The sequence below is a fragment of the Williamsia sp. z34 genome (genome assembly GCF_059553395.1).
Genome location: NZ_JCANWW010000012.1, coordinates 1 through 57341 on the forward strand (window position 1 = coordinate 1; position 57341 = coordinate 57341).

General features: G+C 64.2%; 56 protein-coding genes (1 of these 56 running past the window's edge). 28 read left to right on the forward strand and 28 right to left on the reverse strand.

What is annotated here, in order from left to right:
- Window positions 1–264 precede the first annotated feature (264 nt).
- On the forward strand, window positions 265–1320 hold the full coding sequence (locus AC51GT_RS22920; RefSeq protein WP_496323328.1) for an IS110 family RNA-guided transposase: 1056 nt from the start codon (window positions 265–267) through the stop codon (window positions 1318–1320).
- An 82-nt stretch (window positions 1321–1402) separates the two neighbouring features.
- Here AC51GT_RS22920 and AC51GT_RS22925 read toward each other — a convergent pair whose 3' ends face one another.
- The 7 genes from AC51GT_RS22925 to AC51GT_RS22955 all read right to left on the reverse strand — a co-directional run bounded on the left by AC51GT_RS22925 (window position 1403) and on the right by AC51GT_RS22955 (window position 10309).
- Window positions 1403–1882 carry a hypothetical protein gene (locus AC51GT_RS22925; protein ID WP_496326520.1) on the reverse strand — a complete coding sequence of 160 codons (480 nt, stop codon included), beginning with the start codon at window positions 1880–1882 and terminating at the stop codon, window positions 1403–1405.
- 512 nt (window positions 1883–2394) lie between these two features.
- On the reverse strand, window positions 2395–3084 hold the full coding sequence (locus AC51GT_RS22930) for a response regulator (RefSeq protein ID WP_496326519.1): 690 nt from the start codon (window positions 3082–3084) through the stop codon (window positions 2395–2397).
- Window positions 3077–5611 carry a DUF4118 domain-containing protein gene (locus tag AC51GT_RS22935; RefSeq protein WP_496326518.1) on the reverse strand — a complete coding sequence of 845 codons (2535 nt, stop codon included), beginning with the start codon at window positions 5609–5611 and terminating at the stop codon, window positions 3077–3079. Before AC51GT_RS22935 ends, AC51GT_RS22930 begins: the two co-directional genes overlap by 8 nt.
- A 10-nt stretch (window positions 5612–5621) precedes the next feature.
- On the reverse strand, window positions 5622–6248 hold the full coding sequence (locus AC51GT_RS22940) for a potassium-transporting ATPase subunit C (RefSeq protein ID WP_496330279.1): 627 nt from the start codon (window positions 6246–6248) through the stop codon (window positions 5622–5624).
- A 6-nt stretch (window positions 6249–6254) separates the two neighbouring features.
- Complete coding sequence (gene kdpB / locus AC51GT_RS22945) at window positions 6255–8360, reverse strand: potassium-transporting ATPase subunit KdpB (RefSeq protein WP_496330280.1); 2106 nt, start codon at window positions 8358–8360, stop codon at window positions 6255–6257.
- Entirely contained in the window at window positions 8357–10042 is a 1686-nt protein-coding gene (gene kdpA, locus AC51GT_RS22950) for a potassium-transporting ATPase subunit KdpA (RefSeq protein WP_496330281.1), read from the reverse strand. Before kdpA ends, kdpB begins: the two co-directional genes overlap by 4 nt.
- Before the next feature lie 3 nt (window positions 10043–10045).
- Entirely contained in the window at window positions 10046–10309 is a 264-nt protein-coding gene (locus AC51GT_RS22955) for a potassium-transporting ATPase subunit F (protein WP_496330282.1), read from the reverse strand.
- A 182-nt stretch (window positions 10310–10491) separates the two neighbouring features.
- Between AC51GT_RS22955 and AC51GT_RS22960 the strand changes: the two genes are divergently transcribed.
- Window positions 10492–10749 carry a hypothetical protein gene (locus AC51GT_RS22960; protein WP_496326513.1) on the forward strand — a complete coding sequence of 86 codons (258 nt, stop codon included), beginning with the start codon at window positions 10492–10494 and terminating at the stop codon, window positions 10747–10749.
- A 12-nt stretch (window positions 10750–10761) separates the two neighbouring features.
- On the opposite strand, the gene AC51GT_RS22965 is transcribed toward AC51GT_RS22960, so the two are convergent.
- Together AC51GT_RS22965 and AC51GT_RS22970 are read right to left on the reverse strand one after the other, a co-directional pair.
- Window positions 10762–11382 carry a TetR/AcrR family transcriptional regulator gene (locus AC51GT_RS22965; RefSeq protein ID WP_496326512.1) on the reverse strand — a complete coding sequence of 207 codons (621 nt, stop codon included), beginning with the start codon at window positions 11380–11382 and terminating at the stop codon, window positions 10762–10764.
- Between the two features lie 164 nt (window positions 11383–11546).
- Window positions 11547–12263, reverse strand: a complete 717-nt coding sequence (locus AC51GT_RS22970; protein WP_496330283.1) for an enoyl-CoA hydratase/isomerase family protein — start codon at window positions 12261–12263, stop codon at window positions 11547–11549.
- Window positions 12264–12415: 152 nt separating this feature from the next.
- Here AC51GT_RS22970 and AC51GT_RS22975 point away from each other — a divergent pair, with 152 nt between their 5' ends.
- The 6 genes from AC51GT_RS22975 (at window position 12416) to AC51GT_RS23000 (ending at window position 19199) form a co-directional block, all read left to right on the forward strand.
- Window positions 12416–13951 (forward strand): AMP-binding protein, encoded by a 1536-nt coding sequence (locus AC51GT_RS22975; protein WP_496330284.1) that lies wholly within the window; start codon window positions 12416–12418, stop codon window positions 13949–13951.
- Window positions 13952–13989: 38 nt separating this feature from the next.
- Window positions 13990–15168 (forward strand): amidohydrolase family protein, encoded by a 1179-nt coding sequence (locus tag AC51GT_RS22980; RefSeq protein WP_496326509.1) that lies wholly within the window; start codon window positions 13990–13992, stop codon window positions 15166–15168.
- Complete coding sequence (locus AC51GT_RS22985; protein WP_496330285.1) at window positions 15165–16595, forward strand: FadD3 family acyl-CoA ligase; 1431 nt, start codon at window positions 15165–15167, stop codon at window positions 16593–16595. Before AC51GT_RS22980 ends, AC51GT_RS22985 begins: the two co-directional genes overlap by 4 nt.
- 53 nt (window positions 16596–16648) lie before the next feature.
- Complete coding sequence (locus AC51GT_RS22990) at window positions 16649–17086, forward strand: SRPBCC family protein (RefSeq protein ID WP_496330286.1); 438 nt, start codon at window positions 16649–16651, stop codon at window positions 17084–17086.
- A gap of 362 nt (window positions 17087–17448) precedes the next feature.
- Window positions 17449–17814 (forward strand): hypothetical protein, encoded by a 366-nt coding sequence (locus tag AC51GT_RS22995; RefSeq protein WP_496330287.1) that lies wholly within the window; start codon window positions 17449–17451, stop codon window positions 17812–17814.
- Window positions 17815–17918: 104 nt separating this feature from the next.
- Window positions 17919–19199: an HNH endonuclease signature motif containing protein gene (locus tag AC51GT_RS23000; protein ID WP_496330288.1), complete on the forward strand. Its 1281-nt coding sequence runs from the start codon at window positions 17919–17921 to the stop codon at window positions 19197–19199.
- A gap of 91 nt (window positions 19200–19290) precedes the next feature.
- On the opposite strand, the gene AC51GT_RS23005 is transcribed toward AC51GT_RS23000, so the two are convergent.
- The 4 genes from AC51GT_RS23005 to AC51GT_RS23020 are packed head-to-tail and all read right to left on the reverse strand — an operon-like array spanning window position 19291 to window position 24364.
- Complete coding sequence (locus AC51GT_RS23005) at window positions 19291–20457, reverse strand: thiolase C-terminal domain-containing protein (protein ID WP_496330289.1); 1167 nt, start codon at window positions 20455–20457, stop codon at window positions 19291–19293.
- A complete protein-coding gene (locus AC51GT_RS23010; protein ID WP_496326504.1) occupies window positions 20454–21641 on the reverse strand; it encodes a Zn-ribbon domain-containing OB-fold protein in 1188 nt (395 codons plus the stop codon). Before AC51GT_RS23010 ends, AC51GT_RS23005 begins: the two co-directional genes overlap by 4 nt.
- Window positions 21642–21659: 18 nt before the next feature.
- Window positions 21660–22865 (reverse strand): CaiB/BaiF CoA transferase family protein, encoded by a 1206-nt coding sequence (locus tag AC51GT_RS23015; RefSeq protein WP_496330290.1) that lies wholly within the window; start codon window positions 22863–22865, stop codon window positions 21660–21662.
- Window positions 22862–24364: an aldehyde dehydrogenase family protein gene (locus AC51GT_RS23020; protein WP_496330291.1), complete on the reverse strand. Its 1503-nt coding sequence runs from the start codon at window positions 24362–24364 to the stop codon at window positions 22862–22864. Before AC51GT_RS23020 ends, AC51GT_RS23015 begins: the two co-directional genes overlap by 4 nt.
- Window positions 24365–24583: 219 nt before the next feature.
- On the opposite strand from AC51GT_RS23020, the gene AC51GT_RS23025 reads away from it, so the two are divergent.
- The 12 genes from AC51GT_RS23025 to AC51GT_RS23080 all read left to right on the forward strand — a co-directional run bounded on the left by AC51GT_RS23025 (window position 24584) and on the right by AC51GT_RS23080 (window position 36415).
- Window positions 24584–25390: a TauD/TfdA dioxygenase family protein gene (locus AC51GT_RS23025; RefSeq protein ID WP_496330292.1), complete on the forward strand. Its 807-nt coding sequence runs from the start codon at window positions 24584–24586 to the stop codon at window positions 25388–25390.
- Entirely contained in the window at window positions 25381–26091 is a 711-nt protein-coding gene (locus tag AC51GT_RS23030) for an SDR family NAD(P)-dependent oxidoreductase (RefSeq protein ID WP_496326500.1), read from the forward strand. The genes AC51GT_RS23025 and AC51GT_RS23030 overlap by 10 nt, the downstream gene beginning before the upstream one ends.
- Before the next feature lie 74 nt (window positions 26092–26165).
- The gene (locus AC51GT_RS23035) at window positions 26166–27026 is read left to right on the forward strand and encodes a mycofactocin-coupled SDR family oxidoreductase (RefSeq protein ID WP_496326499.1); all 861 of its coding nucleotides are present in this window, start codon (window positions 26166–26168) and stop codon (window positions 27024–27026) included.
- Window positions 27027–27078: 52 nt separating this feature from the next.
- A complete protein-coding gene (locus AC51GT_RS23040) occupies window positions 27079–27273 on the forward strand; it encodes a ferredoxin (RefSeq protein WP_496326498.1) in 195 nt (64 codons plus the stop codon).
- A 50-nt stretch (window positions 27274–27323) separates the two neighbouring features.
- Window positions 27324–28688: a cytochrome P450 gene (locus AC51GT_RS23045; RefSeq protein ID WP_496326497.1), complete on the forward strand. Its 1365-nt coding sequence runs from the start codon at window positions 27324–27326 to the stop codon at window positions 28686–28688.
- A gap of 110 nt (window positions 28689–28798) precedes the next feature.
- Window positions 28799–30466: a thiolase C-terminal domain-containing protein gene (locus AC51GT_RS23050; RefSeq protein ID WP_496330293.1), complete on the forward strand. Its 1668-nt coding sequence runs from the start codon at window positions 28799–28801 to the stop codon at window positions 30464–30466.
- Window positions 30463–31374 carry an alpha/beta hydrolase gene (locus AC51GT_RS23055; protein ID WP_496330294.1) on the forward strand — a complete coding sequence of 304 codons (912 nt, stop codon included), beginning with the start codon at window positions 30463–30465 and terminating at the stop codon, window positions 31372–31374. Before AC51GT_RS23050 ends, AC51GT_RS23055 begins: the two co-directional genes overlap by 4 nt.
- Window positions 31375–31399: 25 nt before the next feature.
- Complete coding sequence (locus AC51GT_RS23060) at window positions 31400–32227, forward strand: NAD(P)-dependent oxidoreductase (RefSeq protein WP_496326494.1); 828 nt, start codon at window positions 31400–31402, stop codon at window positions 32225–32227.
- Window positions 32227–33033, forward strand: a complete 807-nt coding sequence (locus AC51GT_RS23065) for an NAD(P)-dependent oxidoreductase (protein WP_496330295.1) — start codon at window positions 32227–32229, stop codon at window positions 33031–33033. Before AC51GT_RS23060 ends, AC51GT_RS23065 begins: the two co-directional genes overlap by 1 nt.
- 31 nt (window positions 33034–33064) lie before the next feature.
- Window positions 33065–34606, forward strand: coding sequence for an acyl-CoA synthetase (locus tag AC51GT_RS23070; RefSeq protein WP_496330364.1), 1542 nt, complete (start codon window positions 33065–33067; stop codon window positions 34604–34606).
- 43 nt (window positions 34607–34649) lie between these two features.
- The gene (locus AC51GT_RS23075; protein WP_496330296.1) at window positions 34650–35555 is read left to right on the forward strand and encodes an LLM class F420-dependent oxidoreductase; all 906 of its coding nucleotides are present in this window, start codon (window positions 34650–34652) and stop codon (window positions 35553–35555) included.
- Window positions 35552–36415 (forward strand): SDR family NAD(P)-dependent oxidoreductase, encoded by an 864-nt coding sequence (locus AC51GT_RS23080; protein ID WP_496330297.1) that lies wholly within the window; start codon window positions 35552–35554, stop codon window positions 36413–36415. Before AC51GT_RS23075 ends, AC51GT_RS23080 begins: the two co-directional genes overlap by 4 nt.
- 70 nt (window positions 36416–36485) lie before the next feature.
- Here the strand turns inward: AC51GT_RS23080 and AC51GT_RS23085 are convergent, their stop codons facing one another.
- Together AC51GT_RS23085 and AC51GT_RS23090 are read right to left on the reverse strand one after the other, a co-directional pair.
- Window positions 36486–37859, reverse strand: a complete 1374-nt coding sequence (locus AC51GT_RS23085; RefSeq protein WP_496330298.1) for an ABC transporter substrate-binding protein — start codon at window positions 37857–37859, stop codon at window positions 36486–36488.
- 175 nt (window positions 37860–38034) lie between these two features.
- Entirely contained in the window at window positions 38035–38808 is a 774-nt protein-coding gene (locus AC51GT_RS23090) for an SDR family NAD(P)-dependent oxidoreductase (RefSeq protein ID WP_496326491.1), read from the reverse strand.
- Window positions 38809–38877: 69 nt separating this feature from the next.
- On the opposite strand from AC51GT_RS23090, the gene AC51GT_RS23095 reads away from it, so the two are divergent.
- Window positions 38878–39639 carry an SDR family NAD(P)-dependent oxidoreductase gene (locus tag AC51GT_RS23095; protein WP_496326490.1) on the forward strand — a complete coding sequence of 254 codons (762 nt, stop codon included), beginning with the start codon at window positions 38878–38880 and terminating at the stop codon, window positions 39637–39639.
- Between the two features lie 173 nt (window positions 39640–39812).
- Here the strand turns inward: AC51GT_RS23095 and AC51GT_RS23100 are convergent, their stop codons facing one another.
- The 3 genes from AC51GT_RS23100 to AC51GT_RS23110 all read right to left on the reverse strand — a co-directional run bounded on the left by AC51GT_RS23100 (window position 39813) and on the right by AC51GT_RS23110 (window position 44213).
- Window positions 39813–41231 (reverse strand): aldehyde dehydrogenase family protein, encoded by a 1419-nt coding sequence (locus AC51GT_RS23100; protein WP_496330299.1) that lies wholly within the window; start codon window positions 41229–41231, stop codon window positions 39813–39815.
- A gap of 268 nt (window positions 41232–41499) precedes the next feature.
- The gene (locus AC51GT_RS23105) at window positions 41500–42906 is read right to left on the reverse strand and encodes an acyl-CoA reductase (RefSeq protein WP_496330300.1); all 1407 of its coding nucleotides are present in this window, start codon (window positions 42904–42906) and stop codon (window positions 41500–41502) included.
- Window positions 42907–42917: 11 nt separating this feature from the next.
- Window positions 42918–44213, reverse strand: coding sequence for a tellurite resistance TerB family protein (locus AC51GT_RS23110; RefSeq protein WP_496330301.1), 1296 nt, complete (start codon window positions 44211–44213; stop codon window positions 42918–42920).
- A 118-nt stretch (window positions 44214–44331) separates the two neighbouring features.
- Between AC51GT_RS23110 and AC51GT_RS23115 the strand changes: the two genes are divergently transcribed.
- A complete protein-coding gene (locus AC51GT_RS23115; protein ID WP_496330302.1) occupies window positions 44332–45003 on the forward strand; it encodes a TetR/AcrR family transcriptional regulator in 672 nt (223 codons plus the stop codon).
- Here AC51GT_RS23115 and AC51GT_RS23120 read toward each other — a convergent pair.
- Genes AC51GT_RS23120 through AC51GT_RS23135 form a run of 4 tightly spaced genes read right to left on the reverse strand, consistent with a single transcriptional unit; the run spans window position 44987 to window position 47287 of the window.
- On the reverse strand, window positions 44987–45619 hold the full coding sequence (locus AC51GT_RS23120; protein WP_496330303.1) for a TetR/AcrR family transcriptional regulator: 633 nt from the start codon (window positions 45617–45619) through the stop codon (window positions 44987–44989). The two genes, AC51GT_RS23115 and AC51GT_RS23120, sit on opposite strands and share 17 nt — an antisense overlap.
- Window positions 45620–45641: 22 nt before the next feature.
- Window positions 45642–45974: a hypothetical protein gene (locus AC51GT_RS23125; RefSeq protein ID WP_496330304.1), complete on the reverse strand. Its 333-nt coding sequence runs from the start codon at window positions 45972–45974 to the stop codon at window positions 45642–45644.
- Window positions 45975–46010: 36 nt separating this feature from the next.
- A complete protein-coding gene (locus AC51GT_RS23130) occupies window positions 46011–46841 on the reverse strand; it encodes an SDR family oxidoreductase (protein WP_496330305.1) in 831 nt (276 codons plus the stop codon).
- A complete protein-coding gene (locus AC51GT_RS23135) occupies window positions 46841–47287 on the reverse strand; it encodes a VOC family protein (RefSeq protein ID WP_496330306.1) in 447 nt (148 codons plus the stop codon). Before AC51GT_RS23135 ends, AC51GT_RS23130 begins: the two co-directional genes overlap by 1 nt.
- Window positions 47288–47400: 113 nt before the next feature.
- Between AC51GT_RS23135 and AC51GT_RS23140 the strand changes: the two genes are divergently transcribed.
- The 6 genes from AC51GT_RS23140 (at window position 47401) to AC51GT_RS23165 (ending at window position 52720) form a co-directional block, all read left to right on the forward strand.
- On the forward strand, window positions 47401–48702 hold the full coding sequence (locus AC51GT_RS23140) for an acyl-CoA dehydrogenase family protein (RefSeq protein ID WP_496330307.1): 1302 nt from the start codon (window positions 47401–47403) through the stop codon (window positions 48700–48702).
- On the forward strand, window positions 48702–49718 hold the full coding sequence (locus AC51GT_RS23145; RefSeq protein ID WP_496330308.1) for a phosphotransferase family protein: 1017 nt from the start codon (window positions 48702–48704) through the stop codon (window positions 49716–49718). Before AC51GT_RS23140 ends, AC51GT_RS23145 begins: the two co-directional genes overlap by 1 nt.
- Window positions 49715–50479: an enoyl-CoA hydratase-related protein gene (locus tag AC51GT_RS23150; RefSeq protein WP_496326479.1), complete on the forward strand. Its 765-nt coding sequence runs from the start codon at window positions 49715–49717 to the stop codon at window positions 50477–50479. Before AC51GT_RS23145 ends, AC51GT_RS23150 begins: the two co-directional genes overlap by 4 nt.
- Window positions 50480–50484: 5 nt before the next feature.
- Entirely contained in the window at window positions 50485–51456 is a 972-nt protein-coding gene (locus AC51GT_RS23155) for an NADPH:quinone oxidoreductase family protein (protein ID WP_496330309.1), read from the forward strand.
- Window positions 51457–51494: 38 nt separating this feature from the next.
- On the forward strand, window positions 51495–51965 hold the full coding sequence (locus tag AC51GT_RS23160) for a pyridoxamine 5'-phosphate oxidase family protein (protein WP_496330310.1): 471 nt from the start codon (window positions 51495–51497) through the stop codon (window positions 51963–51965).
- A gap of 83 nt (window positions 51966–52048) precedes the next feature.
- Window positions 52049–52720: a hypothetical protein gene (locus tag AC51GT_RS23165; protein WP_496326476.1), complete on the forward strand. Its 672-nt coding sequence runs from the start codon at window positions 52049–52051 to the stop codon at window positions 52718–52720.
- A 77-nt stretch (window positions 52721–52797) separates the two neighbouring features.
- On the opposite strand, the gene AC51GT_RS23170 is transcribed toward AC51GT_RS23165, so the two are convergent.
- The 6 genes from AC51GT_RS23170 to AC51GT_RS23195 all read right to left on the reverse strand — a co-directional run.
- Window positions 52798–53301, reverse strand: a complete 504-nt coding sequence (locus tag AC51GT_RS23170) for a hypothetical protein (protein ID WP_496326475.1) — start codon at window positions 53299–53301, stop codon at window positions 52798–52800.
- Window positions 53298–53903 carry a TetR/AcrR family transcriptional regulator gene (locus tag AC51GT_RS23175; protein WP_496326474.1) on the reverse strand — a complete coding sequence of 202 codons (606 nt, stop codon included), beginning with the start codon at window positions 53901–53903 and terminating at the stop codon, window positions 53298–53300. The genes AC51GT_RS23170 and AC51GT_RS23175 overlap by 4 nt, the downstream gene beginning before the upstream one ends.
- 94 nt (window positions 53904–53997) lie before the next feature.
- On the reverse strand, window positions 53998–55146 hold the full coding sequence (locus AC51GT_RS23180) for an acyl-CoA dehydrogenase family protein (RefSeq protein ID WP_496330311.1): 1149 nt from the start codon (window positions 55144–55146) through the stop codon (window positions 53998–54000).
- 13 nt (window positions 55147–55159) lie between these two features.
- Complete coding sequence (locus AC51GT_RS23185) at window positions 55160–56305, reverse strand: thiolase family protein (protein ID WP_496330312.1); 1146 nt, start codon at window positions 56303–56305, stop codon at window positions 55160–55162.
- Window positions 56306–57124, reverse strand: a complete 819-nt coding sequence (locus AC51GT_RS23190) for an enoyl-CoA hydratase/isomerase family protein (protein WP_496330313.1) — start codon at window positions 57122–57124, stop codon at window positions 56306–56308.
- Window positions 57114–57341: the 3' portion of a CaiB/BaiF CoA transferase family protein gene (locus AC51GT_RS23195; RefSeq protein WP_496326470.1), read on the reverse strand. Its footprint extends 1035 nt past the window's final position; the window shows 228 of its 1263 coding nt (coding positions 1036–1263); its start codon lies beyond the right edge, outside the window; it ends in the stop codon at window positions 57114–57116. The genes AC51GT_RS23190 and AC51GT_RS23195 overlap by 11 nt, the downstream gene beginning before the upstream one ends.

A 57341-nucleotide genomic window follows, 5' to 3' on the forward strand; every position in this document is an offset into this window, starting at 1 on the left:
CCCGATGATGTGCCCTCAGTGTGACTCTTGTGTTGCCGCCTGAGCGGTGGTTGGGTCCTGGTCACCTGGTGTTTGGCTCTTGATGTGCCTGCCGGCATCGCATTGATGCGCATGTCTGGTCTTGCAAAAGTTATGCCAACACCAGGTGGGAAGGACCGGCCGATGTGGCTTGATAGGAGCGTGGCAACGCCCCCAACTGAGGATTGCCCACCGACCGGCCCAACCGTCCCTGGTCCCTGTTTCTGAAATCAGGAGGCAACCACCATGGTTGTAGTTGGAGTCGATGTACACAAGAGCTCACACACATTTGTTGCCGTCGATCCCGTCGGCAAAAAGCTAGGCCAACTCACCGCCCCGGCCACCACCGCCGGCCATCATGCCGCGATGCGATGGGCCCACACCCAGTTCGGTACCGACCTGCTCTGGGGCATCGAAGACTGCCGACAGATGTCGACCCGCCTCGAACGCGACCTACTCACCGCCGGCCAGACCGCCGTGCGGGTACCCACCAAAATGATGGCCCACACCCGTGCCTCGGCACGTACCCGCGGCAAATCAGATCCCATCGACGCTCTGGCCGTCGCGCGGGCAGTGCTGCGCGAACCGAACCTGCCCGCCGCCGGCGCCGACCCCCGATCCCGCGAGATACGTCTACTAGTCGATCGACGCGAAGTGTTTGTCGCACAACGCACCTCAACAATCAACCGACTGCTGTGGCGAGTCCATGAAATCAACCCCGCCTACGCCCCCAAACCACGCTCGCTGAGCATGCACAAACACCAACAGATCCTCGCCGCACAGCTGGCCACCGAGACCGGACTGCTGGCCGACATCGCCCGCGAAGAACTCGACGAGATCATCTCCCTGACCACCCGGATCAACACCACGGCCACCGAGATCGGCAAACGAGTCCGCGAACTGGTTCCCTCGCTACTACAGCTACCCGGCTGCGGGGAACTCACCGCAGCCAAAATCGTCGGCGAAACCGCCGGCATCGCCCGCTTCCACTCGGCCGACGCCTACGCCAACTACGCCGGCACCGCCCCCATCCCGGTCTGGTCCGGCAACACCGCCGGCCGCGTCCGGCTACCGCGCTGCGGCAACCGACAACTCACCACCGCCCTGCACCGCATCGCCCTGACCCAAACCCGACTCGAAGACAGCGACGGCTACACCTACTACCGCAAACGCCGCGCCGCCGGCGACTCCACCACCGCAGCCCTCCGAGCACTCCGACGCCGCCTGGTCCGCACCGTCTATCAACGCCTGATCACCGACACTGCGCCCCAACCACGAGCCATTCAGACCGCCGCCGCTTGACATAGGAGCAACTTTTGGCGAACAAAAGCCCAGGTGAGCACCGCCAAAACCGCACATCATCGGGGTGCGGCGGGCGGGAGTGTCAGTTGCGCTGCGCTGCCGTGGCCAGGATTGCCTGGCGCTTGGCCTGGTACGCCCGGATCGCCGGCGCATTCTGGATGAGGGTGGTGTCGGAGCAGGTCATCAGCCACATGTCGGCCAGCACCAGCCGGTGCAGCGCCACACTCAGCGACAGAACGCCATCGTCAAGGCTGCGGACCAATTCGGGCAGCCAACGGCCGGGGTCAGTGGTCAAAGACCCGTCGAGGCGGGTGGCCGTCTGCAGACACCACTCGACGAGGTCCTGGAACCGGGAACGCGCGAGCAGGCGAAGAGCCTCGTCGATATAGGCGTCTTCCAGGCCGTCATCGCGCGCGAGGTCTTCGAGGAGGTCGTTGGCGAGGGCATCTCCACACGAATACAGCCACGCCGCACACCAGTAGACGCCTTCGGCGCATTCGGCGTCCTGCCACCGGCGCAGAGTGGCGATCAGTGTTGTCGTCTCAGGTCCTGATTGCTGCACAGTCCTCGCCCGCTCTCCGTAACAAATCGCCCCCGCGTCCGATAAACAGTTCAGCATCATCAAGCAGACAGACCATCGCCATTGTCAACCTTTCCACTTGAGTACTTCGATCCTAAACACATAATGACGGGGTTCGCCCGGCAACATCTGAAATCCGGCACAGAACTTCAAATCGAATTGCGAAATCGGGCGTGCCGAGTAAAACTCCCAGGGGGAAAATAACCTGACCAATCCGACCGACATGAACCTTCGTTTAGTATTGTCACACCATCACTGACCTGCACTGTAGTACAAACGCGCGAACTTTCGGGCAATACCTACTTCGTCGGGTTTGTTTTCAAACGTCACAAACAACCGACGCGCCACATATCGAAAGCGGGCACTCGCATAGTTTGTGATCCATCGGTCCCCGAAAAACGATCGAGAATTAGGCAGAAGTCCACCTGCCCATTCGGACAGGTGGACGAATTGAATCATTCATTGCAGCCAACAAATCTTTGGCGGTGAATGTGCTAGCGCACGAAGCGATATCCCATGCCCGCTTCTGTCAGAAGATGCCGTGGCCGGGTGGGGTCGGGTTCGAGCTTACGCCGCAGACTGGCCAGGTAGACCCGCAGATAGTTCGTCTGGGTGCCGTACGACGGGCCCCAGACGTGATTGAGGATGTCGCGCTGGCTCACCAGTTTTCCCTCATGTCGCACGAGCATCTCGAGCACACCCCACTCCGTGGGCGTCAGGTGTACCGGCTCACCGGCACGGATGACCTGCTTGGCCCGCAGGTCGACGATGAACGACTCGGTCTCGACGACCGGAACACCGTCGTCGGTACTCGCACTCCCGCGACGCACCGCTGCTCGTAGCCTGGCCAGGAACTCTTCCATCCCGAATGGCTTGGTCACGTAGTCGTCGGCGCCGGCGTCGAGGGCCTGCACCTTGTCGGCCGAATCCACCCGCGCAGACAGCACGATCACCGGCACGTTGGTCCAGCCACGCAGGCCGGCCAGCACCGTGAAACCGTCGATGTCGGGCAACCCCAGGTCGAGGACGATGACCTGGGGATTGGTCTGCCCGGCAGCCGTCAGAGCCCCGGCGCCGCTCGATGCCGTGGTCACGTCGAATCCCCTTGCGTTCAGGTTGATTCGTAGCGCCCGAAGAATCTGAGGTTCGTCATCGACGACCAGGACGCGAACCCGCTCACTCATCGTCACGCTCCGACGGCGGGCCGACCGGGAGCTGGAACGACATCGTCAATCCCCCGCCGGCGGTGACGCCGGGGATGATCTTGCTGTCCATGGCCTGGACGAATCCCTGCGCCACCGACAGCCCGAGCCCGACGCCCACACCGTTGTCGTGATCACCGAGTCGCTGAAAGGCCGTGAATATCTTGTCCCGGTCATCAGCGGCAACACCCGGTCCGTGGTCGCATACCGAAATGGTGCACCGGGGCGGATCGTCGGCGGTGAGCCGGGCCCGGACCAGCACCGGACTCGACTGGCCACTGTGCCGCAGGGCATTGTCGATGAGGTTGGCGAGAACTCGTTCCAGAAGCCCGGGATCCGCATAGACGAGGATGTGTTCGACATCGAGTTCGATCCGATTGGCGCCGGCAGGATCGAGTCGAGAAATCCCGACGGTTGCGCCACTGACCACCTCGGTCAGATAGACCATCTGCAGATCGGGCCGGACGACACCGGCCGCCAACCGCGACGAGTCGAGCAGGTTGCCCACCAGCGCGGTCAGATGGTCCGTCGACTCCTCGATCGTCGCGAGCAGCTCTGCGGTGTCCTGTGGGGAGAATGTGACGTCGGTACCGCGCAGGCTCGACGCCGCCGCCTTGACCGCGGCCAGCGGGGTCCGCAGATCGTGACTCACCGCCGACAGCAGCGCTCGGCGCAATTGGTCGGTTTCCGCGAGTGCACGCGCTTCGGACGCCTCGGCGGCCAGTTCGCGGCGCTCCACGATGCCCGCCGCCTGCGTGGCGACCGCCGACAGCACCTTGCGCTCTCGCCCACCGAGCTTCGGCCCCTTCAGCAGCATCTCGAACTCTCCGCCGGGAACCGAACACACGGTGTCGGCCTCGGACGACTCCGCCGGCGGGTGTGCACCGACCGAACCCTCGACTGTGTTCGGGTCGCGCCCACCCCGGCGCACCACCGACACCGCCTCCTGGTCGTATGTCTCCCGGACGCGTTGCAGGAGCCCCTCGAGGCCCTCGCCACTGAGAACGGCTCCGGCGAAGGTCGCGAGGAGTTCGGCGTCCCGACTGGCGCGTTGCGCCTGAGTTCGCCGCACCGTCGCCGAATCGACGAGGGCCGCAACAGCAATGGCGATCATCAACATCACGATGATGGTGATGAGATTCTCTGGCTCGTTGATGGTGAACGTGTGCCGGGGGGTGGTGAAGAAATAGTTGAGCAGCAATCCGGACAGGATCGCCGACAGTGCCGCCGGCCCGATGCCACCGAGCATCGAGACCGCCAATATCACCACGAAGAACAACGCCGATTCGCCGGCGATCCCCAACCATCTGTCCAGTAGTCCAAGGAAAGCCGCGGCCACACAGGGAACCACAACCGCGGCAAGCCAACTCAGGGGGCGATGAAATCTGGTCTGCCTGATGTCCAGCGGATTTCGCGCCTTGGCCTCTTCATGGGTGACCATGTGCACGTCGATCTTCCCGGAATTCCGGACGACCGTGGCACCGACACCCTCATCGAAGATCCGCTTCCACCTCGGGCGCCGGGACGTCCCCAGCACCAGCTGTGTGGCGTTGATACCGCGGGCGAATTCCAGCAACGCCACGGGGACGTCGTCCCCGACGATCGTGTGAATCTGCGCACCAAACCCTTTGGCGATCTCGGTCAGTTTGATGATGTCGATCGCTGCCGGATCGGCCAGTCCATCGGATCGCACGATGTGCACCACAACCAGTTCAGCGCTGGATCTCGACGCGATCCGGCTCGCCCGCCGCAGCAAGGTCGCCGACTCGGGCCCGCCGGTCAGCGCCACCACCACCCGCTCACGGGCCTCCCAGGTGGCGGTGATGTCGTGCGCGGCACGATATGCCGCCAGGTTGTCGTCGACCTGATCGGCCAGCCACAGCAACGCCAGCTCACGTAGCGCGGTGAGGTTGCCCTGCCGAAAATAGTTGGCCAGTGCGCCGCCCACGCGGTCGCCGGGATATACCTTGCCCGCCGACAACCGTTGTCGCAGCGCCTGCGGGGCGATGTCGACCAGCTCGATCTCATCGGCCTTGCGCACGACATCATCGGGAACCGTCTCGCGCTGCACGATGCCCGTGATCTCTTGGACCACGTCGTTGAGACTCTCCAGATGCTGGATGTTGATCGTGGAGAGCACATCGATCCCGGCGTCGCGAAGCTCGTCGATATCATTCCACCGCTTGGCATTCCGCGACCCGGGGACGTTGGTATGTGCGAACTCGTCGACCAGCGCCACCTGCGGGCGACGAGCCAGCACGGCTTCGAGGTCCATTTCTTCCAGGACAGTGCCGCGATACTCGATCTTCTGACGGGGGATGATCTCCAGACCGTCGGTCATGGCCGCGGTGACCGAGCGCCCATGCGACTCGACCACCGCGACCACCACGTCAACGCCTTCACCGACCAGTGCGTGGGCCTGCGCCAACATCTCGTAGGTCTTGCCCACACCAGGTGCACATCCGAGGAAAACCTCTAGTCGTCCCCTGGTTTCTCTACCGTCGGTCACCGCAGCGATCTTAGTCGCAGGCCGGAGCGGTCAGCCCCAGGTCGATGTTGACACCCAGGACGTTGACGGTCGGCTCGCCGAGGAATCCCAGCTGCCGCCCGTTCGTGTTCTCGGCGACCACCCGCTCGACCTCGTCGACCGATTTTCCGTTCTCCCGTGCCACCCGCGGTACCTGGAGTTGTGCGTAGGCCTCACTGATGTGCGGATCCAGACTCGATCCCGATCCGGTGACGGCGTCGACCGGCACCTGCGCGGGTGTGACGTTCTCCCGGGCGGCGATGATCTGCCTGCGCTCGTCGATCCATCCCGCGAGCTTGGCGCTGTTCGGTCCCTGGTTACTGGCCGCCGAGGCGGCCGGGTCGCCGGGTGCCATCGGGTCGTCGGCAGATCCCAGCACGCGAGCGTGCAAGAACTTGTCGGGTTGTCCCTCCTCGACCTGCGGGTCGATTCCGATCAGACTCGATCCGACGACACAACCGTTGCCGTCCCGGACCTTGGAACCTTCCGCCGAACTCGATGCCACCCTCGAAATACCCCAAACCACTGCAGGATAGGCGACACCGAGGATCACCGTCATCGCCGCGAGGACCGCGACGGCAACCACACACTGCCGTATCCATGTCGACACAGAATTCATGTTGAACTACCCCATTCCCGGGAGAAAACGAACCACCAGGTCGATCAGCCAGATCCCGATGAACGGTGTGACCACACCACCAAGTCCGTAGATCAGAAGGTTGCGGCCCAACAGCTTTGATGCCGAACTGGGCCGATAACGAACGCCGCGCAACGACAAGGGGATCAAGGCCACGATGATCAGCGCATTGAAGATCACCGCGGAGGTGATGGCCGACTGCGCCGAATGCAGACCCATGATGTTGAGCTTGTCGAGCTGCGGATAGATGCCGGTGAACAGCGCGGGCAGGATCGCGAAGTACTTCGCCAGATCGTTCGCGAGCGAGAACGTGGTCAGTGCCCCGCGGGTGATCAGCAGCTGCTTGCCGATGGCCACCACATCGATCAACTTGGTCGGATCCGAATCGAGATCAACCATGTTGCCGGCCTCTTTGGCCGCCGACGTACCGGTGTTCATCGCCAGGCCGACATCGGCCTGTGCCAGGGCGGGGGCGTCGTTGGTGCCGTCACCGGTCATCGCGACCAATCGGCCACCGGCCTGTTCCTTGCGGATCAACGCCAGCTTGTCCTCGGGTGTCGCCTCGGCCACGAAGTCGTCGACGCCGGCCTCGGCCGCGATGGCCTTGGCGGTGAGCGGGTTGTCACCCGTGACCATCACGGTCCGGATGCCCATGGCGCGCAGCTGCGCGAACCGCTGTGCCATACCGGGTTTCACAACGTCGGACAACGCGATGACACCCAGGACACGCGCCTTTGCATCCCCGACCCGAACACCCACGACCAACGGGGTTCCACCCTCACCCGAAATGCGGTCGACTTCATCGGAGACCTCGATCGGCGGAGCACCACCGTTGTCGGTCACCCAACGGAGTACCGAATCCGTTGCACCCTTGCGGATTTGACGAACACCCTTGGCTGTTCGCAGATCCATACCGCTCATCCGGGTCTCCGCGGTGAAGGCGATGACCTCTCGAGAGCCCCGGCTTTCGATGTCGATCGATGCCGGATCGAGGCCGAACTCGTCGCGACAGAGTTCGACGACGCTCCGCCCTTCTGGCGTGTCATCGGAGAGACTCGATTGGCATGCTGCCAAGGAGAGTTCCTTCATGGACACCCCCGGTGCGGCGACCAGGGAGGTGGCCCGGCGGTTACCAAAGGTGATCGTTCCGGTCTTGTCCATCAGCAACGTGTCGATGTCGCCTGCGGCTTCCACCGCGCGGCCCGACATCGCCAGCACATTGCGTTGCACCAACCGGTCCATACCGGCGATACCGATCGACGAGAGCAGAGCCCCGATGGTTGTCGGGATGAGGCAGATCAACAACGCGATGAGCTTGACCGCGTCCGGGGTCTGGCCCGCGTATTCCTGCATCGGACCGACTGCCACCACGGCCAGCAGGAAGATGATGGTCAAGCTGGACAACAAGATGTCGAGCGCGATCTCGTTGGGCGTCTTCTTGCGCGACGCGCCTTCGACGAGCGCGATCATCCGGTCCACAAATGACTCGCCAGGCGAGGTGCTGATCTTGACGATGATCTTGTCCGACAACACAACCGTGCCGCCGGTCACCGCACACCGATCGCCGCCCGATTCCCGGATGACCGGGGCCGATTCTCCGGTGATGGCCGACTCGTCAACTGTGGCAATACCTTCGACCACGTCGCCGTCACCTGCGATCACCTCGCCTGCCTCGACCACGATCCGATCGCCGATGACCAGGGCGCTACCGGAGATCTCGGTGACGCTGCCGTCAGCGTCGAGCCTGCGGGCCATCGTGTCCTGCTTGACCTTGCGCAAACTCGCCGCCTGCGCCCGGCCACGACCTTCGGCAACCGCCTCGGCCAGGTTGGCGAACAGGACCGTGAACCAGAGCCAGAACACCACCGCAAAGGAGAACCAGGACGGCTGCCACACCGTGAGAACGGTGGTGACGATCGCGCCGATGTAGACCACGAACATCACCGGATTGCGGGCCTGATCGCGGGGATTGAGTTTGCGGAGTGCCTGCGGCACCGACGTGATCAGCTGCCGCGCATCAAATGCTCCGCTGCCGGCCAGGTCGTCCTCTGCGATGTCGACGGGTGCGGTACGTTCCGCCACCGATGTGGTCATGACAATGCCTCTGCTATTGGTCCCAGCGCCATGGCGGGGAAGAAGGTGAGCCCGGCGACAAGGAGTACGGTGCCGGTGACCAGGCCGCCGTACAGGAGGCCATGTGTGGGAAGTGTTGCGGTACTGGCAGCTCGGGGTTTTTGCGATGCCAACAGGCCGGCGAGCGCAAGCACGAAGATGATCGGCAGGAATCGGCCGAGCAGCATCGCGAAGCCCAGAGATGTCTGGAACCAGTCGCTGGTCACGGTGAGGCCACCGAATGCGCTGCCGTTGTTGTTGGCAGCAGAAGCGTAGGCATACAGCACTTCGGAGAAACCATGGATCGACTCGTTTGACCCCGGGTCACCGCTGTTGCCCTGAAATCCGGTGGTCGACGACAGGACGACCGAGATCGCGGTTCCGATCAGCACCAGCGCAGGCATCACCAGGATCGACAGTGCCGCCATGGTGATCTCGTGCTGACCGATCTTCTTGCCGAGGAAATGCGGGGACCGGCCGACCAACAGGCCACCCACGAACACCGCAATGATCGCGAGTACCAGCATTCCGTACAGTCCGGTACCGACGCCGCCGGGCGCGACCTCACCGAGGAGCATGTTCCAGATCACCGCGCCACCACCGGCGGCCGAGTAGGAATCATGCGCGGAGTTCACCGCACCGGTGGAGGTTCCGGTTGTCGAGACCGCGAACAACGCCGACGCGGGGATGCCGAAACGCTGTTCCTTGCCCTCCATCATGGCGCCGGCCGCTTGCGCCGCAATACCGTTGGTACGCGATTCGAAGGCCCACACGACCGCGAGCATGCCGCTCCAGATCACGGCCATCACACCGAGGATCGTCAAACCCTGGCGGCGGTCACCGACGAGGGTGCCGTAGGTACGCGTCAGGCAGACCGGGATGATCAGGATTGCCAGAATTTCGACGATATTGCTCAGCGGTGTCGGGTTCGAGAACGGGTGAGCGGAGTTGGCCGACAGCGTGCCGCCTCCGTTGGTACCGAGTTCCTTGATCGCTTCCTGCGACGCGAACGGACCGACCACACTCGAGCCACTTGTTCCGTCGAGACCGATGAAGTCGAAGCCACTCCTGAACGACTGGATGGCGCCCTGGGTCAGAAGAATTGCCGCGACGATGATGCTCAGCGGCAGCAGGATTCGGAGCGCGGCCCGGGTCATGTCGACCCAGAAGTTGCCGAGCTCGCCGTCACCCTTTTTCGCGACGATGCCGCGGATGAGGGCAACGGCAACGGCCAGACCCACTGCTGCGGACAGGAAGTTCTGCACTGCCAGGCCGATCATCTGGGTCAGGTTGCTCATCACCACCTCGGGTGAGAAGGACTGCCAGTTGGTGTTCGCGACAAACGAGATCGCGGTGTTGAACGCCATGGCCGGCGATACGGAATCGCGGCCGTCGCTCCAGGGCAGGACACCTTGCAGTCGCTGCAGCAGGTAGAGGAAGACGATGCCGACGAACGAGAACGCGATCAACGCGGTGGCGTAGCCGGTCCACGTCTGGGAGCGCTTGGGGTCGATCCTGGCGATTTTGTAGATGAATCGTTCGGGCGCCCAATCGCGCGCACCGGAGAAGACCCGGGCCATGTAGTCACCGAGGGGCACATATGCCGCCGCGAGTACGACCACCACCACCCCGAGCTGGAGCGCGGCAGCCAATGAGGAGTTCACGCCTTAGAACCTTTCGGGGAATATGAGGGCGGCTATGAGGTACAGCCCGACGATCACAGCGAGGATCAGCAACACGACATTGGTTGCTCCGTCGGCGGTCACCGGCGTGTTCTCGCAGCGACGGCACGCAGGACCAGCGCGCATATGAGGAATCCCCCGCCGATTGCCAGCAGGAAAAAGAGATCTGACACGACCACTCCTGGAAAGATGCCGGGCTACTCCATCGAGCCCGGCGTGTGTCCTGAGCATGCGCGCCGAAAGGGACATCGAGCCCGTCGTTGACGACCTTCATACGCCCGGGTTCACCTTCTTTACGCGATCTTTGCGCGTGGCGATCGGGCGCTTCGAGGCCTCGAATACCGGTGCAATATTCAGATATCGCAATACCGGATCAGTCGTTCGGCAACTCCGATGTACCCAGAGCGGGAATCTACTGATCTAATGTATGCATGCGGAATAGACAATCGACTGCTGCTGATAAGGATGCTCCCAAAGTATCCGAGGCACTCAGCGTTGGAGCGCAGGTCAACGTCACCACAGACGACAACACTCGCGAGGGCACCATCGTCGAGGACTTCGGTGTACTCCCCGAGGCCACGGTCGATCTCGGTGACGGGCTCAAGGTCAGCCCGAAGCGCTTTGCGGTGCTCCTGAATGACGGAAGTCTGGTCTTCGTCGACGACGACAGCCTCAAGGCACTCGCATAAAACGCAGCGCCGTCAGCGACGGCGCTGCAGGATCTCCCGCAGCTCGGGACTCGGTTCACCCTCAAGCTGACGGAGATAGTTCTCGACGACCTCGATCATCTCGGCGTGCCCTTCGCGGACGCCGAGAGTGTCTTCCATGACCACCACGCGCGAGATGCTGGTCATCAACACGATGGCCGCCACTGCCGGCATCTGGTCGAGATCGACCCCATACCTGCGCAGGACTTCTTCGATACCGGCACTGGCCTCGCTGCGGAATTGTTCTGAGATCCGCACGATCTCTGCCCGCAGTTCTTTGCGATGGTTCGACAACGCGATGAACTCCATCGTGAACGTCGCACCGGCCGGGTCAGTGCTGAAAGTCCACAGCGCCCACAACGGTTGCTCGGATTTGAGCGCGAGCGCCTGCACCTCGAGGCCCTGTTCGGCCCGACGTCGGAACAGCTCCAGGAACAGTTCGTCCATGGTGCGGAAGTAATAGTGCACCAGCTGAGGTTTGAGGCCCGCTTCGTCGGCCACCCGCCGGGAGCTCACCGCGGCGTAGCCGTTCTCCAACATCAGACGCTCGGCGGCAGCGAGCAGCACCGCACGATTCTTCGCGTCCGGGGCGCCCAGTCTGCGGGGCGATGCCATCGGGTTCGACCTCCGCATCATTGACAGCAGCCGATTTGGCTCACGACATGTTAGCGCGCCGTTGTCCACAATATCGACGGATGCTGTGCAAATGCCTAGCACCGCTGCGACAGAAGCACGAAATGGCCGCCCGGTGAACCGGACGGCCACTTCGAATCAGTGTGTCAGCGCTTGCGGTTCATCACCCGATCGGCGGCTTCCCAGTGCTCGTCGGCCACCCACAGGCGCGCGAATGCCGCGACCGCCTCGTCCGGGGTGGCACCGCCGATGACGCGCTTGATGTCACCGGACGAATTGTTGGCCAACGACCTGGCCACAGACTTCCAACCCTCGTCGAACGACGCCCTGGGCAGCACGCGATCGACGAGACCGATCCGCTCGGCCTCCGCGGCGCCGAGGAGTGCGCCGCCCCCGGCGAGCAGCAGGGCCCGGCTCTTGCCGACCAATTGCGCGAGTCGCTCGGCGCCGCCCCAGGCCGGCATGATCGCCAGCGTCACCTGATTGAAGCCGATCCTGATGTCGTCGGCGGCGATCCGGATGTCGGCCGCGACGGCCACCTCGGCTCCGCCACCGAGCGCATGCCCGTTGAGCGCCGCGACAACCGGCGCCGGGAACGCAGCGATCTGATCGCAGATCCCACGCATCCGCCGGGCCATCGCCTCGGCCTCTTCGATGGTCCGCAGGGCACTGAGTTGCTTCAGATCTCCGCCGGAGACGAACGCTTTGTCGCCACCACCCTTGATGACCAGGGCCTGAGCACCCTTCGCCTCATCGAGCGCCGTCTCGAGCTGATCCATGGTTTCCGGCGCGATCGCGTTCCGGGCCTGCGGACGGTCGATGGTGATGACCGCCAGGCCTTCGTTGAGTTCAAGTTCAACCATGGGAGATTCTCCATCAATGAGATTGGCATTCTTCTTCTGTGAGAATATCATCACCATCGTCGGCCTCTGATCTCCTCACCCGGCCGACGCCCGCCCCCGGCCGTCATTTCCGGGCCCGGTTCTCGGACCAGAGCTGCATTGGAGTGCTCGACATGCGAATCATCCCCGCCGACCTGGTGGCCCGATACGAGCAGCAGGGCTGGTGGACCGACGAGACGATCGGCGAACTGCTCGCAGCCGGACTCGCGGCCGCACCCGATGTCGAGTTCCGGATCCATTCGACGACCCGGCCGTGGACCGGAACCTTCGCCGATGTCGAACTGGTGGCCCGGCGACTTGCCGCCGGCCTACGGGACCGCGGCGTGGGCCCCGGCGACATCGTCGCATTCCAACTCCCCAACTGGATGGAGGCCGCGGCAACCTTCTGGGCTTCGTCGTTCCTCGGTGCCACGGTGGTTCCGATTGTCCACTTCTATGGGCGCAAAGAGGTCCGATACATCCTCGGCGCGATCAAACCGAAGGTGTTCATCGCCGCCGAGAAGTTCGGCCGCCTCGAGTACGACCCGGCCCTTAGTGCCGACGTCCCGATCGTCGGGGTGGTGGGCCGCGACTTCGACGACCTGCTGGCCGACGAACCGATATCGGGGATCATCGAGACAGATGCGGCCCTACCTGCACTGATCGCGTTCACCTCGGGAACCACCAGCTCGCCCAAGGGTGTGATCCACAGTCATCGCACCCTCGGTTTCGAGACCCGGCAACTCGGCGCGTGGTATCCGCCCGATCGCGGGAGCCAGCTCACCGCTGCGCCGGTCGGGCACTTCATCGGGATGGTCAACGCCTTCCTCATCCCGGTCCTCGACGGCAGTCCCATCAACCTCACCGACGTATGGGATCCGGCCCAGTCCATGCATCTGATGAAGACGGAGGGCCTGACCGTCGGCGGCGGCGCCACCTACTTCGTGACGAGCCTGATCGACCACCCCGACTTCACCGACGAGTACCTGCCCTTCATGAAGTACGCCGGATTGGGCGGATCGTCGGTGCCGGCGGCGGTCACCACGCGACTCGAGGACCTCGGCATCACGGTGTTCCGCTCATATGGGAGCACCGAGCACCCCTCGATCGTCGGTTCCATGTACAACGCACCCATCGACAAGCGTCTGTTCACCGACGGAAATGTCTTGCCGGGCGTGGAGATTCGGCTCGGTGACGACGGCGAGATCTTCAGTCGCGGACCCGATCTCTGCATCGGGTACACCGATCCGGAGCTGACCGCCCGCAGCTTCGACGACGAGGGTTGGTACCGCACAGGCGATGTCGGCGTGCTAGACAGGGATGGGTACCTCACGATCACTGATCGCAAGGCGGACTTCATCATTCGGGGCGGCGAGAACATCAGCGCACTGGAGGTCGAAGAGGTGCTGATGGGCATGGCCGCAGTTGCCGAAGCGGTGGTCGTCGCCGCCCCCGATGCCCGCCTGGGGGAGCACGCCGCTGGGGTCCTTCGACTCAAATCCGGCCATTCCATGCCCACGATGGCCGAAGTCCGAGCACACTGCGATCAGGTCGGCCTGGCCAAGCAGAAGTGGCCCGAAGAACTCCATCAGGCGGCCGAGTTTCCGCGCACTGCAAGCGGAAAAGTTCAGAAGTTTCAAGTGCGCAAGGATATTGCTACATCCACATAAAGAGAATATGATTCTCACAAGAGGAAATGGAGGATCTCATGCCCGAAGCATTGCCGTATCCGTTGTTCGACGCGGACAACCACCTGTACGAGACCCAGGAGGCGCTGACCAAGTTCCTTCCGGAGAAGTACAAGAATGCGATCCAATACGTCCAGGTCAACGGCCGGACCAAGATCGCCATCCGTGGCCAGATCAGCGAATACATCCCCAACCCGACGTTCGACGTCGTCGCACGCCCGGGTGCGATGGAGGATTACTTCAAGAACGGTAATCCCAAGGGTCTGAGCAAGCGCGAGATCTTCGGCAAGCCGATCAAGTCGCCTGCCGCATTCCGTGAGCCCGCTGCGCGTCTCAAGCTCATGGATGAGCTGCAGATCGACCGCACGCTGATGTTCCCAACGCTCGCCAGCCTCATCGAGGAGCGCATGCGTGACAACCCGGAACTGATCCACGCGGTGGTCCACTCGCTCAATCAGTGGTTGTACGAGACCTGGGGCTTCAATTACGAGGATCGCATCTTCACCGTCCCGGTGATCAGCTTGCCGATCGTCGAAGAGGCCATCAAAGAGCTCGAGTGGTGTGTCGAGCGCGGCGCCAAGGCCATCCTGGTCCGGCCCGCCCCGGTGCCCGGCTACAAGGGCCCTCGCTCGTTCGCCCTTCCGGAGTTCGACCCCTTCTGGAAGCGTGTTGTCGAGCTCGACGTGCTGGTCACCCAGCACTCGTCGGACAGCGGCTACGCGCGCTACAACCAGGACTGGGACGGCACCGGCGACGAGATGCTCCCCTTCGTCACCAACGCGTTCCGCATGGTCAGCGAATGGCGTCCGATCCAGGACACCGTTGCCTCGTGGGTCTGCCACGGCGCGCTGTTCCGTTTCCCGGAACTTCGTATCGCCGTCATCGAAAACGGTGCCAGCTGGTTGCCGCACGTGCTGCAGACACTGGGCGACGTCTACAAGAAGGCTCCTGAGGGCTTCGGCATGCAGGATCCGGTGGCTGCGATCAAGAAGAGCATCCACGTCAGCCCCTTCTGGGAAGAAGACTTCAGCAAGCTCACCGCCTTGATCGGCGCCGAGCGCGTGCTGTTCGGGTCGGACTACCCGCATCCCGAGGGCCTGGCCGAGCCGACCTCCTACATCAGCCACATCCAGCACCTGCCTCTCGAGGATCAGAAGCTGGTCATGGGCGGAAACATGGCGAGGTTGCTCAAGGTATGACCTGGGAGACCATCCCGCAGATGGTCCTCTCCGTCGGCGATCGCTTCGGTGACAACGAAGCGATCGTCGACGGACCGCTCCGGCTGACTTTCCGTCAACTCACCCAACGGGTTCGGAAGGCAGCCGGAGCTTTTGCATCAGCGGGCATCGACAAAGGCGACCGGGTCGCCATCTGGGCACCCAACTCGGCGGAGTGGGTCATCGCGGTCTTCGGTCTGCTGACGGCCGGCGGCGTGCTGGTCCCGGTCAACACCCGTTACAAGGCCGATGAGGCGCACGACATCGTCCGGCGCAGCGGTGCCAAGCTCCTGCTGGTCCAGCAGGGTTTTCTCGGAGTGCAGTACGGCGGACCCGAAGGCGTGCCGGTCATCGACCTGAAGTCCGACTTCCTCGACGGCAGTGAGCCTTTCGAGCTGCAGGTGAGCGGCGACGACATCGCCGACATCATGTACACCTCGGGTACCACCGGGCGGCCCAAGGGCGTCATGATGAATCACCGGCAGACGCTGCGGCTGTTCTCCGAGTGGTGCGAGCTCGCCGATCTGCGCGAAGGCGACCGCTATCTCATCGTCAACCCCTTCTTCCACATGTTCGGCTACAAGGCCGGCGTGATCGCGTCGATGATCCGGGGCGCCACCATCTTTCCCGTACCTGTACTCGACGTCGAGCAGGTACTCGATCTGGTCGAGCGCGAGAAGATCACGATGCTCCCCGGTCCCCCGACCCTGTACCAGTCGCTACTCGCGGCCAACGACGGAAGCCGTGATCTGTCCTCGCTTCGCGCCGCGGTCACCGGGTCGGCAGACATCCCCGTCGAACTGATCCGCCGGATCAAGAATGACCTCCCCTTCGAGACCATCATGACCGGTTACGGGCTGAGCGAGGGCGGCACGGCCACCGCATCCCGGGCCGGCGACACCTTCGAACAGATCGCCACCACCGTCGGAACACCCTGTAACGGAATCGAATTGCGCATCGCCGACGACAGCGAGGTCCTGATCCGCGGGTACAACGTCATGCAGGGTTACCTCGACGATCCGGAGGCAACCGCCGAGGCCATCGACTCCGACGGATGGCTGCACACCGGAGATCTCGGAAGCCTCGACGAGGGCGGCCGACTGCGCATCATCGGCCGTAAGAAGGACATGTTCATCGTCGGCGGCTTCAACGCCTACCCTGCCGAGATCGAGGGCTTCCTGCTCGAACATCCCGCAGTGGCACAGGTCGCTGTCATCGGCGTCCCCGACGAGCGGCTCGGTGAGGTCTGCAAGGCATTCGTCGTGGCGGAGAAACCCGTATCCGAGGCAGACCTGATCACCTGGAGCCGAGGACGCATGGCCGGCTTCAAAGTCCCCCGGTCGATCGAGTTCCTGACCGAGCTACCGACCAACGCAACCGGCAAAGTGGTGAAGGATCTGTTGCGATGAGTTCGCCGGCCGCTACTGTGGCCTGAACAAACCCCCGTCACGAGGACCACCCGATGGACACGGACCTGCCCTTGATCGACGAACACCGGTTGCACGTCGGCGCGCCCGTCCAGACCACCTGGGAAGTCCTGACCACCTGGATCGCCCGCACCCAACTCGGTACCAACACCCGATTCGCACATCTGGTGGGCACCGATCCGCGCCGCGTTTCGGGCACGATCCCCGACGTGGGCGCCACTATCCCCGGATTCGCGGTCACCGAATCCGTACCCGGCGAACACATCACGCTGGCCGGACGCCACCGTTTCTCCCGCTACCTGTTGGTCTTCACGGTGAGCGACGACGCCGGGGGCTCAGTGGTCAGCGCCCGATCTCATGCAACGTTTCCAGGAGTGCTCGGCTGGGGTTATCGACGGTTCGTCATCAGCTCCGGAGCACACGGACTGATCGTCAAACGCATGCTCGCCCAGATCCGCAGCGCGGCCGAATAACTCCCCCGCCCCTCCGCCGAGCGTGCCGATCCGACCGTTGACCGTGCCGAAGTTGCTCACAGACCCCGCTCGATGAACGCGGCAAGCCTCGCGATCTGTTGCTCGTTTCGCTTGTAGTGCGGGGGTCGGAGCCCGGGGTGTGATCGGCGGAAACCTGATCGACCACCTCGCAGCACCGGCACATGGGACATCATCGGACTTCTCGGCGAGGCGGCACTCTACGCAACCATCTCGAAGAAGTTGGGTGTCCCGCTGAGCTTCCCCGGGAAAACCCTGACAGCTCCAACGAAGCATTCAACATCAACAACGGCGATCTCTCTCGCCGGCAAGAGATGTGGCCAAATATTGCCACGTTCTTCGACATGGACGTCGCGCCCCCACTCCCGATGCCGATGGCTGTTGCAATGGCGGACAAGGAGCCGGCATGGGACGAGATCGTCCGCGAATACGACCTTGCCCCAACCCCGTACTCCGAGGTCTCATCGTGGGATTTCGGCGACTTCGTATTCGGTTGGGGCTACGCCTTTTTCGCCGATGGCTCAAAAGCACGACGGTTCGAATTCCAGCGCTACGCCGACACCGAAGCAATGTTCCTCGAGATATTCATCCGAACCCGCCAGATAATCCCGCGACCGCCTCGGTACACCTACGGGGTCCACAGCGACACCGAGAACGCCACCAGAGCGCCGTCGACCAGGGAAACCACCCTTGTCAGACCCCTCCGATAGGCTGGTCGACCAACTCAATTAGCCTGACGAAATAGACTGCCGCACACTCGAATTGATTTATTCGAAAGCTTGTGCGAATAGAGTTTGGGGCGTATTGTTGAGCCATGGACTTCGGGGGAATGTTCGCCAGATTGTCAGATCTGGCAGGGGATGCAGCTCTGGTCGCCGGGGATGATGCGCAGGTTTCATCACACACGGTGGCGGTTATACGACTCAATCACGTTGTGGAACAGATACTTTTCCGGCTGGTCGGCGAAGTCGACAAGCGTGGGTTGGCACAGAAGAAAGGTGCGGGGTCCACAGCCAAGCTGTTACGGGACGCCGGTATGGCGCCGACAGTGGCGCACCGGTACGTGCGAGTAGGCAGGGCACTCGGTGACATTCCGTCGGTATCAGCCTACGGCGTGGACGGGAGCCTGTCGGGCGAGCATATGGACTCGATAGTCAAGGGCCTCAATCATATTGAGCGGCGCAATCCGGACCTGGCCGGCGAGGACCGCGCTGACTGCGTACGTGGATTGCTGACCGAAGCGTTGATGGGGACGCCGGCCGCGGTATCGGTGCGGGCACGGCATATGGCGTTGGTGTTATCGCCGCCCGACAAAGAAATCCCCGACGCGGAGAACCATGACCTGAACGAGTTGTCATTCGGGACCGGCGATGACGGCCGCACCCACGGCACATTGGATCTGGACAACCTGCTCGGCGAGAAGCTGGCGGTGGCACTCGATCCAATGTGCAGGCCGGTACCTGAACCCGACGGCTCGCCGGATCCGCGCAGCACGGGCCAGATCCGGGCTGATGCGCTGGAACGATTGCTGGATTCGTATTTTGATCAGGAAGACCGACCTACCCGGGGCGGGTCGAAACCACATGTGACGGTGACCGTCTCACCCGAACATCTACAACAGCTGCAGCTGCGCGGCATCCCGGGTGCCACACCGCCGGCCATGGCGCCGAAGTTCGAATGGACCGGACCTGCATCAGCACCGACCGCCCAGATGGTGGCGTGCGATTCGGTGATCACAAGAATCCTGCTCGACAACAACTCGGTGCCACTCGATGTCGGCCGCGACCAACGCACCGTCACTCCCGCGATCCGCAAAGCGTTGATCGCCCGCGATCAAGGTTGTGCGTTCCCGGGCTGCGGCTGCGCCGCGTTGTACACCGACGCCCATCACATCGACTTCTGGCGCAACGGCGGCACCACCAGCCTGAGCAACATGGTCTTGCTGTGCCGGCGACACCACCGCTACATCCACCATCAGGGCTGGACGGTGTTCATTGGCCACGACGGGCATCCCTGGTTCCTCGCGCCCGGCAGCACCACAGAACTACGGTCTCATGCCCGCCGCACCCTGACCTCTGAGCTCACCGCCGCATAGACAACCAAGCTCTTACACCGAGAACCGAAGCAGTGCAGATAGGTCTGCACTGCAAGCTCTTTGACAACTTCACAGCGTGGTGGCTCGAAACCTAGCGGGACGAGTCCGGTCCCTCGAGGATCGTCACGGCGGCAACGGCGGTGGGTCCACCGAGGTTGTGTGCCAGACCGATCTTGGCACCATCCACCTGATTGATGGCGTTGCCGCGCAGCTGGTCGAACAACTCGACACACTGCGCGACACCGGTGGCGCCCGGCGGATGTCCCTTCGATTTCAGGCCTCCGCTGGGATTCACCGGCATCGAACCGCCGACGGAGGTGTCGCCGGCCTCGAGCAGTTTGTAACCCTCGAACCGGTCGGCGAACCCCAGATCCTCGTAGCTCATGATCTCGACGCCGGTGAAGAAGTCGTGCAGCTCGGCGACATCGATGTCGGCCGGGGTCATCCCGGCCATCGAGAAGGCCTGCTTGGCGGCACGGACCGTGGCCGGGAAGGTGGTCATGTCCGTCTTGTGCTGGTGCATGACCGAATCCAGGCCGAGACCGACACCCCGAACCCACACGGGCCGGTCGGTGTAGCGGTCGACAACGTCTTCGGAGACCAGGATCAGGGCGGCCGCACCGTCACTCTGGGGTGCACAGTCATAGAGCCCGAACGGTGTCACCACCGTGGGTGCCTCGAGCGCCTGTTCCATGGTGATCTCGAACCGCAAGCGCGCCTTGGGATTGTTGACACCCTGGCGGTGGTTCTTCACCGCGACCATCGCCATGTGTTCGCGGGTCGCCGGCGACTCGTAGAGGTAGCGGCTCACGTGCAGCGCGAATCCGGCCGGGGCGACCAGGCCCAACGGGTAGTCCCAAGCCATATCCCGCGACGTCGCCTCCCACTCCCAGAGCATGTCCTTGGAGGCCGTCTCCCGGAGCTTGTCGGCACCCATGACGAGGGCGACTTCGAACGCACCGGAGGCGATGCCGTACAACGCATTACGAACCGCGTCGTTGCCGGTGGCGCAGGAGTTCTCGATGCGCGTGACCGGGATGTCGGGCAGGCCGAGGGAATCGGCGAGGATGCCGGACGGGAAGCCGTCCGTGGTACCCATCGCGCCGAACCACGCGGCTTGCAGGTCATTCTTGTTGATGCCCTTGTCGACACTGGCCGCCGCCTCGGCGTAGGCCATCGGCAGCAGGTCTTTGATTCCGTGAGCGAAGTGTTCGGCGAACGGGGTCATACCCGCGCCGACAACTGCAACCTTCCTCATACCGCTGCTCCTTCCGCAACAGGTTCTGGCTCGAATGCGTAGCCGTAGTCGGGAACTCCCGACCGCATGGCCACCCGGCGCAGCGCCAACCGCCCTCGGTCACCGATATCCACCGAACCGGGGTCGGCTCCGGTCACCTTCACCAGCACCCGCACATTCACATCTTCGAGTTCGACGATCACCAGCGAATACGGGGTCTTCAGACCCGGGACCGGTACATGGACCGTCACACCGGTGTAGACGGTCCCGGTCCGCGGCAGCGGTACGTGTTCGTATTCGGTCTGCAGGGCGGAATCGTCGGACACCTGGTAGCGCGGCGGGAAGTCGAGGTGGTCGGAACCGGTGTGTCTTCCTGCCTCCCAACGCACTTTCGCCTCGAACGCCCGCTCGTAAGCCGCCAACGAGATGGGGATCTCGTTGCCGGGGATATAGGTTGTCTCGATCTTGGGCCGGGCAGTGGGTTCACGGCGGTGCAGTGCCACCGAGCCGGCGGCAACCGTGATCCCGGACAGGCTCGCCTGTTCCACAGCGGCGAGCGGGCCGGTCGTCTCCGACTCGGCCATGGCCGCCAGTGCGAACAGACCTGAACTGGCACCCACCGTCGGCAGATGTGCAGCGAACCCGGGACTCAGTTCGGCTGCGTGCTTGTGGTCGACGCCCGCAACCGCTGTCGGATGATCCAGCCATGCCGCGGCCAGCGAAGCCACCAGACCGCGGTCGTGCAGCAGGCGTGGGTCGCCGTAGTCGTGCACCACACCGGTGGCATTGCGCGTGCGGACCGGGAGGCTGCGCGCCACCCGGGCCGACGTGCGTACGTGCAGACCGCAATCCGACGTCAGAGCGGCAGCCGCTCCGGCCGGATCGAGGTCCACCCCGATGACCAGCGTCCGCTGGCGCGCCGAACTCAACGCATCAAGCGTTGCCGGCGCGCCACCGAGACGCTCGGTCACCTCTAGCTCGGGGTCGAGATCAAGTCCGGCGAGAAGCACTGCAGCATTACTACTTTCGAGCAAAGGGAGGTCGCGGGTGACAAGAACAACCGAGTCGACCGCACCCCCTTTGGACAGCGCTGCCCGACCCGCCTCCACCGCCATCGTGATGGCATCCTCATCGTCACCGGCGATGCGATGTTCCGAGGTACCCCACGGCGGCAGGTACGTTCCGATAGAGGCGATGTAAGGCATGTTGATCTCCCGATTTACCTAGGTGACCGCGCCGGCGGTCTTCAGTTCGATGATGCGATCCCAGTCGAGCCCGATTTCCTGGAGGATCTCATCGGTATGGGCGGCGAACTCCGGAGCCGCAGCGGTTTCCGTTGCGGCGACATCGAATTGGACCGGTGTCGAGACCAACTCGATCTCACCCGCCTGGACGAAGTAGTCGTTGGCCCGCGCCTGCGCGTCCGAGGTCACCTGGTACGAATCCTGCACGGGCGCCCACGGACCGGCGAGCGTCCCGAAGCGCTCGGTCCACTCTTCGAGCGTGCGGCCCTTGATCGCCTCACGCAGGATCGCCACCGCGGCCTCGGTGTTGTCCGAGATGTCCTTGCCCGTGGCGAATCTCGGATCGTCGATGAGGTCGGTGCGGTCGATGTGCCGGCAGACATCCGCCCAGAACTTCGACGGTTGCATCATGATGAACGAGATGTACCGGCCATCGGCCGTCTCGTACACACCGGTCAGCGGATTCACCGGGGATCCGTGAACGCCGGGTACCGGCGCCACCATCGGCTCTTTCAGATGAGCCGACAATGCAACTCCGTGTCCCATCGCCCACAGGCCACTGCCCAAGAGCGAGACATCCACCACCGACGGCTCACCGGTCCGCTCGCGTTTGAGCAACGCCGCAGTGACGCCGCCCGCGAGGTTGGTCCCGGAGATGGTGTCCCCGTATGCCGGTCCCGGAGGCGCGATCATGCCCTCGGTTCCGGGCGGGGTGATGGTTGCGGCCGTGCCTGCACGGCACCAGAACGCGGTCATGTCGTAACCGCCGCGGTCCGATTCCTGCCCGCGCGGCCCCAACGCACTGCCACGGGCGTAGATGATCTTCGGGTTGATCGCCCGGATGTCGTCGACGTCGATCCCGAACTTGGCGCGGTGATCGGGCAGGAAACTGGTCAGGAAGACATCCGCCTTCTTGACCAATTCGGTCAGGACTTCCTTGCCCTCGGGCTTGGACATGTCCAGGCCCAGGCTCCGCTTGCCCCGGTTGGCGTGTTCGACGTTCGGGTTGGGGTCGCCAACCACGATCATCGTGCCGGTCTGTCGCAGACCGCGCTGCGGATCTCCGGTCACCGCGTGTTCGATCTTGATGACCTCGGCGCCCCAGTCCGAGAGAACCGCACCGGCGGACGGCACGAACCCGTACATCGCGACCTCGAGGACGCGAATGCCCTCTAGTGGCTTCATGCAGTCACCACCGGAGCCGCAAACGCCTTGGTCTCGAGGAACTCTTCGAGTCCGGCTGTACCCATCTCACGGCCGAGGCCCGACTGCTTGTACCCGCCGAAGGGCACGTCGGCGCTGAAGTAGTTGCCGCCGTTGACGCTGAACGTACCGGTGCGGATCCGGCGACCGATCGCGATGGCCCGGTCCTCATCGGCGCTCAGGACGCCGCCCGAGAGACCGAACTGCGAATCGTTGGCGATCCTCACGGCGTGGTCGTCATCGTCGAACGGAATGACGGCGAGCACGGGGCCGAAGACCTCATCCTGCGCGATCTCGCTGGACGGGTCGACGTTTGCCAGCAAGGTGGGCTTGTAGAAGTAGCCCGGGCTCACGGACTCGCCACCGAAGGCCAGTGTCGCGCCGGCTTCGACGGCCCGCTTCACCATGCCGTCGACCTTGTCGCGCTGACGTTCGCTGATCAACGGACCCATGTAGATCTTCGGGTTGGTCGGGTCGCCGTAAGAGACGTGACCCATCATCGCGGCAACCGCTGCGACGATCTCGTCCTGCTTGTGACGCGGCACCAACAGGCGGGTGGTCAGCGCACAGCCCTGACCGGCATGCGAACAGATGCTGAACGCCGCGAACTGGGCAGCGGTCTGCAGGTCGGCATCCTCGAGAACGATCAGGGCCGACTTGCCGCCGAGTTCCAGGAAAACCTTCTTGAGGGTGTCGCCGGCCGCGGACATGATCTGGCGGCCGACCGGGGTGGAGCCGGTGAACGAGACGACGTCGACGTCGGGGTGCGTGGTCATCGTCTGACCGACAGCGATCTCGGTGGACGAGAGCACGTTGACGACACCGGCCGGGATGTCGGTGTGGTTGGCGATCACTTCGCCGAGCGCCAAGGTGAGCAGTGGGGTGTCGGGTGCGCCCTTGAGGATCACGGTGCAGCCGGCGGCCAGCGACGGAGCGAGCTTCGCCAGCGCGAGCTGCGTCGGGTAGTTGTAGGCGGCAATGGCCGAGACCACACCGGCCGCTTCCTTTTCGACCCAACGGCGATGACGTTTGCCATTGATCTCGGTCTCGCCGAGGTCTTCGGTCAGCGGGTAGTTGCGGAGCAGGTCGGCGTAGTACTTGACGATGCCGATCGGCACGTCGAGCTGGTTGCCGTGGGTGAGGATCCGGGTGGCGCCGACCTCGGCCATCGTGATCTCGCGAAGATCTTCGGCGTTGTCGAGCAGCGCCTGGTGCAGCTGATCGAGGCACTTGATGCGCAGCGCGGTGTTGGTGGACCAATCCGTGTGGTCGAATGCCTGGCGCGCGGCGGCAATGGCCGCATTCGCCTCGTCGACACCGGCGTCCGGGGCGTAGCCGTACACCTCTTCGGTGGCCGGGTTCAGCGATGGGAACTCCTTGTCCATCGCCACCAACTCCCCGCCGATGAGTAGACGTTTGCGGACTCCTCCGGCTTTCACGCCGACTCCTCCATCGGTCGCGACTGCTTCCTGGGCTGGCATTGCGCCTCCTCAAAATCTGTGAAAACTTCATTCTCAAATATGACCAACGCCACATTCGTCTTAAACGGACTGTAGCAACATTTCCTGCCAACGCCTACCCCGAGGGGGCGTCGTCCGGGGACGGGCAAACGGACAATAGCCGCAGCCCAAACGCACCAAACTCTTGCCGACTGCTACGTTTTGAGAGTATCGTTCTCACAAATAGAAAGGGAGATTCTTGTGATTGAGACAACAGCCCTCGGCCCCGCCCTCGGCGTTCAGGTCCACGGCGTAGAAGACCTGAATGACCCCGTGGTGACCGCCCAGTGCCTCGAGGCACTCAAGTGGCGAGGTGTCCTCCTCATCCGCGGATTGGACCTGAGCGACGAGGACCAGGTCACGTTCAGCCGCAAGCTCGGACCGGTCCAGGCCCCGGCAGGCAAAGAGGTCTTTGTCGTCTCCCTCAACCCCGAGAAGTCCCGCTCGGCCGAGTACCTCAAGGGCACTCTCTTCTGGCACATCGACGACACCTGCAACGACATCCCCTCCAAGGCCACGATGCTCACCTGCAAGCATGTGGCGATGGTTGGCGGCGGCACCGCCTTCTCCAACACGTACGCCGCCTACGACGCCCTGCCGGAAGCAGAGAAGAAGCGCCTTGAAGGTCTGCGCGTGCACCACAGTTTCGAGGCGGCACAGCGCCTGGTCGACCCCGATCCGACCCCCGAGGTGCTCGCCGGCTGGCGCACTCAGAAGACACACGACACGTCGCTGGTCTGGGATCGCAAGGACGGCCGCAAGTCGCTGGTCATCGGTGCGACCGCCGAGTACATCCTCGGAATGGACCCGGCCGAGAGCCGAGAGCTGCTCGATGAGCTGTTGACCTGGACCACACAAGACCGCTTCAGCTACAGCCACGAGTGGCAGGTCGGTGACGTCGTCATCTGGGACAACACCGGAATGCTGCACCGTGCACTGCCTTACGACCCCAGCTCCGAACGCGAGATGCACCGGACCACGATGGGCGGGAACGAGCCATGGGCGTGAAAACAGCAGTGGTCACCGGCGGTAGCTCCGGGATCGGCCACGCCGTGGTCGAACGCCTGGTCGCCGACGGTTACAACGTCGCCTCCTTCGATCGGACACCGAGCGAAGAAAAGAACACGTACACCGTCGACATCACCAGCCGTGAGCAGATCGACGCCGCGCTCGCGGAGGTGCGCGACACCTTCGGCCCGGTCACCGTCCTGGTCAACGCGGCCGGCATCGACAGCTTCGGCCGCTTCGTCGATCTCGACTTCGACGAGTGGAAGCGCATCCTCGACGTCAACCTCAACGGCACCTACCACTGCATCCAGGCCGCACTGCCGGACATGCTGAAGGCCAAGTGGGGCCGGATCGTCAACATCTCGTCCTCCAGCGCACATTCGGGCCAGCCGTACATGGCCGCCTACGTCTCGGCCAAGTCCGCGGTCAACGGGCTCACCAAGTCCCTGGCGCTCGAGCTCGGTCAGGTCGGCATCACCGTGAACGCGGTACCACCGGGCTTCGTCGACACCCCGCTGCTGCGCAGCGCCGAGGGTCAGAAGCGTCTCGGCGGCACCGTCGACGAACACATCCTGCGGACTCCGGTACGCCGGGTCGGGCGGCCCGAGGACATCGCCGCCGCCTGCGCATTCCTGATCTCCGAGGACGCCAGCTACATCACCGGTCAGATCTTGGGCGTGAACGGCGGACGCAACACATAAGTAGTGAGCACCGGCGCCACCCGCCGTTGTCGATGGATCCCCCAGCAGCAGAAGAAAATCGAAAGGCAGTCACCATGGGTCGTGTAGAGGGCAAAGTCGCGTTCATCACCGGAGCAGCACGAGGACAGGGCCGCAGCCACGCGGTCCGCCTCGCCGAAGAAGGCGCCGACATCATCGCCGTCGACATCTGCACCGACTTCGAGACCATCGGGTACCCGATGGCAACGCCCGAAGATCTCGCAGAAACAGCCAGACTGGTCGAGAAGCACGACCGTCGTATCGTCACCGTGCAGGCCGATGTGCGCGACGCGGCCCAGATGAAGGCAGCTGTCGACCAGGGTGTCGCCGAACTCGGCCGCCTCGACATCGTTGTCGCACAGGCCGGTATCGCCGGGATGAAGGGCGAGCCCCGGTGGCAGTCGTTCACCGACGTCATCAACACCAACCTCGTCGGCACCATCAATGCGGTGACCGCTGCCCTGCCCCACCTCAAAGAGGGCGCCTCGATCATCGCCACCGGATCCACCGCGGCGCTGATGGACACCAGCAAGGTCGATCAGCCCGGCAAGGATCCCGGTGGCGTCGCCTACGTCTACTCCAAGCGCGCGCTGACCGAGTTCATCCACAACCTCGCGCTGCACATCGCCCCGGAAGGCATCCGCGCCAACGTGGTTCATCCGACGAACTGCAATACGGACATGCTCCAGAGCGAACCGATGTACCGTTCATTCCGTCCGGACCTCGAGAACCCCAAGCGCGAGGACGCAGAGCCGGCGTTCGGCGTGCAGCAGGCCATGAAGATCCCGTTCGTCGAACCACTCGACATCAGCAACATGGTCCTGTTCCTCGCTTCAGATGAATCTCGCTATGTCACCGGCACCCAGCAGCGCGTCGATGGCGGCGGTTACCTGAAGTGGTACGGCGTTCACTTCTGATCCGAAAACCCCAACCCCAGCCCGCAATACAACAACTCTCGAGGAGACACACGTGAAGGTGCAGGTCGATTCAGACAAGTGCCAGGGACACACGCTTTGCGCGATGATCGCTCCCGAGTCGTTCGAATTGGACGACATCGACGGACACGCGTCGGCGATCACCGAGGATGTACCGGCGGAGCACGAAAAGAGTGTCCGCGAGGCATTCGCATCGTGCCCGGAACGAGCAATCACCATCACCGAGTAGTACCCCCTTCCCTGGTATTCGACTGCCCCGCACCTGAAAGGACGACGCCCATGACCGTTGAGGACGTCACCCAAGACGCTCGAAAAACACCCCGTTTCCAGTTCGAGAGACACGCGCCCCACTACCGGGACGAGTTCGAAACCGTGACCCAGAAAATGCAGTCGGAGTGTCCGATCGCATGGAGTGACACCTACGGCGGCCACTGGGTTGCCGCGGGCAACAAAGAGGTCTTCGAACTCGCTCGCTGCCCGGTGGTGTCCACCGACCACGATGTCAGCGGCACCGGCTCCGGTTACAAGGGCATCTCGATTCCGACCGCGGAACGTGCCAGCGGTATTCGCGGCGGCATCCTGGAGATGGACGACCCCGATCACAAGAACTACCGCGCCATCCTGAACCCGTACCTGTCGCCGGCTGCGGTGAAGGCCTGGGTTCCGTTCATCGACGACGTCGTCCAGGCGTGCCTCGACGAGAAGATCGAGTCGGGACGGATCGACTTCGTCGACGAGCTCGCGAACATCGTTCCGGCCGTCCTGACGTTGGGCATGATGGGCATCCCGCTGGAGAAGTGGACGCTCTACAACGAGCCGGTGCACGCCGCGGTCTACACCCCGCCGGACTCCCCGGACATCGCGCGGGTCAACGAGATGCACCGGACCATGGGCATCGATCTGTTCACCAATCTCGCCGAGATCAAGGCGAATCCACGTCCCGGACTGATCAACGCCCTGGTCGAGGCACGCATCGACGGCGAACCGCTGCCGGACATGGAGATCTTCGGCAACCTCGGCCTGCTCATCGGTGGTGGCTTCGACACCACCACGGCGCTGACCGCCCATGCACTCGAATGGCTCTCGGAGAATCCCGAAGCACGTAAGACGCTGAGCGACAACCGGGATGAGCTGCTCGACTCCGCCACCGAGGAGTTCCTGCGCTACTACACCCCGGCCCCCGGTGACGGACGTACCGTCGCCGCGGACATCGAGATCGAGGGCAAGGAGTTCAAGGAGGGCGACCGGTTGTGGCTCTCCTGGGCGATGGCCAACCGCGATCCCGAGGTGTTCGACGACCCCAACGAGGTCATCCTCGACCGTGGTGCCAACCGGCACTACAGCTTCGGACTCGGTCTGCATCGCTGCGCCGGTTCCAACGTCGCGCGGACCGTCTTCAAGCGGATGCTCCTCGCCGTTCTCGACCGGATGCCGGACTACAAGTGCGATCCGGAGGCGACCGTGCACTACGACACCATCGGTGTCATCCAGGGCATGCGTCATCTGCCTGCCGATTTCACCCCGGGTGAGCGGGTCGGCGACGGTTTCGACGCCACCCTCGTCAGGTTGCAGAAGCTGATCGACGACACCCGTCTGGCAGAGCCTGCGGTCATCGCGAAAGCGCGCGCCCAATCAGCCGGATAGTCGGCTCAGCACCAACGATCTGACAGCGCAGAACACGAAGAACGCGGACCGGGGCCGCCACGCTGATACAGGCGTGGCGGCCACTGTCGTAGTTCCAACAAGGAGGCACAGTGGCCGAAACGACAGGACGTCCCCTGCCGTCACTCACCAGCGAGAACGAGTTCTTCTGGACGTCGGGTTCCGACGGCACATTACGTATTCAGGAATGCCAGAGCTGCTCGTCGCTGATCCATCCGCCGCAGCCGGTCTGCCGGTATTGCCGCGGCCGTGAGCTCGCGCCCCGGGCCGTGTCGGGTCACGCCACCCTCATCGGGTTCACCATCAACGAGCGGTTCCCGCTCCCCGGTATGCCGACCCCGTTTGTGATCGCCCAGGTGGCGCTCGAAGAGGATTCCCGTATCCGGCTGACCACCAACACCGTTGAGTGTGACCCTGCCGAACTCGTACTCGGTATGCGAATGGAGGTCGTCTTCGAGAACCGCGAAGACGTCTGGTACCCGTTGTTCCGGCCCGCCGCCGAACAGGCCTCGCAGCCGGCCGCGGCGCCCCACGACGAGATCGAACCGCAAGACTTCCACAAGCATGTCCGGCCGATGGCCACCACCGAGAAGTTCGAGGACAAGGTCGCCTTCACCGGTGTCGGGATGTCCGAGATCGGCCGGCGCCTGATGGTGTCACCGCTGGACCTGACCATCACCGCCTGCGAACGTGCCGTCGCCGACGCCGGTCTGACGATGGCCGACATCGACGGCATCGCCAGCTATCCGGGCTCCGGTGACGTCGGTGGATTCGGCGAAGGCGGCGGCGTGCTGTCGGTCGAGGCCGCCCTCGGTATCCACCCGACCTGGTACAACGGCGGCATCGAAACCTTCGGTCCCGGCGGGTCGGTCATCGCCGCGATGATGGCCGTTGCCAGCGGACTCGCCACCCACGTGCTGTGCTACCGAACCCTGTGGGAATCCACCTACGGCGAATTGATGAAGCAGGGCAAGCTGTCTCGCTCCGGCGGCGGACGCGCCAAGGGTTACATCATGCCGTTCGGCGCCATGTCGGCCTCGCACACGCTCGCGATGAACGCCCAGCGCCACATGCACCGGTACGGCACCACCCGCGAGACACTCGGGTGGATCGCGTTGAACCAGCGAAAGAACGCCGCGCTCAACCCCACCGCCATCTACCGCGATCCGATGACCATGGACGACTATCTGTCGGCCCGCACCATCACCACACCGTTCGGTCTCTACGACTGCGACGTGCCCTGCGACGCGTCGATCGCCGTCATCGTCTCGGCCAAAGACGCTGCGGCCGACCTGGCCAAACCGCCGGTGTACGTCGAGGCGGTGGGCACCCAGATCCTCGAACGGATCGAATGGGACCAGAGCACGTTGACCCATGAACCCCAGGTCCTGGGGCCGTCGGCGCACATGTGGTCGCGAACCTCGCTGCGGCCCAGCGACATCGACACCGCTCAGTTGTACGACGGTTTCAGCTTCAACTGCCTGTCCTGGCTGGAGGCGCTGGGCTTCTGCGGGATCGGCGAGGCCAAAGACTTCCTCGACGGCGGCAAGAACATCGCCATCGGCGGCGAAGTCGCCGTCAACACCCACGGCGGTCAGCTCTCACACGGACGGACGCACGGCATGGGCCTGATCGCCGAGGCGATCACCCAGCTCCGCGGCGAAGGTGGGGCCCGCCAGGTGCCCGGAGCCAAAACCGCGATCGCCAGTAGTGGCGGCCTGACACCCGGTGGCGTGATGCTCTTGAGGTCGGCCCAGTGACCGCGGCGGAGACGACAACCACCGCGGCCGGCGACGTGCCGGTCGCGCAGGTTGTCGATGTCGACGGGATCCCATCATCGGGTCTGCTTCTCGCCGTCCCCGAACCACGGGGCATCATCGTCGCGCTGCACGGTGGCGCCTCCAAGGCGGCCTACTACGATTGCCCGGGCTTTCCGCGACATTCCCTCCTTCGGACCGGAGCCGCGAACGGCTATACCGTTCTGGCACTGGATCGTCCGGGATATGAGGCCTCCTACGAACTCGGCGGCCGGTTCACAACCGCGGAGCAGCGTGTCGACTGGGCCTACGCGGCAGTGGAGGCGCACCTCGGTGACCGCGCACGCGGAGCCGGCACCTTCATCCTGGCCCATTCGGTGGGGTCCGAACTCGGTGTCCGCATGGCTGCCGCCAACCCGCGAGGGGACCTCCTGGGTCTGGAGATCTCTGGGACCGGCCTGGAGCACCAGGCACAGGCCGCCAGGGTTCTGGTGCCCCGGCACGCCGGTGGCAAGAAGCCCGACGGCGCCGGAGTGCGCGAACTGCTCTGGAACCCCGCGCGCCTCTACCCGGCCGAATTATCCGGCGGTGGGGCGATTTCCGCGCCCGGACCCAAATACGAGTATGAAGTGGTCCGGGATTGGCCGACGATCACGTTCCCCGACAAGGCAGCACAGGTCCAGGTCCCGGTGCACTTCACCTCCGGCGAGTTCGAGAACGTGTGGCGTCAGGACCCCGATGCGTTGCACGACATCGGCGCGTTGTTCAGCAACTCACCCCGGGTCGTGGTGGAACAGCAGTTCGACGGCGGTCACAACCTGAGTCTGGGATACACCGCCAGGGCCTATCACCTGAACATCTTGTCGTTTGTCGAAGAGTGCATCAACGACGCGAAACGTCCCGGGCACTAGTGCCTTTCGATCAGAAGGAGTATTGATGCGAGTCGGATTCATCGGTCTCGGCAGCCAAGGCGGCCCGATGGCCCGCCGGATCGTGGAGGCCGGTTACGAGACGACACTGTGGGCGCGGCGACCGGAGTCGCTCGAGCCGTACGGTGACACCGCGGCGAAGACCGCGGGTACCCCCGCCGAATTGGGCGCCGCCAGCGATCTGGCCTGCGTTTGCGTTGTCGCCGACGCCGACGTCCGTGAGGTCGTCGACGGGCCGCAGGGCATCCTGCGTGGGATGAGCGCAGGCGGCGTCATCGCAGTGCACTCGACGGTGCACCCGGACACCTGCCGCGAACTGGCGGACAAGGCTGCACAGCAAGGTATCTCGTTCGTCGACGCACCGGTCAGCGGTGGTGGCATGGGCGCCGCCGCCGGCACGCTCCTGGTGATGGTCGGCGGTGACGACGAGGTCGTCGCCCGCGTCCGGCCGGTCTTCGAGACCTACGCCGATCCGGTGGTCCACCTCGGCGGCATCGGCGCCGGCGAGGTCACCAAGCTTCTCAATAATCTGCTGTTCAGCGCCAACCTCTCCACCGCGTCGAGCACCCTGGCCCTCGGGGAAGCACTCGGCGTCGACCCCACCCGGCTCGCCGAGGTCCTCGCGCGTGGGTCGTCGAACAGCTTCGCGTTGGCCCGGATCACCGACACCGCGGGTTCACTGGACCGGATCGCCATGCATGCCGGAGAACTGCTCCGCAAGGACGTCACGCTCGTCGCCGACATCGCCGATGCCGCAGGCGCCACCGTGGGTTCCGTCCTGACCGCGGCCGACGCCACGCTGGCCCAGATGAACCACCCACGACAGGAGTCATGATGCGTATCGGATTTGTCGGCACCGGCCGGATGGGTCTGCCCATGGTCCGCCGCCTCGTCGGCGGCGAACACCAGGTGCGCGCGCTGGTCCGCAATGATCAGGCACGTGATGACGTCACCGAAGCGGGTGCCGAGGCAGTCTCCGACATCAGCGAAGTCGGCTTCGACGCCGAGATCGTCATCGTCTGCGTCTTCACCGACGACCAGGTGCGTGAGATCTGCCTCCAGGGTCCGCTGATCGCCGCGATGCCACCAGGCTCGGTGCTGGTTCTGCACACCACTGGCAGCCCGGTCACTGCAGAGCTGATCACGGAGCGCGCCAAACCCTTTGGCGTGCATGTCGTCGACGCCCCGGTCAGCGGCGGTCCACACAACATCGCGGCCGGTGGCCTCACGGTCTACCTCGGTGGCGACTCCGAGGCCATCGACCGCATCCGTCCGGCCTTGCAGACCTATGCCGAACCGGCATTGCATGTCGGGGTCATCGGCAACGGCCAACGGGTCAAGCTGGTCAACAACGCATTGTTCGCGGCGCAGATCGGATTGCTTCGTGAAGGAGTTCGCCTCGCAGCCGAACTCGGCATCGACGAATCCACCCTGCTCAGTTCGCTCCCCCACGGCAGCTCCAGCAGCCGTGCGCTGGACGGGGTGTCGTCCCGCGGATCGGTTTCCGCGTTCAGTGAAGCGGTGGGTGCCTTCGTCAGCAAAGACGTCAGCGTTGTCCGCGCCGTCGCCCTCGAACTCGGTGGACAACTCGGACTGATCGACGAAGTGATCGGCGACCAATTCGGAGCCGTCAAACCCTGATCTGACCGAGTAAGGACTGTTTCGTATGCAGATGACGCCAAGCCATCACGCCGAACTGACACCGGATGCGCCGGCCATCGTGATGGGCCGAAGCGGCGAGGTTGTCACGTACGCCCAGCTCGAAGACCGGTCGATCCGATTCGCCCGGGCCCTGCGCGAACGGGGCCTGCAGCCGGGTGATCACATCGCGATCCTGATGGAGAACACTCGCTCGTTCCTCGAGATCGCCTGGGCGGCACAGCGTTCTGGCCTCTACTACACCGCCGTCAATCGACATCTGCGTACCGACGAGGTGCAGTACGTCCTCGACGACAGCGGCGCGCAGGCACTGATCGCCAGTGAGTCCGTCGCCGATGTCGTCGTCGATCTCGACCTGTCCCGGCTACGCGCGAAGATCAGCGGCGCCGGGCGGATCGACGGCTTCGAGTCATACGAGGACGTCCTGGCCGCCACCTCCGGGGCGCCCCTCGACAACGAGCTCGAGGGCCGGGAGATGCTGTACTCCTCGGGCACCACCGGTCGTCCCAAAGGGGTTCGGAAACCAGTGGACGGCAAAGCATTCGGTGACCCATCGTCGGCCCCGGTGCTCATCGCCAAGGGTGTGGTCGATCGCAGTTCCGGCGACAACGTCGTGTACCTGTCCCCCGCGCCGCTCTATCATGCCTCGCCCCTGGTCTTTTCGATGTCATGGCATCGTGGCGGAGCAACCGTGGTGGTGATGGAGAGCTTCGATCCACGACGATGCCTGGAACTGATCGAGCGCTACCGCGTCACCGACGCGCAATTCGTACCCACCATGTTCGTCCGGATGCTCCGGCTCCCCGATGCAGAACGGGAGCGGTATGACGTGTCGAGCCTGCGCGGCGTGATGCATTCGGCCGCACCATGTCCGGTCGCGGTGAAACGACAGATGCTCGACTGGTGGGGGCCGATCATCAATGAGTACTACTCGGGTACCGAAGATATCGGGGCCACCGCCATCACGGCCGCCGAGTGGCTTGCGCATCCGGGTTCGGTGGGTCGGCCGATGCAGCCCTGCCACATCCTCGACGCGCACGGCAACGAACTGCCTGCCGGTGAGGCCGGCGATGTGTACTTCGAAGGCGGGCGCCCGTTCGAGTACCACAACGACCCGGAGAAGACCGCGTCCGCGGTGGACGCCCACGGCTGGCGAACCATCGGCGACATGGGATATCTCGACGAGGACGGATACCTGTACCTCACCGACCGCAAGGCCCACATGATCATTTCCGGTGGAGTGAACATCTATCCGCAGGAAACCGAGAACATCCTGGCATCGCATCCGGCGATCGCCGATGTCGCCGTCATCGGGGTTCCCGACGACGAGATGGGCGAATCCGTCAAGGCTGTCGTGCAACTGGTCGACCCCGAGACCGGCGATGATGAGCTCGGGAGCGAGCTGATCGCCTATTGCGCACGAGAGCTCGCCACTTACAAGTGCCCTCGCAGTGTCGAGTTCGTCGACGAACTGCCCCGAGATCCGAACGGAAAGTTGTACAAACGCCGGCTCCGCGAACGCTACTGGGACGGGCACGACAGCCTGATCCTCTGACCATGACGAAGTCAGTCCACAACACGAGTTCATGAGGTGACCGATGCGCTACATCTTCCACTATCCAGAACCCAGCGGCCCCGATGCCGATCTCTTTGCGGCCGGACCGATGACCGATGTCGCGGTCGCGGTGGAAAAGGCCGGGTTCGATGGATTCTCGGTGAGCGAACATCCGATCCCCGGAGCCAAGTGGCTGGCCACCGGTGGACACCAGACGGTCGACCCCTTTGTGGCGTTGAGTTTTGTCGCCGCTGCGACCAGCCGGATCAAGGTCCTGACCTACCTGGCGGTCGCGCCCTACCGGAATCCACTGTTGCTGGCCAAGTCTGCGTCGACACTGGACACGCTGTCCGGTGGACGACTGATCCTGGGCCTGGGCACCGGGTACCAGAAGAGCGAGTTCTTCGCACTCGGCGTCGACATCGACGAACGCAACGAGTTGTTCGACGAGGCCCTGGACGTGCTCCCCCTGCACTGGAGCGGCGAGGCATTCAGCTATCAGGGCAAACACTTCAACGCGCGGGATGTGCGGTCGCTGCCGCGACCGGTCTCCGACCCGATCCCGATCTGGGTCGGCGGCAACTCCAAGCTCAGCCGCCGCCGGGTCGCCGAACGGGCACAGGGCTGGATGCCGATGTCCGGTGGAGCACAGCTCAGTGCCACCGCCCGCACTCCGGCACTGGGATCGAGTTCGGAACTGGGCGAGAAGATCTCGGAGATGCGAGACGCCGCCGCGGCCGCCGGGCGCACCGAGCCGATCGACGTCCTCTACTCCTACCAGGCCGATGGACTGACCACACCCGCCGCGGACGCCGACCGTCACCGCGAGAATTTTGCCGAACTCGAGAAGGCCGGTGTCACCTGGATCGTGGTCTCGCATTCCCCGTCCCGTTCCTTCGGCGAGACCACCGAGTTCCTCGACGCATTCGGATCGACCCACCTGTCATGACCTGGTTCGAAGAACGTGCCCGACTCGACGGCACTGTGGCCGTGATCACCGGCGGCGCAGGAGGTCTCGGCGAAAGCATCGCGGCCGACCTCGTCGCCAACGGTGTACGCATCGCCGTGATCGACATCGATCCGACGGCCGTCGAGGCCATGCGCGAGAACCTCGCCGACGGTGGCTTCGAGGCAATCGTGCATCACGGCGATGCTCGCGATCCGGAGACGCTGGCGGCTTTGTTCACAGCTGTGGATGAACGCTGGGGACAACTGGACACGCTCGTGAACATCGTCGGCGGGACCTTCCGAACGCCCTTCACCGAAAGCAAACCGAAGGGCTGGGACGCGCTCTTGCGCACCAACCTTCATCATGTGTTCCACGCCTGCTCGTTGGCGATCCCACGGATGCAGGCCGGTGGTCGCGGCGGCAGCATCATCAACATCAGCACCATCGAGGCGCATCGCGCGGCACCGGGATTCGCGGTGTACTCGGCGGCGAAGGCCGCGGTGGAGCAGTTCGCCCGCACACTGTCGGTGGAGGTTGCCCCGGATCGGATCCGGGTCAACAACATCGCCCCCGACTTTGTGCCGACACCCAGCCTGGACAAACTCGGCGGTGGCGGGACTCCTGCCATGGCCACCCCGGTCGGCGCCCGGATCGCCATCCCGATGGGCCGGGTCGGCCACGTCACGGATGTCTCGAACTGCGTGGTCTTCCTCGCCTCCGGACTGTCGGAGTACATCACCGGGACAACGCTGCACCCCGATGGCGGCACGCTCGCGTCGTCGGGATGGTTCAACTGGCCCGACCACGGCTGGGCCAACTATGCACCGGCTTCGGTCATGGACCGGCCGGACTCGGACTGATCAAACTCAGACTGAGCGAACTCGGACCGATCACCGTGTGATCAGTCCGAGTTCGCCCAGCTCGAATCGATTACTTGATATCCGCCATGGACTTTCCGACGTCGGCCAGCGTCATCGGCGTGCCGTAGTCGGTCGTGTACTTGTAGGGCGGGATGTCGCAGCGGTAGAGACCGTTGTCGGGCTTGAAGTCGGCGGGCTCCCAGCCGTCCGGTGTCGCCACCTCCACGTTGAAGCACGGTGACGACGGAGCCGGTTGCTCCAGATTCTGCGGTGCGGTCAATCCGCCTCCGGTCCAGGCTGTTTCGGCCTTCGCCGCGTTGTAGACGCAGGTACGGGTCAGATCATCGCCACAGCTGGCCGCGGACTTCGCGAAGAGCAACCATGCGGACATCGCACGAATACCCGGCAGTGTGATCTGGGCATCCGGCGCGTACTTCTCGTACAACGCCTTGAGCTGGGTGACTGCCGGCTCGTCGCTGTTCAGTGGTGCCACACCTCCCATGTCGAGGATGTTGTTCTGGAAGTCGAGCGAATCCGATGCCAGTTCGAGGAACTGCTGGTTGTAGGCATTGTTGTTCGTATCGATCCAGTCGAGCTTGTAGTCCAGCGAGGTCAGGACACTCTCCAGCTTGGCGAGCTGCTTGAAATCGCCATAGAACTGCAGGCCTTTGACGCCTTTGCTCTTGATCGACTGTGCGTACGGTGTCCAGTCCGAGACACCCATCGCCGGGTACAGGTCGTTGTAGACGTAGGTGCCACCTGCGGCTTCGGTGGATTCGACCGCTTGAGCGCCAATGTCTTTCGTCAACGGCGAGTCACCGTTGATGATTCCGATGAGGTTTGCCGAACCCGGGTACGCGTCCTTGATGAGCCAGGTCCGGAGCTGGAAGTAGGGGTCGTAGCCGACGGTCTGGCTCGGTGAGGCGCTGACCTGCAGGTCAGACCCTGTCACGGCCGGCTGCACGGTCTGGCCGGGGAAGCTCGGGAGCCCGCAGGTCAGCCGCTCCTTGACGCCGAGTCCGTCGAGGGCGCTGCCGCCACCGACGAGCGCGAAATCCTCGCGGCAGGCGGTGATCATCTGCTGGCGGGTTTCCATCAGCTTGGAATCACGCGTGTTGGCCACGAGCGTGCGGCCGTTGATGCCGCCGAGTTCGTTGCACCACGACGTGAAGACCTTTGCCGCGTCGACGAACTCGGGGTTCTTGGTGAAGCCCACGTCGGAGAACACACCGACCTTGATCTCGCTGTCGGTGACACCCTGCGCGGGCGACCCGGTGGCCGAGCCCTCCTGGCAGACGTCGGTGAGGGATCCGAAGTCACTCGACACCGTCTCCGCCGACGCGGTTCCACCTCCACCTCCACCTTCGTCGCCATCTCCGCCACTGCGGTCGCTGCTACACCCGGCAACAACAAGCAGTGCGGCAGCCGACAAGGCTACGAGCATGCGATGCGGTTTCAACTGTTCCTCCTCGATCGTGACTCCCCGGTAGCGCGGAGCCTATCCCCGACCGGTGCCGTGGCGGAGCAGTTTGGAACTTTATCCTTATAAGGTTAACCAGGAATGCTGAACAGCCTCGTTGACCTGCGACTTTGATGGACGTCCAGCGAGCACGTAAAGGTCAGAACAACCCGCCATCAACCCGGATCAACGACCCCGTGGTGAAACTCGAGGCTGCGCTGGCCAAGTAGAGCGCCGTGGTCACGATCTCCGACGTCTCACCCGGGCGCCCCGCTGCGCTGCGCAAGCCGGTACGCGCGTCGTCGCCCCAGCCTTTCGAGATATCCGTCAGGAACGGCCCGGCCGAGATCGTGTTGACCCGGACGTTGGGTCCGTATTCACGACCGAAAACGCCTGCGAGGGTGTTCAGTGCAGCCTTGGCCCCGGCATAGGGTCCGAACTTGGGTGCCGGGAAGATGGCGCCCGAGGACGAGATGTTGATGATCGAGCCACCGTCGCCGTCGGCCATCCGACGGCCGACGAGCGAGCCGAGCCGGAACGGTCCCTTGAAGTTCACCGCGACAACCTTGTCGAAGAGCTCCTCGCTCGTCTCCTCCGACGACGGCGCCACCGGCGACAAGCCGGCGTTGTTGACCAAGATGTCGACCTTGCCGAAGTGGGCGTAGGCCGTGTCCACAAGTGCGTCAACGTCTTCCCACTTGCCCACGTGAGCACTCACCGGCAACGCCTTCCGGCCGAGCGCCTCCACTTCGCGAGCCGTCTCCTCACATGAGGGAAGTTTGCGACTGGCGATGACGACGTCGGCGCCCGCCCTGGCAAAGGCCAGCACCATTTCGTGGCCGAGACCGCGACTTCCACCTGTCACGAGGGCTACTTTGCCCTTCAATGAGAACAATTCAGAGAGATCGGCCGCGGGTTCCGGGGTTGCATTCATGCCACGAGAATAGCATTCTGATTACTTAGATCGTGATTCTCATGCGCATGTTCACAAGGGAGCCAGTTGATGCAGGGACTGCAGGACAAAGTTGTCGTGGTAGCCGGGGCCGCCACCGGACTCGGGGCCGACTCTGCACAGCGGTTGGCCCGCGAAGGCGCGAAAGTAGTTGTCGGTGACCTCAACCCAGCAGGTGCCGAGAAGACCGCCGCCGCGATCAACGAGGCAGGCGGCCAGGCCGTTGCCTCGCAGTTCGACATCGCCGACGACGATTCGGTCAAGGACCTCATCGCCTTTGCGGTCGCCACCTTCGGCGGACTCGACGCCGTCCACGTCAACGCCGGCGACATGGCCGCGGTCTCCAAGGACACCAACGTCGTCGACATCGACCTCGAGATCTGGGACCGCACCATCGCAGTCAACCTCCGCGGGCACATGCTGGTCAGCCGGCACAGCATCCCCGAACTCCTCAAACGCGGCGGTGGATCGCTCGTCTACACGTCATCGGTAGCATCGTTCGCCGGTCAACCCCAGCGTCCCGCCTACGCCGCGACCAAGGCCGGCATCAATGCCATCGCCCGCCATGTCGCCGCCGGATGGGGCAAGGACGGGATCCGGGCCAACGCCCTCACCCCGGGCCTGATCCTGACCGATGAGATCAAGCAGGGCGCCGATCCGAAGATGTTGCAGGGCATGCTCAAAGGCGCTCGCAGCCCCCGACTCGGAGAAGCCCGTGACGTCTCCAGCATGGTCGCCTACCTGATGTCCGACGAGGGTTCCTGGATCAACGGCCAGGTCGTCAACATCGACGGCGGCACCTACTTCCGCTGACTGACCCGCTCCACCCTCCGTCGACCGTGCCTTAATCGCCGCCGAGCGTGCCCTAGTTACCGCCGAGCGTGCCAAAGATGCTCACGCCAAGCGCTTTTCGGCACGGTCAATGGCGACTTTGGCACGCTCGACGGTGGTATCGGCACGCTCGGCGGAGGGGCGGGCGGGGTGGGTCAGAGTTTGATGGTGACGCACTTGACCTGACTGTAGTGATGCAGCGCCTCGACACCCTTCTCGCGACCGTAACCGCTGTTCTTCCAACCGCCGAAAGGTGTTTGGACGGACGCCGTTGACCAGGTGTTGACGAAGACCTGGCCGACCCGCAGGCGGTCGCTGACCGTCAATGCCCGGGAGACGTCTTTGGTCCAGACCCCGGCGACCAGTCCGTAATCGGAATCGTTGGCCATCGCAACGGCTTCGGCGTCGTCATCGAACGGGATCACCACGACGACGGGGCCGAAGATCTCTTCACGGGCGATCCGTGCGGAGTTGTCCACGCCGGTGTAGATCGTCGGGTCGATGTAGAACCCGCCGGTCTCGTCGGCGACCGTCGACACCGTGCCACCGGTGGCCGCATGCGCCCCATCGGATTCGGCGACCTTGAAGTATTCCTGCACCCGCGAGAACTGGTCCCGCGTGATCAGCGGACCGATGTCGTGGCCCACACGTACGTTCGCGGCGCGGTCGACCAACCTCCGGACCACCTCGTCATGGACCGAGCGATGGACCAGCAGTCGGGTGCCGGCAGAACAGACCTGTCCCGCGTTGGCCGTGAACGCCTGCAGTGAACCGGCCACGGCCGCATCGAGATCGGCGTCGGCGAAGATGATGTTCGCCGACTTCCCGCCCAATTCGAGGGTGAGCGGAATGATCCGTTCAGCCGCGATCCTGCCGATCGCCCGTCCGGTGGGAACAGACCCGGTGAAGGCGACTTTCGCCACCGACGGATGCTCCACCAGTGCGGCGCCGGCATCCCGTCCGTCGCCGAGGACCACATTGAAAACGCCCGGCGCAAAACCGACCTCGGACGCCAGCTGCGCCAACCGCACAGTGGTCGACGATGTGTACTCGGAAGGCTTGACCACCACCGTGTTCCCGGCCGCCAATGCGGGCGCGCACGCCCTGGCCGCCTGGTTGATCGGCACGTTCCACGGGGTGATCACACCGACGACACCGAACGGTTCACGCCGGGTGTAGACATGTTGATCCGGCGCCACATCCAGGGTCTCCCCGACCGGCATCCCGATCAGTCCACCGTAGAAGTCGAAGTAGGTGGCCGAGCCCTCGATCTCTCCCAGGGCGACGGCTTCGGGCTTGCCGGTCTCACTGACCTCCAACTGCGCGAGTTCCGTTGCGTTCTCGCGCATCGCACGTGCGAGGTCGGAGAACAACCGGGCGCGCGCCAGTCCCGGCACCTGACGCCAGGCCTGCGCAGCCGAGTCGGCCGCGGTGACCGCAAGGGAGATGTCCACACCGTTCCCGGCGGCGATCCGGCGAACCTCTGTGCCGCTCGCCGGATCTGTGACACCAAGGTATTCGCCGGCCGACGGCGCCACCGGGGCGCCACCGATCCAGTGGTCGAGTTTTTGCACGTCTGTCAGGTCCTTTTAACTGGTCGGGGGAAAATCGCAGGCCGCTTGTGGAGAAAATCATGCGGATATCCGAGCCGCACCCGGTTTGCCGTCTCCAGCCGATCGAGGTGCGTCTGTTCCAACCGTACCGCCAGGGCGCCCAGATCATCTCCCACATCAGATCGATGTGGTCGCGAATGTCATTGCACCGAGGCAGAGTTCACCGACCCGAATCCCTGACCTTCCGAGGACCCGCACCGGCATCGCCGTACCGAATCCCTCGATCGCACTACGCGTCATCGTCGACCACCCAGTTCACGAATCGATGCAGCGGATACATGCCGTCATGAGGTCCACCCATGCTGCCCTTCATGGCACTTCCGAGTTTCACCAGACGTTGCACGCCCGCGGTGGCCAGATCATCACGGACCTCGGCTTTTCGATGCGTCGGGTACACCCCGACGGTCTGCGTGGCGACGGTGGCCAACGCCGCCGCGTCCCGCATGGTGTCGACCGGGATGACGTTCACGGTCTTGTTGGTGGGATGGAAGTCGACCATCTCCGGCGACCGGACAACCAGTCCGCGCCCGTCGAACGCACCCCAGACCCGGTATTCGGGTTCGAGGAAGCGCATCCCCTCGACTGCCTCGCGGATGTCGGAAGCCGGTTTCGGCCCGACTGCCGACGCGAAATCCCGGTCCACACCGAGACGTTCGTGGAGCAGTTCGCAGAAGCGGTCCACCTGCTCGACATCCCCTTCGACGCAGATGTGCCGGGCCGCGAGACAGGCATCCTGGTTGAAGATCGTGACGTCCTTGGCGGCCAGCTCCGCGACCTCGAGCAGGCCCTCCTCGGACTCGAAGGCCTCGCGGCCGATGACCGACATCGATACCTTGGGATCGAAGGAGATGAGCCCGAAACCGGGGCCCACATATTTCGCCGCGTTCTCGATCGCGGCCCCGCCACCCCAGGCGACCAGTTTGTCGAAGTACTGCGACCGGTAGAGAATGCTCTCGACCTTCTCGTCTCCGCCCCTCCAGTACACCGCCGACATCGATTGGAGCACTGGATGATCGGGCGCGATGTCGGCCATGGTCCGCAGTACCGCGACGGTGGTGAACGGATCGGCAGACGGCATCTTGAACACGTTGACGGCCTTGGTCAGGGCGGCGTCGGCGATCGACGTCATGGCCGCACTCGGCGAGTTGCCCGCCAGCATGTGGACCAGCCGGGGCGGGAAAGCCCTGATGCGGCTGACACTTCCGTTCGGATCGATGTTCTCCACCCAGCCGTCGAGCACATCGAGGCTTCCGAAGGTCTTCTTCAGCCGGTATTCCATCGCCTCCCTGGTGAGGAACTGTCCCGGCCGAGCGAAGGTGTTCTCGATGATGCGTCGCGGAAGGGCGCTGACCTGCAGCGTCATCTCCAGCGATTCCTGCAGGTATTCGTTCTTCTCCAGCGACAGGTGCGACGCCGTCTCGACCAGGAAGTCGATGATCTCCGACACCGGCATGTCGAAGGCCGGTCCCTGCTGCGTGCGCGGCACGAACAGGTCGTTGAACTCGATTTTCGGGGTCACAAACGGGACGCCGAAATCCCTTGAGAGATACTCGTTGTCCTCACCCCAGATCAGCTTGCCCCGAACGAAATGCGGTACCCGGATCTTGGATTTGGTCGGGCTCGATGTGGCAGTCATGTGATGGGTCCTCAGTCCTCGATGAATCCACGCACGTAGGCATCCATGGTGCCGGCGCAGGTGATCTTGTCGTCGTCCTTGAGATCGGAGTAGCGGGCGATCTCATCGAGGACGCTGGTGCCGGCTCGACCACAGGGGCATCCGTCGAGTTCGGCGATGATCTTGTCCCCGGAAATCGTTCCGCCCCAGCGTCCGTCGACGGTGGTGTCGAAGAAGGCCGCCCGGCCCTCGACCTGTCCGTCGGAGACCGGCGCCATCGACTCGCCGTTCTTGTCGAGCACGAAGAGGATCACCTCGGCCGGGACGTGGTACCGCCCGGACAGACATTTCGGCAGGCGCAGGTTGAGCTCCTGCATCGAGTAGTAGTGCAGGAAACGGGCAGGGTCGATGCTGAGCAGGCGGTAGATCTGCTCCTGGTAGTCCTCGGGCAGGGACATGCCTTTGAGGCCGCCACCGGTCGTCAGCGCGTTCTGGCCGGTGATGTCGCCGTCTTTGGCACCGATCTCCTTCAGGATCTCGGTCAGCCGGAACAGATTCGGGAACTGCGAGCTGAAGAAGAAGCGTTCGGAACGCCGGGCGAGGATCTGCTCGGCGAGGTAGTGCAATCGATCCTCGTTCTCCTGTTGACGCTGCGCTGCTCTCGCCTCGAATGCGGCGATCTCATCCGGTGCGGCAGTGCCGTCGGCCATGGCCCGGCGCATCGCCTGCAGCAGCGCCATGTATTTGTGGTGTCCGGCCGGGGCGGTGCTCGGTGGCATCGCGATACCGTCCGGCCTGCCGTACGTCTCGGCCAGCATGTCTTTCAACGCAACGTGCGCGGTGAGGCTGGTCTCCGGACCCACCGGGATGAAGTTCCAGATCTGTTGCGGCCGAACACCGAGGTCGGTCAGACAGTCGAACATGTTGGTCGAGTTCGTGTCGAGGTCGGTCCGGGTCTTGTTGAGGAAGGAACCCTTTCCGCTGGTCCCACTGGAACTCGACACCATGTGTCCCGCGGCTTCGAGGCGGCCGATCCAGCCATCGACGTCTTCGACCCCGTCGACGTCGACATCGGCCACCCGGTGGGTCGACAGCGAGTCGAGCCAGCGATTCATCTGGGACCACTTACCTTTGGCGATAAGCGATTCCGGGTAGCTCTTGTACGTCGTGTGCGGGAACAGCAGCGGGATGAGGTCTTCACGGGCCCGGATCTGCGTGATGCCTTCAGCGTCGGCACGCTGCCGCAGAACGGGCACCTGCTCGCGGCGCTCCTGGAAACGGGCATCGAGTTGCTCGACGACATCTCGTGGATTCGTGGTCACTGACATTGCTGCCTCCGTGGAAGGTGGAACGTGAAGAGAAAGGGGGGTACGGCGGACCGACTTCATTAACCATACCCGCGGGTAAAGTTTTATGTCCAGGGCTCGAGGTGGCAGACTTTCCCAGGTGACCTCGACCAACTCCGACACACCACCGGGCGGCCCGACCCGCAGCCGCGGTGGTCGGCCGACAAAAGCGCAGGCGGGCGCGCTCGATCGCAAGATTCGCCAGTGCGCTCTGGAGGAGTTCCTGCAGCACGGCTACGAGGGCACGTCGATGAACGCGATCGCCGCCGCGGCCGGAACCACCAAACCCTCGCTGTACGCCCGGTTCCCGACCAAAGAGGACGTGTTCCGTTCGGTACTCGGGTGGGCACTGCAGCAACACGATTGGCCGGAGCCCGAACCGCCGGCACCCGATCCCGACGACCTCGAGGCGGCGCTGACGGCCGTCGCTCGTGCCGCCGTCCGTCGCGCGACCAATCCGTCGATGATCAAGCTGGAGCAGATAGCCATCGCCCACGCGTCGCGCTATCCCGAAATAGCCCGTCGCACATTCGGAACCGGGTTCTGGCCGCGCAAGCAGTTTGTAGTCGAGCTACTCGTCCGGCACACCGCGACAGGATCGATCGAGGCCGACGACCCGGACATGCTCGCCGAACTGTTCCTCGGCCTGGTCGGCGGCCAGGCCCGACTGGCCTCGTTCGGCATCGTCCGGGACACCGCCGAGCAGGATCGGCACATCCGGGCCGCGGTCGCACTGTTCCTCCGCGGCCTGCGTCCTATGCCTTCGGGGTGACCGCCCGGATACAGAACTCATAAATGTGGTCGATGTCGGCCGGTGTGGGTTCGGTTCGACGCCACAGGTAGTCCGCGAGCATGCCGAGCGTGGCATGGGCGGCGAGCAACGCGTCGAAATCCGGGTCGGTGCTGCCGAGTTCGGCAAAGGGTTCGGTCAGCAACGACGCCATCGGGCCGTTGGCCGACACCGCGCCCTGCATGCTGTCACCGGCGAGACCACTGGCATTCCACGAGACCGCGCGGGTGGAATCGGCGGTATCCCCGATCGCCTGCGCGAGCACACCTTCGACCCAACGATGGACCTTGCCCTCGGGGCTCGGCTCCTTGCTCATCTGATGAGCGACGTACCGGCGCAAGCGTGCGGTGCCGTCCTCCAGTAACGCCGCCACGAGCGCATCCTTCGACGAGAAGTGCCGGTAGAAGGCCTCATTCGACAGACCAGCGGCAGAAACGATGTCGGCAACCCGGGGCCGGGACTCGGTGCCCCGCTCCTGGATGACACTGAGCGCGGCATCGAGCAACCGGCGCACCTCGGCCGCATAGTTGGCACCCCGCTTGGCCAGGCTGCGCTCGGCGATCCGGCTCGCCAGATCGTCGGCCGCGTCCTCGCTCATCTGTTTGTCCACAGCATCAAGATTAGTGCCCATCCGTCGGTGGGTACTCGGTGGTGACCTCCAGCAGTCGCATCGTCGGGGGCGGATCGGTCTGCTGCAGGTCCGACAACGTGAGCGCACCCGACCGCGCCGCAGCCATCATGCCCTTGAGGATCTGCTCGAGGTCGTCACCTTCCAACTCGTAGATCGCGACGTACGGACCGTCCTTGTCGACCGGCGCGAACCGCCGGACCGACACGATGCCGTCGATCGCGGTCATCTCGGGAAGGTGGACCTCGTTGTACCAGCGGTTGAACTCGGCATCGACATCCTCCGATGCCGGCCGGGATTCGACGTAGTAGATGCCCTTTGCCATATAGTGTTGCCTCTCAATTGTTTTCACCGACCACGGTCAGGGGGAACCGGGTCCCCTCACTGCGGCACACAGGCCGCCGTCCACCAGCAGGTCGGTGCCACTGAGGACGCTCGCCTCGTCCGACAGAGCAAAGGCAACGACGGATGCGAGCTCGGCCGCCTGCCCGAGCCGGCCCACCGGCGTCGTCCCGATCCACTCGGCGATCCGCGGATTGTCCGCCGCTTCCTGACGGCCCTGCGGGGTGTCGATGAGCCCCGGCGACACCGAGTTCACCCGCCCGCCCAGTGGCCCCAGACGAACAGCCTCTTGTTGCGCATAGCGCTTCACGCCGAGTTTGGCCACGGCGTAGGCCGCGCCCGGATGCTCGATCTTCGGCCCGAAGCTCTCCCGGATCCGGTCCAGGAACCCGGGTTCCAGCGGATGGTCGAGTATCTCCGCGGTGGCGGCGTCGATCTGGACCCCACCGATCGCCGGTGCCATCGACGCAAAGTAGACCCACGCCGTCCCGGCCGTGGTCAGCGACCGAAACGCCTCGGCAAGCCTTGCGGTCGCGACCAGGTCGACCGTGAAGATCCGGCGCCAGTCCGCCATCGTCGGCGAGATGCCCGCAACATGGGCGACCGCACGCAGGGTCCCGAGTCCGGCAACCCGGTCGGCAAGCCGCTGCACGCCGTCGGCATCGGTGATGTCGAGGACATGGTGTTCGACGACAGCCGCATCGGCCGACGACAGTTCCTCCGCCGCGGCTTTCACCGTGGCCTCATCGAGGTCGACGAGTACCAGCGTGTCGACCATCCCGGTCAGCCGGCGCGCACAGTCCAGCCCCATGCCGCGTCCGGCGCCGGTCACCACGCCAACAGTGCCCATCAGTGCGGCGCCCAGCACTGCTGCAGCGATGGCTCGGCTGCGCGGGTCACGAGTTCCATCCGAAAGCCGGTGTCGCTGCGCAGGAATGCGAAGAACAGTGAGCCGTCCGGACCCCCGCGGGTCACCTCGGTGACGTAGCCCTGTTGTACGAGGTCGGCGACGTCGGCGGCGACGTCGTCGGACCAGTAGCCGGCGTGATGGATGCCCGCCGGATCGGCCGGTTCCCAGAAGGTACCGGGAATACTGCGCACCACCTCCAGCCTGGGGGTGGTGATCGAGTACGCACACCGGACATCGACCGTCACCTCCCCGGTGGGCAGCGTGACCTCGATGGGAGCCCCGATCTCCGGGCCCCACTCGTAGCCGAGGAGCGACGACAACTGCGCCTTGGTCGCCTCCAGATCGTGCGTCACGATTCCGACGTGAAACAGGTCTTCAGCCTTCATGGGTGGTAACCGCCTTTCCGTGGGGACACCCTATTCGGAACGATCTTCACACAAACAAGAATTGTGTTCCGTCTCGCCAGAATGATATTCTCACACGGAACGAGGAGGCCGCCATGGCATGGGATTTTGAGACCGACCCGGAGTACCAGGCAAAACTGGACTGGGCCGATGAATTTGTCCGCGAAGAAGTCGAACCACTCGATCACGCGTGGCCGCATATGCAGTTCGTCCCGCTGGACGGGGGTCGACGCAAGGCGATCGACCCGCTCAAGCAGCGGGTTCGCGACCAGGGTCTGTGGGCCACCCACCTCGGCCCCGACCTCGGCGGCCAGGGTTACGGCCAGCTCCAGTTGGCCCTGCTCAACGAGATCCTCGGCCGTTCGTCGTGGGCTCCGATCGTCTTCGGCTGCCAGGCTCCCGACACGGGCAACGCCGAGATCATCGCCCACTACGGCACACCGGAACAGAAAAAGCAGTACCTGCAGCCACTGCTCGACGGCGAATGCTTCTCGAGCTACTCGATGACCGAGCCGCAGGCCGGTGCCGATCCGACACAGTTCAAGACCAGCGCGGTCCGGGACGGTGACCATTGGATCATCAACGGGTACAAGTACTTTTCGTCGAACGCCAAGACCGCCTCGTTCCTGATCGTCATGGTTGTCACCAACCCCGACGTGAGTGCGTACAAGGGCATGTCGATGTTCCTGGTCCCCACCGACACCCCGGGCGTGATCATCGAACGCAACGTCGGATTGTTCGGTGAGCCGATGGACGAGGGCACCCACGCCCTGATCCACTACGACAATGTCCGCGTCCCCGACAGCGCACTACTCGGCGGTGAGGGTCAGGCGTTCGCGGTGGCCCAGACCCGCCTCGGCGGTGGCCGGATCCACCACGCGATGCGCACGATCGGGTTGGCGCAGAGGGCGATCGACATGATGTGCGAGCGCGTGCTGAGCCGCGAGACCGCAGGCAGCCGCCTGGCCGACAAACAGTTCATCCAGGGCTACATCGCCGACTCGTACGCCCAGTTGGCACAGTTCCGGCTGTTCGTCCTCAACACGGCCTGGAAGATCGACAAGTACAACGATTACAAGAAGGTCCGCAAGGACATCGCCACCGCCAAGGTGGTCATGCCCACGGTCCTGCACGACATCGCTTGGCGCGCAATGCAAGTACACGGCGCCCTCGGTGTCACCAACGAGATGCCGTTCCTGACCATGGTCCACGGCGCCGCGGTGATGGGCCTGGCCGACGGTCCCACCGAGGTCCACAAGATGACCGTGGCCAAACAGGTCCTGCGCGACTACAAGGGCACCGAAGACCCGTGGCCCACCGAGTGGATTCCTCGCAAACAAGCCGAAGCCAAAGCCAAATACGCCGAATTTCTCGAACTCGAAGTGGGGAACCTCTGATGGATCTGATCAAGCTCGCAGACTGGATGGACGAAGCCGGACTGCCCGGCAAGGGCGAACCGCTCGACGCCAAGTTCCTCTCCGGCGGAACACAAAACGAGATCTACAAACTCACCCGCGGCGACAACGTCTCGGTGATCCGGATGCCGCCGCCGGGCGCACCGGCCAACCGCGATGAAGGCATCATGCGGGAATGGCGCATCATCGAGGCCCTCGACGGCACCGATGTTCCGCACACCAAGGCCATCGCCGCCTGCGCCGACACCTCGGTCCTGGGACGTTCGTTCTACCTGATGGGGTATGTCGACGGCTGGTCGCCGATGGACAACAAACAGTGGAAAGAGCCCTTCACCTCCGACCCCGAACTGCGAAAAGGCCTGGCGTATCAGCTCGCCGAAGGTATCGCACTGCTCTCGAAGGTCGACTGGAAGGCTCAAGGCCTGGGCGATCTGGGCCGGCCCGACGGTTTCCATGAGCGCCAGGTGTCTCGCTGGACCCGGTTCTTCGAGCGGATCAAGGGCCGCGAACTCGAAGGTATGACCGAGGCCACCGCGTGGCTCAATGCCCACAAGCCGCTCGACTTCATCCCCGGAATCATGCACGGCGACTACCAATTCGCCAATGTGATGTACAAGGAAGGCGCCCCGGCACAGCTGGCCGCGATCGTCGACTGGGAGATGGGCACCGTCGGTGACCCCAAGCTGGACCTGGCCTGGATGGTCCAGGGCTGGCCCGAGGACACCAACGCGCCCGAGGCCGCCACCGCCAGCTACGTCGATCTGTCCGGAATGCCCTCACGCGACGAGATGATCAACCACTACTCCAAGGTCTCCGGACGCCAGGTCGACGACCTGGACTACTACCTGGTCCTCGCCAAGTGGAAGCTCGCCATCGTCCTAGAACAGGGCTTTCAGCGCGCCGGTGACGACATCAAGTTGCAGTCTTACGGTCCGGTCATCGACACCCTGATGCGTTCGGCCGCCGACTTCGCAGAATCGAGCGACTACAAATCATGAGCACAACGACCGACGAGCTCATCTCAGAGCGGCGCGGCGCCGTCCTGATCCTGCGACTCAACCGCCCCGAAGCCCGAAATGCGCTCACCGGCAGCCTCCTTCGCGGAATCGGTACGGCCGCACTCGAAGCCGAAGAAGATCCGGAGATCCGCGCCATCGTCCTGACCGGTACCGGTGATCGCGCATTCTGTGCGGGCATGGATCTTCGTGCGTTCGCCGAAGGTGGAGACTTCTCCTCCGAGGGTTTCGAGCGCCTCGCCAGTGGCGCGCTGGCCGTCCCGGTGATCGGTGCCGCGAACGGCACCGCCATCGGCGGCGGCCTCGAACTGCTGCTCGGCTGCGACATCATCGTCTCGTCGACGGCAGCGAAGTTCGGACTCCCCGAGGTCAAGCGTGGCCTCTTCCCCGGTGGCGGCGGAACCACGATCGGTACCCGCATCCCGATGGGCATCGCCCTGGAGATGACATTGACCGGCGATCTGATCACGGCGCAGCGTGCGTACGAGATCGGCCTGGTCAATGCTGTTGCGTCGCAGGAGGATGTGCTCGACGTGGCGATCGGCTATGCCGAACGTGTCGCGGCCAACGCCCCCTTGGGCCTGGCCGCCTGCAAAGAGCTCGTCCGACTCTCGGTCTCGGACGCCGCCGCCGCCAAGACGCGGCTGGCCGAGCAACAGGCGATCGTCTTCAGCAGCAGCGACGCCAAAGAAGGCGCGATGGCATTCATCGAGAAGCGCGAACCGAACTGGCAAGGGCGGTAAGGCGTATGCGCGCAGCCGTGTGCCCGGAACCGGGTCCGCCGGAAATCGTTGAGGTTCAGGATATTCCGGCTCCATCTTTGAAAGCCGGTCAGGCCCGCGTGGCAGTTACCTGCGCCGCAGCGAACTTTCCCGACGTCCTCGTGATCGCCGGGGAGTATCAGGTCAAGGTCCCCACACCGTTTGTGCCGGGCAGCGAGTTCGCCGGCACCGTCACCGAGGTCGCCGACGATGTCACATCCGTGGCTGTCGGCGCCCGGGTGACCGGGACGGGCATCGTCGGTGCGTTCGCCGAAGAGGTCTGTGCCACCGCGGCCGGACTGAAGATGATCCCGGAATCGATCTCCGACGAGGTGGCCGCCGCGTTCGGTGTCGCCCACCGCACGGCCTACCACACGCTGCGCTCGGTGGCCCGCATCAAAGCGGGCGACCACGTGATCGTCCTGGGCGCCGGCGGCGGCGTGGGACTGGCGGCGGTGCAACTGGCCGTCGCCATCGGCGCCACCGTCACCGCCGTGGCCTCCTCGGACGAAAAACTGGCCGTGGCCAAGGATTACGGCGCAACAGCGGTGATCAACCACCGCAACGCCGACCTTCGCACCGCCCTGCGGGAGCTGGTCCCCCAAGGCGCCGACGCGGTCATCGACCCGGTCGGAGGTGACCAGTCCGAGCCGGCGCTGCGGGCGCTGGGCCGGGGTGGACGTTTTGTCACCATCGGGTATGCCTCCGGCACGATTCCGCGCATCCCGCTCAACCTCGTCCTCGTCAAAGGGGTACAGGTGCTGGGATTCCAGTTCCAGGACCTGCCGCCGGACGAGTACCGGCGCAACGAGGACGAACTCGCCGAACTCCTCGTCGAGGGCACCGCGGTCCCCCACATCGGGGCCACCTACCCCCTGGAGCAGGCGGCCTCGGCGCTACGCCTGGTGGCCGACGGTCAGGCCATCGGCAAGGTTCTGGTCAAGGTAGCCACTGCTTGAAATGTCTGCGTGACAATGACATCGGCGAAAGGCGAAGCATGAGCGAACAGTTACGGGAGCAGAAACGCGGCCGACGCATCGCCATGACACCGGAGGAGCGCGATGTGTTCCTGAACGCGAACCGCACCTGCCGGATGGCAACGAGCGGCGTGAACGGTGCCCCGCACATGTCAGCACTCTGGTACGTCTGGGACGGCGAGGCCCTGTGGCTCAACTCCCTTGTGAAAAGCCAACGCTGGACCGACATCGTTCGCGACCCGAGGGTGTCCGTGCTCGTGGACTCTGGTGACGACTTCTCCGATCTGTGCGGCGTGGAGATCATCGGCAACGCAACCCCGGTCGGTGAGGTCCCGAGGACCGGTGAGCCGATCGAAGAGCTCATCGCCCCGGAAGCAGCATTCGGAGCGAAGTACGCCGGTGGCAGGTTCGGCTACGACGGAAGGCATGCCTGGCTTCGGGTCGTCCCGACGAAGATCGTCAGCTGGGATTTCCGTAAGGCCGGGAAGTAGCCGCTGATGGCCACATCGTGCACATCGGACATCGAATCGGCGAAAGCGCGAACATCCGAGCCGTCCCCGGCCACAATGTTCACGTGAGCGGAGCAGCCGGGCGGCCCACACCGTCGTCGACACCCGTACGGGCAACGATGACGGTGGTTCCCGCCTTCGCCACCAACGATCAGCTCGTCGACGCAGTCCGGCTCGTGAAGCAGGAGCGCAGGCGAGCGCGAAGCCGCGACCTGCCCTACCGGCTGGCCGTCCTCGGCACCACCACCGCCGACCTTGTCGAACACGCCGGCGGCCTGCTGTTCGACCACATCATGGCGGGCTGGGTTGTCACCGTTCTGGTTCCATCAGACGCCGATCCGCGGCCGCTGCAGATACTCGGCACCCGGATACTCGACGTGGACACAGCCCTGAAGATGGATCTCGAGCCGTCACTGCGGTCACGACGCCACGGCCCGTGGCCGCACAAGGTCGTGATGTCGGGTGATGTATGTGCCCGCAATCCCCTCTTGCACAAGGGCGTTCTCCAATCCTTCGACAACGGCGACACCAACACGATGCTGTGGGGCCCCCGCCGGCCTGCTGTGCACGCCGACGACATCACGCCCGTCGAGCATCAACTCAGCAACGCAGCGCGCGCTTTCAAGGCACATGCGCTGGCCGCCACGTCGGCAGCGGACACCGAGGTCTCGCAGGTGGAATCCTTCACCGGCAACAAGGTACGCACCAAGGCTCCACCGGCACTTCATCTCGCTTGATCAGAGCACACCGACGCGACAACACCTGGGCCCCGACACAGTAAGTGTCGGGGCCCAGGTGAGTATTTGTCGTCGTGTCAGGCCGGAACGAGGTCCGACAGACCCTCCCACGACCGGGTCTTGCCGCAGCGGAACACCTCGGTGAGGCCGACCGCATCGGCGGGCAGAGATGCGGCGGCGAGCGCCTGCGCCTTGAAGGCCCGGGCGGCAACACTGAGACGGTGACGCACCGTTCCGATCCGGGTATCGAGCTCGGACGGCAGGCGATCACCCCAGAGCGTCACCTCGGTTTCACCGTCCTCGAGGATCTGCTGCACACCATCGCGCACCCGATCATCACGCTCGTAGAGCGATCCGGCGGTGACGACGGCCTGCGGATGGAATCCGAATCCCCGCCATTCGAAGGCCGACTCGAAGTCGACCGTCTGTGCGCCGAGGATCTGCAGGGCCCGCGCAGTCGGGTCGTCCTGCACCAGCACCGTGACATCCCAGCCGGCCATGCCGCGGTCGAACACCAGGCCGCCGGCGTACTTGATCACCTCATTTGCCGTCGGTGCAACGACCACCAGGCGGTACTTCACGAATTCGTCACCCGCCCGAAGTCCCTCGCCAGCGACTTTGCGTATTCCCTGAACACTTCCGTCAGTGGAAGTGATTGATCCAGCAGCCATGATGTTTCCATCCCATTGAGAAAGGCGACTATTTCGAAGGCCTTCAAATCTGCATCGAAGTCCGAGCGGTACCTACCATCGGCCTGTCCGCGCCGGATACCAGCGGCAACGGTGCCAATTGCGGCGTGATACCTGGCGAGCAGGCGATCATGCAGCGGCGCATCCGGTTCGAGGTTCTCCATCTGGAGCACCGCGAACGTTCCTATCAGTTCCGGGGACCGTTCGAATCGCTCGGCGACCCTCACGATCCCTTCGAGCAGATCGCCTTCGCGATCGGCATGTTGGTCGTCGTCGGCATCGCGCATCTCGAGAACCGCATGTAGGAGCTGTGCCTTGGACTCGAAATGGTGGAGCAAACCGGCGGAGCTGACGCCGGCTTCGGTGGCGATCTGCGACAGAGTCGTATTGCGCCACCCGTTACGTGCGAGCAACCGTTGCGCGACGTCGAGAATCTGTCGCTTGCGCTCCTCGCCTTTGACGAGAAGAGCTTCGTAAGGTCGATCACTCGCCACTGATGTCCTTCGCTCCAGCCAACCAACTGAACAGATAGTAGGTTGGATTCACCGATGTGACAAGAGTCTCACCAAATTTGATGTGGGTTGCAGATCACAGACCGAGCGATTTGGCGATGATCACCTTCATGACTTCGCTTGTGCCTGCATAAATGCGTGCAACCCGGGCATCGAGGTAGAGCCTGGCGATGGGATATTCGGCCATGTATCCGTACCCACCGAACAGCTGCAGGCACCGATCGACGACTCTCGCCTGGACTTCGGTGCAAAAGAGTTTCACCCGTGCGGCGTCAGAACCGGACAATTCGTCGTCCACCAGATCGAGGACCGCGCGGTCGACCATCGCCTGTCCGGCCTCGATCTCGGCCGACATGGCCGCGAGTTCGAACTTGGTGTTCTGGAACGAACTGACCGGCGTACCGAACGCCTTGCGTTCTTTCACGTACTCGATGGTGGTCGTCACGGCCGCCCGCGCCTGGGCGATCGAACCCACGGCCACGGTGATGCGCTCCTGCGGCAGGTTCCGGCCGAGGTAGCCGAACGCCTTGCCTTCCTCACCGAGCAGGTTCGACACCGGCACCCGGACATTGTCGAAGGACAGTTCTACGGTGTCCTGGACCTTGCAACCCATCTTTTCGAGCACCCGGCCGCGTTCGAAACCTGGCATGCCGTCCTCGACGACCAGCAGCGACAGACCGCCACGACGGTTGTCCGGATCGGTCGATGTCCGGGCCAGGACGATCACCAGGTCGGCGAGCAATCCGCCGGTGATGAAGGTCTTGGCACCGTTGAGCACATACTCGTCGCCTTCGAGCACGGCGTTGGTGCTCACGCCTGCGAGGTCGGATCCGGTGCCCGGTTCGGTCATCGCGATCGCCGACAGCAGCGTGCCCTTGGCAAGCCCCGGGAACCAGCGGGTCCGCTGGTCCTCGTTGGCGTACTCGAGGAAGTACGGGAGGATGACGTCGAGCTGGGTCCGGACGGTGCTCAACGTGACCAGCGCTCGCGCCGCTTCCTCCTGGAGGATGACGTTGTAGCGGTAGTCGCGCAGGCCGGCGCCGCCGAACTCCTCGGGGATTGCGATACCGAGCAGTCCGAGCGATCCGAGTTCGGCGAAGATCTCGCGCGGCATCTGACCGGCTTTTTCCCAGGCCGCGTACTCCGGAACGATGCGCTTGCCGATGAAGTCGCGCGCCAGCGCCCGGAACTCCTCATGGTCCTCGGTGAATACTCCGCGTCTCATATCGCTTCCTCTCTCACGAAACCAGTTCGACGAGGGTGGCGTTGGCAGTGCCGCCGCCCTCACACATGGTCTGCAGTCCGTACCGGATTCCGTTGTCGCGCATGTGATTGATCATGCGGGTCATCAGAATCGCCCCCGAACCACCGAGCGGGTGACCCAGGGCGATCGCACCACCGAGCGGGTTCAGCAGGGCCGGATCGGCACCGATTTCTGCGAGCCAGGCCATCGGGACCGGAGCAAATGCCTCGTTCACCTCGAACACGCCGACCTCGGACAGCTTCACGCCCGCCTTGTCGAGGACCTTCGCGGTCGCCGGGATCGGGCCGGTGAGCATCAGCACCGGATCATCACCGACGACGGCACCGGCGGTGTACCGCACCAACGGCTTCAAACCCAGCTCGCGCGCCTTTTCCGGGGTCATCACCAGCAATGCCGCTGCGCCATCGGAGATCTGGGACGAGTTGCCGGCATGGATCACGCCGTCTTCGGCGAACGCGGGCTTGAGGTTGGCCAGCTTTTCGACCGTGCTCCCCCGCCGGATACCCTCGTCGGCGGTGACGACACCGTCGTCGGTCGGGGTGGCGACGATCTGGGACTCGAACGCGCCGGCATCCTGCGCTTTCGCGGCCCGCTCATGGGAGAGCACCGAGAACTCGTCGACGGCGGTCCGGTCGAAACCCCACTTCTGGGCGATCTTCTCGGCCGAGATCCCCTGGTTGAAGGCAAAACCTTCATAGCGGCCAAGGGCTTTGGGCCCATACGGCGCGCCGGTCGAGCGGGCCGCACCCAGCGGCACGCGGCTCATCACCTCGACACCGCCCGCGACGACGACGTCCTGCTGGCCCGACATCACTGCCTGCACCGCGAAGTCGAGTGCCTGCTGGCTCGATCCGCACGCCCGGTTGATCGTGACCCCGGGGATCGATTCGGGCCATCCGGCGGCCAGGACCGAATACCGGCCGACATTGCTGGACTGGTCACCGACCTGCGAAACACAGCCCCACACAACATCATCGATGATCTCCGGGTTCACACCGCTGCGCTCGGCGAGGGCCGTGAGCACATGAGCCGAAAGATCGACCGGATGAACGCCGGCCAGTCCGCCGTTCCGTTTTCCGACTGCGGTACGAACCGCCTCGACGATGACAACTTCGCGCATCTACTTCTCCACTTCGGTGTTCTGTGATGACGGCCGGGGCACAGCCCACTGGCCGGTGAATTCCGGTGTTCGCCGCGCGCTGAAGGCGGCAAACGCCTCCTGGGCGTCGCGGGTCGCAAAATTGGCGGCCTGCGCGCGGGCCTCGTTGGCCAGCGCATCGTGCAACGTGCGATCGGCGCCCTCGTTGAGCAAGGCCTTCGTCTGTGCCAGCGCGATCGGCGGTCCGGCCGCGAGCCGGCCGGTGAGGTCGTCGACGAAAGCATCGATCTCCTCGGCGGCGACCACCCAGGTGACGAGGTTCAGCGCGCGGGCCTCGGTGGCATCGATCTGCTCGGCCAGCATCGTCAGTCGTTTGGCCTGTTGCAGGCCCACGAGTTTCGGCAGCAGCCAGGAACCACCTAGGTCCATCGACAATCCCCGCTTGACGAAGATCTGTGAAAACGTCGATCCCGGTGTGGCGACCACAAAGTCACAACCCAGCGCCAGATTCCAGCCCGCACCCACCGCCACCCCGTCGACCTTGGCGATCGTCGGCATCGGGAGGTTGTGCAGCAACTCGGCGACCGCGGTGAGGTTACGCAATTTGTATGTCGGATGCGTCGGGTCGGGGGTGGCGATGTCGGCGCCCGAGCAGAATGCACCACCGGCCCCGGTGATGACCAGCGCCCGGACGGTGCGATCGTCACCCGCGGCGATCAGCGCGTCCCGCAACGCGATCCAGAGTTCGCGACTGATCGCATTCTTGCGGCGCGGCCGGTTCAGGATGAGGGTCCGGACCCCGTCGCGATCATCGCACAGCAGTTCTGGCTCAGCGTTCATACGCCGGACCGACCGCACCCTGTGCCCGTAGTCCCACCAGATCGTCCTCGCCGACACCGACGTCGGCCAGGATCTTCTCGGTGTGCTCACCGAGCCCCGGTACCGCACCCATCGGCGGATCGAAACCCGAGATGATCGGGGGTGGCAGCAACGCCGCGATCGGACCGTTCGGAGTGTCGATGTCGCGCCAGCGGTCTCGTTCGGAGAGCTGCGGGTG

Coding starts and splice junctions, on each gene's coding strand:
- AC51GT_RS22940 (WP_496330279.1), bottom strand. CDS start 6,248: ATGAATTCTGTGTCGACATGGATACGGCAGTGTGTGGTTGCCGTCGCG.
- AC51GT_RS23070 (WP_496330364.1), top strand. CDS start 33,065: ATGACGCCAAGCCATCACGCCGAACTGACACCGGATGCGCCGGCCATC.
- AC51GT_RS23135 (WP_496330306.1), bottom strand. CDS start 47,287: ATGAAGGCTGAAGACCTGTTTCACGTCGGAATCGTGACGCACGATCTG.
- AC51GT_RS23080 (WP_496330297.1), top strand. CDS start 35,552: ATGACCTGGTTCGAAGAACGTGCCCGACTCGACGGCACTGTGGCCGTG.
- AC51GT_RS23160 (WP_496330310.1), top strand. CDS start 51,495: ATGAGCGAACAGTTACGGGAGCAGAAACGCGGCCGACGCATCGCCATG.
- AC51GT_RS23120 (WP_496330303.1), bottom strand. CDS start 45,619: ATGAGCGAGGACGCGGCCGACGATCTGGCGAGCCGGATCGCCGAGCGC.
- AC51GT_RS22955 (WP_496330282.1), bottom strand. CDS start 10,309: ATGTCCCTTTCGGCGCGCATGCTCAGGACACACGCCGGGCTCGATGGA.
- AC51GT_RS22995 (WP_496330287.1), top strand. CDS start 17,449: ATGGACGTCGCGCCCCCACTCCCGATGCCGATGGCTGTTGCAATGGCG.
- AC51GT_RS23030 (WP_496326500.1), top strand. CDS start 25,381: ATGGGCGTGAAAACAGCAGTGGTCACCGGCGGTAGCTCCGGGATCGGC.
- AC51GT_RS23020 (WP_496330291.1), bottom strand. CDS start 24,364: ATGCCAGCCCAGGAAGCAGTCGCGACCGATGGAGGAGTCGGCGTGAAA.
- AC51GT_RS23155 (WP_496330309.1), top strand. CDS start 50,485: ATGCGCGCAGCCGTGTGCCCGGAACCGGGTCCGCCGGAAATCGTTGAG.
- AC51GT_RS22970 (WP_496330283.1), bottom strand. CDS start 12,263: ATGGTTGAACTTGAACTCAACGAAGGCCTGGCGGTCATCACCATCGAC.
- AC51GT_RS23125 (WP_496330304.1), bottom strand. CDS start 45,974: ATGGCAAAGGGCATCTACTACGTCGAATCCCGGCCGGCATCGGAGGAT.
- kdpB (WP_496330280.1), bottom strand. CDS start 8,360: ATGACCACATCGGTGGCGGAACGTACCGCACCCGTCGACATCGCAGAG.
- AC51GT_RS23085 (WP_496330298.1), bottom strand. CDS start 37,859: ATGCTCGTAGCCTTGTCGGCTGCCGCACTGCTTGTTGTTGCCGGGTGT.
- AC51GT_RS23190 (WP_496330313.1), bottom strand. CDS start 57,124: ATGAACGCTGAGCCAGAACTGCTGTGCGATGATCGCGACGGGGTCCGG.
- AC51GT_RS22920 (WP_496323328.1), top strand. CDS start 265: ATGGTTGTAGTTGGAGTCGATGTACACAAGAGCTCACACACATTTGTT.
- AC51GT_RS22985 (WP_496330285.1), top strand. CDS start 15,165: ATGACCTGGGAGACCATCCCGCAGATGGTCCTCTCCGTCGGCGATCGC.
- AC51GT_RS23180 (WP_496330311.1), bottom strand. CDS start 55,146: ATGAGACGCGGAGTATTCACCGAGGACCATGAGGAGTTCCGGGCGCTG.
- AC51GT_RS23130 (WP_496330305.1), bottom strand. CDS start 46,841: ATGGGCACTGTTGGCGTGGTGACCGGCGCCGGACGCGGCATGGGGCTG.
- AC51GT_RS22960 (WP_496326513.1), top strand. CDS start 10,492: ATGCGGAATAGACAATCGACTGCTGCTGATAAGGATGCTCCCAAAGTA.
- AC51GT_RS23015 (WP_496330290.1), bottom strand. CDS start 22,865: ATGAAGCCACTAGAGGGCATTCGCGTCCTCGAGGTCGCGATGTACGGG.
- AC51GT_RS23105 (WP_496330300.1), bottom strand. CDS start 42,906: ATGACTGCCACATCGAGCCCGACCAAATCCAAGATCCGGGTACCGCAT.
- AC51GT_RS22965 (WP_496326512.1), bottom strand. CDS start 11,382: ATGGCATCGCCCCGCAGACTGGGCGCCCCGGACGCGAAGAATCGTGCG.
- AC51GT_RS23065 (WP_496330295.1), top strand. CDS start 32,227: ATGCGTATCGGATTTGTCGGCACCGGCCGGATGGGTCTGCCCATGGTC.
- AC51GT_RS23005 (WP_496330289.1), bottom strand. CDS start 20,457: ATGAGGAAGGTTGCAGTTGTCGGCGCGGGTATGACCCCGTTCGCCGAA.
- AC51GT_RS23045 (WP_496326497.1), top strand. CDS start 27,324: ATGACCGTTGAGGACGTCACCCAAGACGCTCGAAAAACACCCCGTTTC.
- AC51GT_RS23000 (WP_496330288.1), top strand. CDS start 17,919: ATGGACTTCGGGGGAATGTTCGCCAGATTGTCAGATCTGGCAGGGGAT.
- AC51GT_RS22980 (WP_496326509.1), top strand. CDS start 13,990: ATGCCCGAAGCATTGCCGTATCCGTTGTTCGACGCGGACAACCACCTG.
- AC51GT_RS23095 (WP_496326490.1), top strand. CDS start 38,878: ATGCAGGGACTGCAGGACAAAGTTGTCGTGGTAGCCGGGGCCGCCACC.
- AC51GT_RS23140 (WP_496330307.1), top strand. CDS start 47,401: ATGGCATGGGATTTTGAGACCGACCCGGAGTACCAGGCAAAACTGGAC.
- AC51GT_RS23090 (WP_496326491.1), bottom strand. CDS start 38,808: ATGAATGCAACCCCGGAACCCGCGGCCGATCTCTCTGAATTGTTCTCA.
- AC51GT_RS23010 (WP_496326504.1), bottom strand. CDS start 21,641: ATGCCTTACATCGCCTCTATCGGAACGTACCTGCCGCCGTGGGGTACC.
- AC51GT_RS23060 (WP_496326494.1), top strand. CDS start 31,400: ATGCGAGTCGGATTCATCGGTCTCGGCAGCCAAGGCGGCCCGATGGCC.
- AC51GT_RS22990 (WP_496330286.1), top strand. CDS start 16,649: ATGGACACGGACCTGCCCTTGATCGACGAACACCGGTTGCACGTCGGC.
- AC51GT_RS23150 (WP_496326479.1), top strand. CDS start 49,715: ATGAGCACAACGACCGACGAGCTCATCTCAGAGCGGCGCGGCGCCGTC.
- AC51GT_RS23035 (WP_496326499.1), top strand. CDS start 26,166: ATGGGTCGTGTAGAGGGCAAAGTCGCGTTCATCACCGGAGCAGCACGA.
- AC51GT_RS23145 (WP_496330308.1), top strand. CDS start 48,702: ATGGATCTGATCAAGCTCGCAGACTGGATGGACGAAGCCGGACTGCCC.
- AC51GT_RS23110 (WP_496330301.1), bottom strand. CDS start 44,213: ATGTCAGTGACCACGAATCCACGAGATGTCGTCGAGCAACTCGATGCC.
- AC51GT_RS23075 (WP_496330296.1), top strand. CDS start 34,650: ATGCGCTACATCTTCCACTATCCAGAACCCAGCGGCCCCGATGCCGAT.
- AC51GT_RS23185 (WP_496330312.1), bottom strand. CDS start 56,305: ATGCGCGAAGTTGTCATCGTCGAGGCGGTTCGTACCGCAGTCGGAAAA.
- AC51GT_RS22930 (WP_496326519.1), bottom strand. CDS start 3,084: ATGAGTGAGCGGGTTCGCGTCCTGGTCGTCGATGACGAACCTCAGATT.
- AC51GT_RS22975 (WP_496330284.1), top strand. CDS start 12,416: ATGCGAATCATCCCCGCCGACCTGGTGGCCCGATACGAGCAGCAGGGC.